Below are 56,622 nucleotides of genomic sequence, written 5' to 3' on the forward strand. Positions count from 1 at the left end.
CCTGTACTTCCAGATCGACGACCTGACCGTTCCGGAAGAGCTGCGCGGCATCGGCGTGCGCATCGAGGACGACATCCTGATGACCGCAGACGGCCCCGTGAACCTCTCCGCCGACATCCCCCGCACCGCTGACGACGTCGAGGCGTGGATCGCCCGGCTGAAGGGTTGATCATGGCATTCGGTTTCGCGGGACTGCATCTGTTCATCGGTGTCTTCTTCTACCTGATCGCGATCGCGGTCATCGGGGCGCTCGTCTACTTCGCAGTGCGCCTGGCTGTGACGCACGCGCTCAAGACGCACACTCGCTGGCTGGATCAGGGCAAACCGTAGGGTGACGATATGCCCATGACTGCCGCAGCAGTGCGGAGATGATGTCGGCGTCAAGGGCCTGTCCGTGCCCCGGGACGTGTCCGACCATATGGGCATGCGACAAGAGCACCGATGCCGGGCGCGGCGCGCAGAGCTCCTGAACGAGAGCAGCTACAGGCCCCGCGCATGCAGCGCTGCGCGGAGTCCGTCGACGCCTGTGAAGTGGTGAGTCCGGATGCCGAGCACGTCGGCACCGACGAGCTTGGAGGCCGAATCGTCGGTGAAGAACACTTCGTCAGGCATCAGCCCCAACGCATCGAGCACGTGCTGGAAGATGCGCACATCGGGCTTGGCGAACCCGATCTCGGCGGAGTTGAACACGGTGTCGACGTGACGATCGATGCCCGACTCGCACAGCTCGGCGGGAATCGTGTCCGTGCCGTTGGTGAGGATTGCCGTGCGGATGCCCGCTGCGCGCAGTTCATCGCTGAGCGCCAGCATTCCGGCATCCGGGACAGACGGATGCCGACCCCACTCCTCCGCCGCCCGCGGGTTCCCCAGCTGCTCCCCCACGCTCCGCACCCAGGCGGACCGGCTCAAGCGGCCGGTCACGACCTGGTCGAGCAGCTCGGGCGCGAATGCCGCCCGGTGCACGCTGCCCTCGGGCAGCCCGTGCTGCTCTTCGATCGCGGCGACGTGCGCAGGATCGAAATGCCGCAGGACCCCATCCAGGTCGAAGACGACGGCGCGGATCATGATCTCAGCATGCCACTCGCCGCCGGCTGCGTCGGTCACGCAGAAGACGCACCTCGGAGGTGCCCGTCCAGCGATCGGAAGACGACATCCGAGCCGCCTTCCCACGACGGGACGGGGTCCGGCTGCCCGGGCACCGGCTGATCTGTTCATCCGGCCAATATCGCTCGGGTCACCGACATCGGCAGCGAGGACAGCACCCGTTCGACCGGAGATGTACAAGAGCGCTTCACGATGTCGGCGACGCCGCATACGATTCGACTGTGGAATGCCTGCGCGAGATCAACGACACTCGCATCTTCGTCGACGAACGCGGTCCCGCCGACGGCCAACCGCTGCTGTTCATCCATGGCGGCCCGGGCAACCCCTCCTGGGACTTCATGGCGAGTGTCGGCGACCTCCTCGCCGAGCAGGGCGTGCGCGTGATCGGCGTCGACCAGCGCGGCGTGCTGCGATCCGACGACCTGCCCGCAGAGCCGCCGTTGAGCGTCGATCTGCTGATCCGTGACTTCGAGCAGCTTCGCGAGGCGCTCGGCGTGGAGCGCTGGACGATCATCGGGCACTCCTCCGGCGGCGCCTATGCGCTCGACTATGCGCTGCGACATCCCGAGCGCATCAGCGGCCTGATCCTGGACTGCCCGGCACTGGACACCGACGCCACGGACCGGTACCGGCTGCCGAGGGCAGCGGCGATGCTCGACGACGTCGGCGCTGCGGATGCCGCAGCGGAATGCCGCCGTCTGGCCGGACTTGAGCGTCGGCTGACCGGAGAGGATCGCACGTGGGAGGCGATGCTGCCGCTCGGCGATCGCTACCTCGACCTGTTCTTCCACGACGCGCTGACGCGTGCCCGGTACGACGAGGTGATGAACGCCGCGCCCGAGGGGCTGGACTGGGGCAAGGGGATGGCGCATCTGGCGCTCATCGGCGAGATGTACACGGATCGGCGCCCCGCGCTCCGGTCTCTGCAGGTGCCCTCCATGCTGATCCACGGCGAGGACGACCTGGTGGCGCCGCCGGTCGTCGTGGACGCATATCGCGAGCTCACCGGTGGCGAGGTCGCGACGGTCGCGGATGCCGGTCACTTCGCCTTCGTCGAGCAGCCGTCGTCATATGTGGAACAGATCGCGCGCTTCATCGGCCAGCAGTAGCGGTCGCGCCCGTGCGCGGCCGGGCGTGGCCGGGCGTGGCCGGGCGTGGCCGTGGAGATCCCCGCTTCGTTATGTGTTCGTTACCTGCCACAGTCAGGGACGGCTCGAATCTTCATTCGAATGTCGGAGGCCCCTCGCACAATGGACGCATGGCCCTCTTCAGCGAGATCGAGCACCAGGTCGCAGTCCTGCGCGACCTGATCGGCGCTGAGGTGTCTCCTCGGAACTGACGTCGCGGATGTCGGTGCTCGGCGCGGACAAGCTCGTGGATGCGGTGACCGCAGCCTCTGACCTCATGCGGGCAGCCGAGCGGATCAGCATCGTCGGAGCCGGAATCGCGGCAGCCCGCTCGACCCGGGACGCGGGGCAGGATGGACTCGCCCAGGAGCGTGGGCACCGCACGTCGGCCGGGCTCGTGCAGGACATCGCCGGGATCAGTCGCACCGAGGCGCAGCGGCGAGTTCGACTTGGGCTGTCGCTGTTGGAAGCCGATCCTTCGGCCGCAGGCAACGGTGACGCTGCGGAATCCGAGTTCGGGGATGAAGGCCGTGCGGCACGCCGTCCCTGGCATGCCGTTCTCTCCGAGGCGATGCTGCAGGGCCTGATCTCCCCGCACAGCAGGACACGATCCAGCGCGGTCTCGGACACCCCGTCGACGACGGATCGGATGCACACACGGCCTGGGTCGCAGCAGCCGAGCAGCTGATCGACGAAGCCGCACAGCGGACCGTCGAGGAGCTGCGGATCCAGTCACGGGCGCTCCGCGACCAGCTCGACCCCGAAGGCGCCGAGCGCCGCTTCGCGGAGCGCTACGAGCGGCGGTCGTTCCGGATCTGGACGGATGCCGACGGCGTCGAGCGCGGACGCATCGACTTCGAGGACGAGGGCGGCGCATGGGTTCGTGCCATCCGCGATGCGGCTCTGCGTCCTCGGCGTGGCGGGCCGCGGTTCGTCGATTCGGCTGAGGCGGAGCAGGCCCGAAATCTGGCAGCGGACGCACGCACGAACGATCAGCTGAGCTACGACCTGTTCCTGGACGTGCTGCGCGCCGGCGCACTCGCCGACGCCGCCTCCGTCTTCGGCACCCGCCAGGCCGGTGTGCGGATCGTGCAGGTCGTGGACACCGCCGCTGAGGCCGTCAGTGTGCGCACCGAGGATTACGGACTATCGCTGCCCTTCACCGCTGCCGTGCAGCACGTCTGCGAGACCGGAACAGTGACCGTCACCGTCGATTCCACGGGGAATCCGCTGGATGTGGGCCGAGAACACAGGCTCTACACTCCTCGTCAACGTATCGCGCTCGCGATCCGTGATGGCGGATGCCGGTGGAAGGGATGCGACAGGCCCGCTTCGTATTGCGAAGCCCATCACATCGATGAATGGCAGGCGGATAAGGGTCGGACGGATATCGATCGCGGCATCCTGCTGTGTCGCCACCATCATGCGCAGCTCCACCACAACCGCTGGCGTATAACGCGCGACGGGAAGGAAGATTTCCTCTTGCATCCGCCGGGCGACGCACCGCCCATTCCCCTTCGACCCCGCGCAGTGCTCGTTGCCGCCTGGGCGGGAATCGACCCTCCGCCGAAGAGATTCCGCCCGGAGGCCGCATGAGAGCGGACGCCACGTGACGGCAGACATCACGTGAGAACGAATGCATCGTGAGAACGGATACCTCGTGAGAACGGATACATCGTGAGAACGGATACATCGTGAGAACGGATGCGCATGAACGCGGCTGCACCATGGAGCGGAGACCGCGCGGAGACAGACACCACGCGGAGGCAGACACCACGCGGAAGCAGACGCCGCATCATCAGAACGAGCACCGCATGAATCGGACACCGGACGGAAGCGGACACCACGCGGAAGCAGACATCACACGAGAGCAGACACCACGCGGAAGTGGACACCACACGAGAGCAGACACCGCGCGAGAACGGGCGCCACATGAGAACGGACCCCGCATACGAGTGAACTCCGCAGGAGAGAAGATACGCGGGCGACGACGATCCGGAGTCGGCAGCTCGACGATCGCCTGTGCACGCAGGCTATCGTGGCTCACGTGTCGAGCAGCAGACGGCTTCTGGCCGCTTTCGCGGTCGCGTCCTCGTGCCTCGCGTGCCTGTGGCTCTGGGCGGAGTCCGTCGATCGGCGATCCAGTAACCGATGGCTCGGAAGTCCCGCGGAGCCTCGTCTCTCTCGGGCATGCAGGGCGACACAGACGTCTCGCGACTCACAGGCATCGACCGACCCACGAGCGTCCAGCAGCCCACACGCGTCCATCAGTTCACGGACATTCAGCAGCCCCCAGACCTCCACCGACCCTCGAGAGTGCGACCGCGCGGCGGACGACGCGCTCCGCTCGGGCTCGGACGCCACGCCCGGACGCACCCACGCGGTCGTCGTGCTCGGCTACGGCAATCGCGGCGAGCGCGCCAACTTCGTCAACCGCTTCCGCGTACGCGCAGGAATCCGCTCGCTCGACCCGACAGCCGCCCGGAACCTGCTCGTGCTCTGCGGCGGCCCTGTCCACAGCACCACGCCCGAGGCCACGATCATGCAGCGCTGCGCGCGCGACCTCGGCTTCCGCGGTGCCATCGAGCTGGAGACCGCGAGCCGTTCCACGTGGGAGAACATCACCAACGCGATCCCGATGATCGAACATGCGGACACGATCGCCATCGTCTCCAACGCCCCGCACGCCGAACGCGGTCGCGAGATCCTCTGGCGACAGCGCCCTGACCTTGCCGCGCGACTGGTGCGCGGCGCTGAGCACCGCTTCGGCACAACGCCGGTGATGACGATCCTGGGAGCCCTGCGTGTGGTGCAGGCGAAGCTGACCGGCGAATGGGATGCCGCAGCTCGCCGCCGCTGACGGCCGCCGCTCAGCTGGATGCGTCGGCCACTCATCACCAGATCGTGGCTCAGCGGCAGAGAGCCGAGCCAGGCCAGGCTGGACGCGGACAGGTGATCCCGCCACCACACCAGCCCCTCGGACGCGTCGTCTGCGATGCGTGGCAGGAAATCGTCCCAGTTGCCGCGCACGTTCACCGCGCACACCTCACGGCACAGTCGTACCGCCGCTTCGCCGCGCGGCCCTTGCCCGCCGTGTCGCCGAGGTTGATGATCTGCTCGATCCCGCGCGCGGATGTCGGCGAGCACCGCCTCGAGCGCTCCGAGATTCCCGTGCACGTCGGAGATGAGCGCGATGCGATCCGTCATCACACCATCGTGTCACGCCCCCGGCTCAGCGAGCGGCGGCCTCCAGGAGGAACGCCGTCACCGCCGGCGCCACCGACGCACCGACCTCGTCCGCCGGACGCTTGCGGCCCTTCACCTCGAACGAGTGCCCACCGCCCTCGAACCACGCGATCCGGGCATCCTGGCACGACGCGACCGCGGCCTCCAGCTGGGACAGCGGCTGCACGAACGGATCCTTCGTGCCCTCCACGAACAGCTGAGGCGGACTCACGGCCGGCAGATGCTCGACGCGCGGCTTCTCGGGCTTCCCCGGCGGATGTAGCGGATAGCCGAGGTACACCAGAGCATCGACGTCGAGCCCCTCGGCGACCGCCATCGACGCCATCCGTCCCCCGTACGACTTGCCGCAGACGAAAACCGGCGCACCCGGTGCATCGGCGCGAATCCGCTCGACCACCGCCCGCCAGGTGAGGATGGCATGTGCCGCCGGTCCTGGCATGCGCCTACCGGCCTCCGAGTAGGGGAAATTGAAGCGCACGGTGCTGAAGCCGTCATCGCGCAGCGCGCGGGCGAAGCCGATCAGAAACGGATGGTCCAGCTGCGTGCCCGCGCCGTGCGCGATCGGAACCACGCCACGGGAGTCGGCAGCGGCGCGCTCCCAGACAGCGGAGACCTGCACGATGCCTGCAGGCAGCCCCACCGGGATCATCATGCGCTCTCCCGGGAGAACGGCATCCGCACCACCTCACCGCGGCGGGCGCGCACCGTTCCGACGATCACGACCACCAGGTGCACGATGCACACCAGCGCGTACAGCACGATCGGGATGCCCTGCGGGAAGAAGCCGGATACCGCATCCGCGGACGTCGTGAGCCTCACCAGCCCGATGATCAGCTGGATCACCAGCAGTCCGGTGGACGAGACCAGGAAGATCGCACCCCAGCGTCGCGCCGAGGCCGCGTTGGCCTTCGCGAGCGGCCCCTGGCGGGACAGCGAACCGTACGCAGCCACCATCGCCCCGCCCGCCGCGAGAGAGCCGAGCATGGGCACGGGAAGCAGGATCAGCAGCCCCAGCGCCCACGCCGAGACGCCGGTCGCCTCTTGGTCGCGCCCGGTCACCGCGCCTCGGGCTCGGTGCCGTCGCGCTGGGCGGGCTGCGCATCAGCGCCCTGCTCGGGTGCAGCGCCCTGCTGGGCGGCATCCGCGGCATCCGCGGCATCCGCTTCCCCGACCTCGGGCTCAGCGGTGCGCACCTGCGCACTCGGGTCCGCGGGGGCGTCTCCCGCACCGCCGGCGGAGTCTGCTCGCCGGCATCCGATCCCGGCACCGGAATCCGCTCCCCGTACTGCGGTGGCTTGCTCAGGTCGACAGCCGGTCGCGGCGTCACGGTGCGCTCCGCACCCATCACCTCACGCGCCTTCGCCAGCGACGCCGGCTGCACGCGCACCTCGTAATGATCGGCGAGCATCTGCGTCATACTGGCGAAGTCACGTCGACGACGCACGATCGAGTACGTGACCAGGCTCATGATCATGCCCAGCGCGACGCCGATCAGGATGAACCCGAGGAACAGCGAGACCGGCGCCTCCGAATTGCCGAACAGCATGATCGCCGAGAGCACCAGGCCGATCAGCACGCCGTTGATCGCCCCTGAGCGCGCCGCTGCGGCATAGCCGAGCTTGCCGGTCACCCGCTCGACCGTGCGCACACCCTGCCCCACGATCGCGATGTCGCGCGCCGGGATCTCGCCGGCGATCAGCTTCGACACGGTCTTCTGCGCGACCTCGTAGTCGCGCGTCGACGCGACCATCTCGCCGAGGTCGGTGCCGTTCGCCGGCCGGTTCATCATGCTCATCGTCCTATTGTCCCAGAGCGCCCTGTGCCGGTCATCCGAAGCCTCTCCAGGGGCGGGCGCGGACTACGCTGGGACTGTGAGCACACAACGGGTCTTCGTCGCGCGCCTGGCCGGCTGCGCCGTCTTCGACCCCGTGGGCGACCGGCTCGGAAAAGTCCGCGACGTCGTCATGGTGTACCGCAAAACCGCCGCCCCGCGCGTGATCGGCCTGGTCGTGGAGATCCCGGGGCGCCGGCACGTCTTCCTCTCCATCGGCCGGGTCACCTCGATCCGCGCCGGCCAGGTGATCACCACCGGCCTGATCAACGTCCGCCGCTTCCAGCCCCGCCCCGGCGAAGTGCGCGTGCTCGCCGAGTACCTGGGGCGCCGCGTCAGACTGACCGACGGCAGCGGCACGGCCGTCGTCGAGGACGCCGCGATCGAGCAAGACAGGCACGGCGAGTGGGCGATCGCCCAGCTTTTCCTGCGCAAGGCGAAGACGAGCGCCTCGCCGTTCGCCAAGGGTCCGACCACGTTCGCGAACTGGAACGAGGTCGCCGAGCAGCAGCAGCCGGGTGAGGCCCAGTCGGCGGAGCAGCTGGTCGCCACCTACTCCGAGCTGCACGCCGCCGACCTCGCCACCACTCTGCTGGATCTGCCCGAGCAGCGCATGTTCGAGGTCGCCGAGGAGCTGCCTGACGAGCGCCTGGCCGACGCGCTGGAGGAGATGCCCGAGGACGAGCAGGTCGGCATCCTCGACCGCCTCGGCGACGAGCGCGCCGCCGACGTGCTCGACGAGATGGAGCCCGACGACGCCGCCGACCTGCTCGCCCAGCTTCCCCCGGAGCGACTCGAGCAGCTGCTGGCACTGATGGAGCCCGAGGAGGCGGACGACGTGCGCATGCTGCTGCGCTACGGCCCCGACACCGCGGGCGGGCTGATGACCACCGAGCCGATCATCCTCTCCGCCGACGCCACCGTGGCCGAGGCGCTGGCACTGATCCGGCGCCACGAGCTGCACCCGGCACTCGCCGCCGCCGTGTTCGTCACGCTCCCTCCCTTTGAGACCCCCACCGGCCGTCTGCTGGGCGTGGTCCACTTCCAGCGGATGCTGCGCTATCCCCCGCACGAGCGGCTCGGCGCGATCCTCGACGACAACCTCGAGCCGGTGTCGGTCACGGCATCCGCCGCGGAGGCGGCCCGGATGCTCGCCAGCTACGACCTGGTCTCGCTCCCGGTCATCGACGTCGCACACCGTCTGGTCGGCGCGATCAGCGTCGACGACGTGCTGGACTATCTGCTGCCGGACGATTGGCGAACCCAGGACGTCGATGAGACTGACACGGCCGCACAGACAGAGACTGCGGCAGAGAGCACCGGCGAGACGAGCGGGACGCGATGATGGCCCGCACGCCCCGCCTGGACACACCGCTCGGTCGCGCCAGCGTCGTCCGCACCCCGACCCCGTCCCGCGACAGGTTCGGCCGCTTCACCGAATGGGTGGCCCGAGCGATGGGAACCCCCGCGTTCCTGGTGATCCTCACCCTGTTCTGCGCCGCGTGGCTCGGCTGGAACACGCTCATGCCGAACGAGGTGCGCTTCGACGACGCCGCCCTCGGCTTCACCGCCCTCACCCTGATGCTCTCGCTGCAGGCCTCGTACGCGGCGCCGCTGATCCTGCTCGCGCAGAACAGGCAGGACGACCGCGACCGCGTGCAGATCGAGCAGGACCGACAGCGCGCGGAACGCAATCTGGCCGACACCGAATACCTGGCGCGCGAGATCGTCGCACTGCGCATGGCGCTGGAGGAGCGACTCTCGCAGTCGGTCACCCGAGACGTGCTGCGTCAGGAGCTGAAGACCCTGCTCGCCGAGCTCGAGAAGGAGCCGGCCGCGACCGACGAGGGTACGCCATGAGCCTTGCGGATCAGGTGCGCACCGCGGTCTCGGCCGTCACCGACCCCGAGCTGCGCCGCCCCATCGGTGACATCGACATGGTGCGGCAGATCACCGTCGAAGACGGCACGGCGCACGTGTGGATCGTGCTCACGATCGTGGGATGCCCGGCCGCTCAGCGCATCGAGCAGGACGTGCGGGATGCCGCGGCATCCGTCGCCGGCATCACCGACGTGATCGTGGAAGTCGGCGTGATGACGCCGTTCGAGCGCCGCGCGCTCACCGCCAAGCTGCGCGACGGACGCGCCGCACGGCAGATGCCGTTCGGACCGGACTCGCTCACCCGGGTGATCCTCGTCACCAGCGGCAAGGGCGGCGTCGGCAAGTCGACGGTCACTGCGAACCTGGCCGTCGCCCTCGCCCAGCAGGGGCTGCGAGTGGGGCTGGTGGATGCCGACGTGCACGGTTTCTCGATCCCGGGCCTGCTCGGGATCCCCGCCGGAACCCAGCCGACCCGGATCGACGACATGATGCTGCCACCGGTCGCACACGATGTGAAGGCCGTCTCGATCGGCATGTTCCTGCGCGAGGAGAATCCGTCGTCGCGTGGCGCGGGCCCATGCTGCACCGCACCGTGAAGCAGTTCCTCACCGACGTGTTCTTCGGCGACCTGGACGTGCTGCTGATCGACATGCCGCCCGGCACCGGCGACATCGCCATCTCCATCGGGCAGATCCTGCCGCACGCCGAGGTGCTCGTGGTGACCACGCCGCAGCCGGCCGCCTCGGACGTGGCGATCCGCAGCGGGCTGGTGGCCCGCCGCACCGGTCAGCACGTGATCGGCGTGGTGGAGAACATGGCCGCGTACACCCTCCCGGACGGCACGGTGATCGATCTGTTCGGCTCCGGAGGGGGTGCCGAGGTGGCCAAGGCGCTCAGCGCTCCCGGCGATCACGGTTCCCCCGCCTCGGAAGTGCCGCTGCTGGCATCCATCCCGCTCAGCCCTGCTCTGCGGATCGGCGGCGATGCGGGCATGCCTGTGGTGCTGGATCAGCCCGAGGATCCCGCGGCGCACGCCATCATCGAGCTCGCACACACCATCGCGCACCGCGGTCGCGGGCTGGCAGGACGCTCGCTGCCGATGCAGCTGAGCTGACCGGCTGCGGGCGGATGCTGCGGGACGGCGTGATGCGGCGGGACGGCGAGGCCCCGTGACTGCCGCGCGGGCTCAGGTCGCTTCGACGTCGAACGGCGGCGGCGTGGTGCGGGTGAAGACCTCGCGGACCGCCGACGGCCGCGCAGGAGCGGGTTCGACCGGATCGGTCGTGACCGCGGGTGCCGCCGGAGCGGTGTCGAACTCGGGCTCCTCGAACAGCGCATCGCGGATGATCCGGCGCGGGTCGTACTGGCGCGGATCGAGCTTGCGCCAGTCCACCTCGTCGATCTCCGGACCGAGCTCGTCCTTCATCTTCGTCTTGGTGTCGCGCAGGTACTCGGCCGCTTGGCGAGTGAACCTTCTGAAGGCCTCTGCCGCCTTCGGCAGACGCTCGGGACCGATGATGAGCACAGCGACAATGCCGATCAGCAGCAGCTTGTCCATGTCCAGGCCCCAATTCATCCCCCTAGGCTACCCGCCGCGCCTCCCCTCGCGATGCATCGTCGGCGCTTACGCTGTCAGTGACCCCGTCTTCAGGAGAACCCCATGAGCGAACACGACGCGAACGCCCGATTCGCACGCGAGACCATCGTGGAGCCCGCATCGATCTCCCGTGCCCGCACGCACGCACTCGAACTGGGCGCGACCCCGATCAGTCCGGGTGTGGGCGCACAGTACGCGGTGCTCGCCGCAGCTGTCAACGCGCGCTCCATCATCGAGATCGGCACCGGTGCCGGGGTGTCCGGGCTGTGGCTGCTCCGGGGCGCCCCGAATGCGGTGCTCACCACGATCGACAACGAACCCGAGCATCTGGCTGCCGCGCGGCAGTCGTTCGCCGAAGCCAAGATCCCCGCCGCACGGGCGCGATTCATCACCGGCCGTGCCGCAGATGTGCTGCCGCGCATGAACGAGGGCTCATACGACATCGTGCTCATCGATGCCGATGCCGAGAACGTGATCGAATATGTCGAGCACGGACTGCGCCTGGTGCGCCCGGGCGGACTGGTGCTCGTGCCCCGCGTCCTGGCTGGCGGTCGCGTCGCCGATCCCGTGCAGCGCGACGCGATCACCTCCGCCTACCGCTCCCTCGTGCAGGAGACCCAGGAGTCCTCCGCGGTGCTCGCCGCGCTCTCCACCACCGGTGAGGGGCTGCTGCAGCTCGCCCGGGTCGCCGGCTGACGCGACGCCGCCCGCAGACGCAGAAGAGGGGCGATGGATGATTCCATCGCCCCTCCTGTGCTCTCGTGGCTCAGGCCGCAGTCACGACGGCACCCAGCACGTCGTGAAGCTCCTTCGCCTCGGCATCGTTCACGGAGACGACCAGGCGTCCGCCTCCTTCGAGCGGAACGCGCACGATGATGAGACGCCCCTCCTTCACGGCCTCCATCGGCCCGTCGCCGGTCCTCGGCTTCATCGCTGCCATCGTGGCTTCCTTTCCCTCGGTGGTATGCACCAAGTTTATCCCGCGCGGGCCCGCGAAGAGTGTTGGGGCGACACAATCGCCGGTCAGGCGGCCTGTGCGGTCGCTTGGAGCCGGCTATGGAACCTGGTAGAAGGTCCGAGCAAGCCCATACATCGACAGGATCCAGAGCCACTGCGTGAGCAGGCACAGCCCCAGCATCGTCCAGCGGTACGACCGCGAGCGCGGCACTGCCAGCGCACCCCACAGCGGCGTCAGCGGCATGAGCAGCCGCAGGGTGCTGGACTGAGGAAGAACACCGCGACCAGGTACAGCAGGTAGCTCGTGCTCCACAGCCGGATCTCCACACCCAGCCGTCGCACCGATCGCGATCTCAGCAGCAGCGTCGCCGCCCCGACCAGAAGCGCGCCCAGCAGGACCCAGCCCGTCCAGGCCGGCAGCCCCGCCTGCCCCGCCCAGAACTCGGCGCCGCGCACGAATCCCTCGAACGGGAGGAAGTGCTCACTGGGATCGGGCAGCCAGTTGCGCCGCCAGGACAGCTCGGTCTTCAGATAGGCATCCCCGTCGCCGGTGACGACCCCGGCGATCACCTGCCATGCGAATCCCACGACCGTTGCCAGCGCGCCGAGCATCACGATGTGCACCGCATGGCGCGCCGGCAGCGCCTCACGATCACGCCGCATCCAGCGCAGCACGCCGTGCAGGCCAAGGAACAGGGCGAAGGCGAGAATGCCGGGACGGGTGAAGCCCATCACCGGCAGCACCAGGTAGAGCCAGCCATAGCGACGCCGCGCCACCAGGTCGAGCGCGATCAGCAGCAGCAAGGTGAACAGCGCCTCGGCGTACCCCACCTGGAACAGCGCCGCCAGTGGGCCGCTGGCGAAGAACGCCACCGCCCACAGGGCGGCTGTGGAGCCGATGCGCGCACGCAGCAGCCGGTGCAGCATGAGGCATGCCAGAAAACCGGAGACGAGGGAGACGACCAGTGCGCCCGCCGCCCAGTCACCGAGACCGATCGCATTCGACACGTATGCGTACACCGGCATGAACGCCCAGGCGTTCTCTGCAACGTCGCCGGATGCGGTCGTCGGCAGCACCGCCGGGTAGCCGTTGACCGCCACCCACCAGTACCACTGCGCGTCCCAGCCAAGCACGAAGTCGCGCAGGCTGGGTGTCAGGCCGAACCGGGAGAGCGAGCTGGACGCCCCTGCCGCCATCAGCAGGAGACCGGTCGTGACCAGCCGTGCCAGCAGATAGATCAGTGCGATCCGGCCGACGACCGGCATCCGCGCCCAGCGGCGCAGCCCCGCGATCAGGATGCCGTGAGCCACGCTCGCAGCCCGCGCTCTACCTCGTCGATCTGCGCCAGCGGCACCCGCTCCTCATCGTGATGTGCGAGGTGCGGGTCGCCCGGACCGTAGTTCACCGCCGGCACCCCCATCGCCGAGAAGCGCGCCACGTCGGTCCAGCCGTACTTGGCGTGAGCCTCGCCTCCCACCGCTGCGAGGAAGCGCTGAGCGATCGGGGCGTCCAGTCCGGGGCGGGCTCCGGGAGCGGCATCCGTGATCTCCACCTCGAAGCCGTCGAAGGCGGCGCGCACGTGCGCCTCGGCATCCGCCACGCTCTTGCTGGGCGCGAAACGATAGTTCACCTCGATCTCGCACAGATCGGGGATCACATTCCCGGCGACGCCGCCGTGGATGCTGACCGCGTTCAGCCCCTCCCGGTAGCCGAGCCCCTCCACAGTGATCTCACGAGCCCGGTACTGAGCCAGGCGGGTGAGGATCGGAGCGGCCCCGTGGATGGCGTTCTCCCCGACCCAGGAGCGCGCGCTGTGCGCACGCACGCCGCGAGTGCGGATGACGGCGCGCATGGTGCCGTTGCAGCCGCCCTCGACGCATCCGTCCGAGGGCTCACCGAGGATCGCGAAGTCGGCGGCGAACAGATCGGGGCGGGCGGATGCCAGCAGGAACAGCCCGTTCTGGGACTCGTCCACCTCTTCGTTGTCGTACCACATCCAGGTGATGTCGACCGCCGGCGCCGACAGCTCCGCAGCGAGCTTGAGCTGCACGGCGACGCCGGCTTTCATGTCCACCGTCCCCCGCCCCCACAGGTGCGGGACCCCGTCGACGTCGATGTCACGCGTGGGCACGTTGCCGTTGATCGGAACCGTGTCGATGTGCCCGGCGATGACGACGCGCTGCGGACGCCCCAGGTCGGTGCGAGCCACGATCGTGTTGCCGTGCCGGGTCACCTCCAGGTGCGGGTACGCGCTCACCGTCTGCTCGATCTCGTCGGCGAGCACTGCCTCACTTCCGGAGACGCTGGGGATGCCGCAGATGACGCGTGCGATGTCGGCAGAGGACGCAGTCAGATCGAGCACCATGTCTCCACACTAATCCGTGCGTCACATCCGTCCGGTGCGCATGTCCGGTCGCGCTAGCGTTGCAGGATGAGCACTGCGCGCACAGTCTGGGGGCGGGACTCCAAACCATCGCCTCCGATGGCACCGTCCTGGACGCCTGGTTCCCCGAACTCGGCTTCGGTGAGTCGGATGCGAGGGAATCCGCCGCCTCGGCCGCGACGCGGGAGGCGTTCACGGGGGTCGACGATCGACGCGGCGTGCGCGTGGAACAGATTGCGCTGAGCATCGACCCGGATGCGCCGGTCGCCTCCACTGCGGATGCCTATCTTCGACTGCATGCGCTCTCGCATCTGCTGATCCGGCCGAACGAGCTGAACCTCGACGGCATTTTCGGCCATCTGCCCATCAATGCCTGGACGAATGCCGGTCCGATGCTCCCGGCCGATGCCACACGGCTGCGACCGCTGCTGCAGCGTCACGGCATCCAGGTGCAGGGGCTGGACAAGTTCCCCCGGCTCACCGATTATGTGCAGCCCGCGGGCGTGCGCATCGGCGACGCCTCCCGGGTGCGGTTGGGCGCGCACCTCTCCCCCGGCACCACGGTCATGCACGAGGGCTTCGTGAACTTCAATGCCGGGACGCTCGGCGCCTCGATGGTCGAGGGCCGCATCTCGCAGGGAGTCGTGGTCGGCGACGGCAGCGACATCGGCGGCGGCGCCTCGATCATGGGCACGCTCTCCGGCGGCGGAACGCATCGCATCTCGATCGGTGCCCGCACGCTGCTCGGAGCGAACTCCGGCATCGGAATCTCGCTCGGCGACGACTGCATCGTCGAGGCCGGGCTGTACCTCACCGCCGGCACCAAGGTGCTGCTCGTCGACGCCGCGCCCACCGCAGAGGGTTCCGGGCAGTCGGTGAAGGCGGCGACCCTCTCCGGACAGGACGGCCTGCTGTTCCGGCGCAATTCCCTCACCGGCGCCGTCGAGGCCGTCCGACGCTCGGGGCACGGTGTGGTGCTCAACGACGTACTGCACGCCTGAGCTCCGCGACACCCCGTCCTTTCGCCGAGACCCCGTCCTGTCGCCGAGACCCCGCCTGGGCAGCGCGCAGAGCACGGGGTCTCGGCGGGAAGCCGGGGTATCGGCATACGCTCAGATGCGGTCCTGCGACACTGCTAGTGTTGACCTGACGCTCCTCGCGAAGCGAGACGTCTGCGTCGTCGACACACTTCCGCACCGGCATCCGGCGGCGGTCACATCTCGAGCGGCGAAACGATGCGCGAACCCGCGCCGTCGCCCCCTTTCCGCAGATTCCTGCGCTTTCCCCGGAGATACATCCATGCCTACCTTCCTCGATCTCGGCGTGCCCGCCGCCCTCGCGAACGTCCTCGCCGCCGACGGCAAGACCGAAGCGTTCGCCATCCAGCGCGACACCCTCCCCGATTCCCTCGCCGGTCGCGACCTGCTCGGCCGCGGCCGCACCGGCAGCGGCAAGACGATCGCCTTCGCGCTGCCCCTCGTGGCGCGCCTGGCGGCATCCGCAGCCCAGCGTCGCCCCGGCCACCCACGCGGCCTCGTGCTGGCACCCACCCGCGAGCTGGCCTCGCAGATCGCCGCCGTCGTCGCCCCCTCGCCGCAGCCGTCGGCCTGCGCGTCACCACCGTCTTCGGCGGGGTGAGCCAGCGGCCGCAGGAGCAGGCGATGCGTTCCGGCGTCGACATCGTCGTGGCCTGCCCCGGCCGTCTCGAAGACCTCATGAAGCAGCGGATCGTCGCACTCGACGCCGTCGAGATCGCCGTGCTCGACGAAGCCGACCACATGGCTGACCTGGGCTTCCTGCCCGGAGTCACCCGCATCCTCACGGCCACCCCGTCGCGCGGACAGCGGCTGCTGTTCAGCGCCACACTGGACCGCGGCATCGACGCGCTCGCGAAGCGCTTCCTGCACAACCCGGTCAGTCACGAGGTGGACGAGGCCAGCGTGCCCGTGGGCGAGATGACGCACCGCGTGCTCGTCGCGGCGGATGCCGATGCCAAGAAGAAGCTCGTGGAGGATCTCGCATCGGGTCGGGGCCGCCGCATCCTGTTCACCCGCACCAAGCACCACGCGAAGAAGCTCGCCAAGCAGCTGACCTCTGCGGGCATCCCCGCCGTCGATCTGCACGGCAACCTCGGCCAGAACGCCCGCGAGCGCAACCTCGCCGCATTCGGCGCCGACATCGCCGACGGCGGCGTGCGCGTGCTGGTGGCCACCGACGTCGCCGCGCGCGGCGTGCATGTGGACGACGTCGAGCTGGTCGTACACGTCGACCCGCCCGTCGAGCACAAGGCCTACCTGCACCGCTCCGGACGCACCGCACGCGCCGGTGCCGCCGGCACCGTCGTCACGCTCACGCTCCCCGAGCAGCGTCGCGACGTGAAGGACATCCTGCGCAAAGCGCAGATCGCCGTCGGCCTGGAGGACGTCACCCCGGCGATCGTCGCCGAGCTCGTCGGCGAGCGTGCCGCGAAGGTGAAGTACGTGCCAGCGCAGCCTCAGCCGCAGGGCAAGCCGAAAGCCAAGTCCTCCGGTCAGGGCCACGGCAACGCCCAGGCCGCAGGATCCGGCCGCGGACGCTCCGGTGGCCGTGGCGGCCGGGCGGGCGCTCGGGGCCAGTCCGGTGCCGCAGCACGTGATCAGGCCCAGCCGCGTCAGCGCGGCACCGGTCAGGGTCAGTCCCGCCGCACCGCGCAGGTGTACACCACGACATCCGGCGCTCCTGCGGCTTCGCAGGGTCGTCCGCGTAGCGCCGGCTCGCGCCGTGCCAGCCGCCCGCAGGGAAACTGACCCGGAACACCTGCACGACCACGCAACACCTGCACGGCTGAAGTGATCTGAGGTCAGCCCTCGAGCGCCTTGGCTCGCGCCGCGGTGTGCTCGGCATCCGAGATCACACCGCGTGCATGCAGATCGTCCAACTCGGCGAGTCGCTGCTCGATCGACGGGCGTTCCGGCACCGCATCCGTCGGACGCAGCAGCGCGCTCCGACCGACCTGGGCCGCGATCTGCGTGTCCATGGTCAGCGGATCGTAACCGGCCTGCTTGGCGACGTTCCACTTGCGCACCGCGACGACGATGATGAAGATCAGGACGCCGGCGAACAGCAGCCCGAACAGGACGAACACCACGCTCAGATCGGGGCCGGTGTCGAGGAAGACGTCATCCATGAGCACACCCTATGCCGACGGCATGGATGCAGCGGTCAGCGGCGCGGGAATTCCCGCTCGGCGGATCCGGTGTACAGCTGCTGCGGACGGCCGATCTTGGTCTGCGGGTCCAGACTCAGCTCGCGCCACTGGGCCAGCCAGCCGGGCAGCCGGCCGATCGCGAACAGCACGGTGAACATGCGCGTGGGGAAGCCCATCGCCTTGTAGATCACGCCGGTGTAGAAGTCGACGTTCGGGTACAGACGACGCTCCTTGAAGTAGTCGTCGGCGAGGGCGATCTCCTCGAGCTCCTTGGCGAGGTCGAGGAGCGGGTCGGTCACCCCGAGCTCGGAGAGCACCTCATCGGCGGCCTCCTTGACGAGCTTGGCGCGCGGGTCGTAGTTCTTGTAGACCCGGTGGCCGAAGCCCATCAGCTTGACGCCCTCCTCCTTGTTCTTCACCCGCTCCACGAAGCGCTGCACGCTCTGGCCCGACTCGCGGATCTGCCCGAGCATGGTCAGCACGGCCTCGTTCGCACCGCCGTGCAGGGGGCCCGAGAGCGCCTGGATGCCGGCGGAGATGGAGGCGAACTGGTTCGCGCCGGTGGAGCCGACCAGGCGGACGGTGGACGTGGAGGCGTTCTGCTCGTGGTCCTCGTGCAGGATCAGCAGCAGTTCGAGCGCCTTGGACATCACCGGGTTGATCTCGTACGGCTCGGAGTTCACGCCGAAGTTGAGCTTGAGGAAGTTGTCGACGAAGCTCAGCGAGTTGTCGGGGTACAGGAAGGCCTGGCCGACGCTCTTCTTGTGCGCGTACGCCGCGATGACCGGAAGCTTGGCGAGCATGCGAACCATGTTCAGTTCGACGTGCTCGGGGTTGTTCGGGTCGGTCTGTCCCTCGTAGTACGTCGAGAGCGCGGCGACGGCGGAGGAGAGCACCGACATGGGGTGCGCGGTGTGCGGCAGCGCCGTGAAGAAGTGCTTGAGGTCCTCGTGCAGCAGGGTGTGGCGGCGGATGCGCTCGTCGAAGTCTGCGAGCTCGACGGCGGTCGGCAGCTCGCCGTAGATGAGCAGCCACGCCACCTCTAGGTAGCTGCAGTTCTTCGCGATCTGCTCGATCGGGTATCCGCGATAGCGCAGGATCCCCTTGTCGCCGTCGATGAAGGTGATCGCAGACTTGGTGGAGGCGGTGTTCACGAAGCCGTAGTCGAGCCCGGTGTAGCCGGTCTGGCGGGTCAGCGTGGAGAAGTCGATGCTCCCCGCCCCACCGGTGGATGGCAGCAGCGGGAACTCCGCGGTCGTGTCGCCGATCGAAAGAGTCGCCTTGTCCGGCTGAGCTGAGCTCACGCCAACCTCCTGCTGCGTCTGTGTCGTCGTGGACGATGTGGGGCGCAGAGCGCCTGCCGGGATCGGCCGCATCGCCTTTACAGCCTAGCGGCGCCCTGGGCCTACTGTGACATCCACCAAAAGACACACGATTCCGCTACGGATGTCAACAAAGATGCCCGGTGCGCGCAGAGCGCTCAGTGAGCGGATGCCGCCAGTCGGGCTGCCGCCGCCTCGACGCGCTCCAGCGGCGCAGTCAGCGAGACGCGGATGTGATCGGCGGAGTGGTCGCCGTAGAAATGTCCGGGGCCCGCCAGGATACCGAGATCGGCGAGCCGCGCCATCGACTCCCAGGCGTCCCGCCCCTCGGTGATCCACAGGTACAGTCCGGCCTCGGAGCCGTCGATGCGGAATCCCGCCGCCTTCAGGGCTGGCACCAGCAGTTCGCGGCGCCTGCGGTAGAGCTCCTTCTGCGCGGCCACGTGCGCCTCGTCGCGCAGCGCGACGGCCATCGCGTGCTGCACGGGCGCCGGTGGCATGAGGCCGAGATGCTTGCGGGCCGTCAACAGCTCTCCCACCACTCGCGCGCACCCGGCGACCAGAGCCGCCCGGTAGCCGGCCAGGTTGGACTGCTTGCTGAGCGAGTACACGCTGAGCAGGCCCGATCTGGTGCCGCCGGTGACCCGCGGATCGAGCACGGAGGGGATGCGCTCGGTCGCCCACGGGCCCTCCCAGCCGAGCTCGGCGTAGCACTCGTCGCTGGCCAGTACGGCGCCCAGCTCGCGGGCGCGCCGCACCGCAGCGGAGAGCTCATCGACGCTCCAGGTGCGGCCGTCAGGGTTCCCCGGGCTGTTGATCCAGATCAGCCGGGTGCCGTCAGGCCAGTCAGCCGGGTCATCGAGGGCGAGCGGAGTCGCGCCGGCGACGGTCGCGCCGACCGCGTACGTCGGATAGGCGATCCGCGGATGCACGACGATGTCGCCCTCGCCGAGACCGAGCAACGTGGGCAGCAGCGCGACGAGCTCTTTGGAGCCGATCGTGGGGAGCACGTTCGCGACGGCGAGATCCGGCACCCCGCGACGGCGGGCGTACCAGTCGACGATCGCCTCGCGCAGCGCGGGGGTGCCCACCGTCTGCGGGTACGCGTGCGCATCGGTGGCCTCGGCCAGCGCGGCGCGGATCACCTCCGGCGTCGGATCGACCGGTGAGCCGATCGACAGATCGGCGATCCCGTCGGGATGCGCAGCCGCACGCTCCCGGTAGGGCTCGACCGCGTCCCAGGGATAGTTCGCGAGATCGCGGACGCTCACTCACCCCCTGCGGCGGCAGTGCGGAGACCACAGCATGGTCGTAGGGCAGCACGCCGACCTTGGCAGCGCCACCGGGCGAGCCGAGCTCTTCGAAGAACTCAACGTTGGCCTTGTAGTAGTCAGCCCACTCCTCAGGCAGGTCATCTTCATAGAAGATCGCCTCGACGGGGCACACCGGCTCGCAGGCGCCGCAGTCCACGCACTCGTCAGGGTGAATGTACAGCATCCGCTCGCCTTCATAGATGCAGTCCACGGGACATTCGTCGACGCAGGCGCGATCCTTGACGTCGACGCAGGGAAGGGCGATCACATACGTCACGAGTCCAGTCTACGACGCGTGCGGGTCACGGTCTCCCGGAGCGGCGTGGGATTCCGACAGTGCGCGCAGCCGCGAGAAGTCGGGCCACAGCACGACGAGCACGACGATCCCCGCCGCGACGTACATCCAGATGTTGCCCAGCGGCGTGTTCGGCACGATCACTGAGCCGCCTGGCCCGCGCTGGGAGATCACCAGGATCAATGTCATCATCCCGACTCCGGCAGCCAGTGCCGCCCAGCGATCCCCGGTCAGCGTACGCAGTGCGACCAGCAGCGCTGCGCAGGCGATGGCGCCCAGGATCATGCCCACCGGGATCCGCCCCAGCGTGTAACTGTGCGCGATGGTGGCCGCCACACCGTACACCGCACCGATGGCCGCGGCGGCGAGCCAGGACAGACCGCGGGAGATCACAGAGCGCACCGGAACAGCCTAGCTGTCCCTGCCTGACGCGCATGCGGCCTTACGCGCATGCGTGGTCACGCTGCCCACCCGGCCAGCCGCAGTAGAGCGGCGACAGCGGCGGCGGCGACCACGACCACCAGGAACGACTGACGCAGCCACAGCAGACCAGCGGCGACCAGAACGGCCGGCACCCTGGCATCCACCATCACCGCCTGCCCGGCTCCGAGCGACTGCACCGCCACCAGCGCCGCCAGCAGCGCGACCGTGAGCAGATCGGAGATCCGAGCCGGGCGCGGGGCTTCCAGCAGCCGGGCCGGGATGAGGTAGCCGAAGGCCTTCAGGCCTACGCAGACGCAGGCGGCCAGCAGCACCGCGCTCCAGACGCTCATGTCGCCTGCACCCCTTCGACCGGTGCGCTCCGGGCCGCCGGATGCTCATCCCGACCGAGCCAGTTGAACCACCCCACGACGATCGCCACGACCGCGGCGACCAGCACAGGCAGCCCCGGCATCAGCACAGGGGTGAGCGCCGCGGCGACCACGGCCGCGGCCACGCCGACCACGACGGCCTGACGCTGCTTCAGCCGCGGCCAGAGAAGGGCGAGGAACGCGGCCGCAGCCGCGGCATCCAGCCCCCAGGCCTTCGGGTCGCCCAGCACGTCGCCGAGCAGTGCACCGGCGAGTGTGGTGAGATTCCAGCCGATGAACACGCCGAGACCGGTGATCCAGAAGCCGAGGCGCCCGAGTTCCGGGGTGCGCTGCGAGACGGCCACGGCCGTGGACTCGTCGATCGTGATCTGCGCGGCCGCAGTGCGCCGCCAGAATCCGTCGCCGATGATGGCTGACATCCGCATGCCGTAAGCCACGTTGCGCACCCCCAGCAGCACGGCGGATGCGATGGCCGAGGGCAGCGCTGCGATTCCGCCGGCGCCGAAGACGCCGATGAACGCGAACTGCGATCCTCCGGTGAACATCACCAGGCTCAGCACGCAGGTCTGCCAGACATCCAATCCGGATGCCACGGCGAGAGCGCCGAAGGAGATGCCGTACGCGCTCGTGGCGATGGCCACGCCGAGGCCTTCCCGCCACACCTCACGGGAGGCGCGGCGATCGACGTTCGACACTCCGCCTGTTCGATCTGATGAACGCATGATCAACATTCTGAACACCTACGACTCGCTCGTCAAGCTGAACGATCGTTTGACATACTGAACACCATGGATCTGCGCGAACGCATCGCCCATGCCCTCCGTCACGAGCGGGAGTCCGCCGGCATCTCGGTATCGGAACTGGCCCGCCGCGCGGGTGTCTCGAAGGCCACCGTCTCCCAGTTGGAGAGCGGCGCCGGCAACCCGAGTGTGGAGACGCTGTGGGCGCTCGGCGACGCCCTCGGCATCCCGTTCGCCACCCTCGTCGACGAGCGCAGCACCGCACCACGCCTGATCCGCGTCGGCGACCATGCCGGCGTCCCCTCCGCCGCCGCACCCTATCTGGCGACCCTGCTCTCCGCCGCCGCACCCGGCACGCGCCGGGACATCTACCTCATCCAGGCCGACCCCGGTGAGCCGCGCCGATCTCTTCCACACCATCCGGGCACGACCGAGCATGTGGTGCTGGTGTCGGGCGAAGCGCTGATCGGGCCCTCCGAGCAGCCCGAGCTGCTGCATCCGGGCGACTACCTGTGCTACCCCGGAGACGCGCCCCACGTGTTCGAGGCGCAGGTGGCCGGCACCAGTGCGGTGCTGATCAGCGAATTGCGCTGACGCCCCTCGCCGAGACCCCTCCTGAATGTCGAGACCCCTCCTGATTCGCGCGATCCACGAGGGGTGTCGGCGACCAGGAGGGGTATCGGCGAGAGAGGAGGTGTGGGTCAGGCGTTCGCGTCCTGGCGCTTCATGCGCGATGCCTCGCGACCGCGGACGGTCTGGTCGAGGATCACCTTGCGGATGCGGACGACCTCGGGGGTCACCTCGACGCATTCGTCGTCGCGGGCGAACTCCAGGCTCTCCTCGAGCGAAAGCTCGCGCGGCGGCGTCATCGACTCGAAGTTGTCGGCGGTCGCCGAACGCATGTTGGTGAGCTTCTTCTCCTTGGTGATGTTCACGTCCATGTCATCGGCGCGGGAGTTCTCACCGATGACCATGCCCTCGTAGACCTCCTGCGTGGGCTTGACGAAGAACGACATGCGCTCCTGCAGGGCGATCATCGCGAACGGGGTGACGACACCGCTGCGGTCCGCGACGATCGAGCCGTTCTGGCGGGTCGAGATGTGTCCGGCCCAGGGCTCGTAGCCGTGCGAGATGCTGTTGGCGATGCCCGTGCCACGCGTGGTCGTCATGAACTCGGTGCGGAATCCGATCAGCCCACGGGAGGGGACGATGAACTCCATGCGCACCCAGCCAGTGCCGTGGTTGATCATGTTGTCCATGCGACCCTTGCGGGCGGCGAGCAGCTGCGTGATCGCGCCGAGGTACTCCTCCGGAGCGTCGATGGTCAGGTGCTCGAAGGGCTCGTGCGTCTTGCCGTCGATCTTCTTCGTGACCACCTGCGGCTTGCCGACGGTGAGCTCGAAGCCCTCGCGCCGCATGTTCTCGACGAGGATGGCGAGCGCCAGCTCTCCGCGACCCTGCACCTCCCAGGCATCCGGACGCCCGATGTCGACGACCTTGAGGGAGACGTTGCCGATCAGCTCGCGGTCCAGGCGGTCCTTGACCATGCGAGCGGTGAGCTTGTGCCCCTTGACCTTGCCCATCAGAGGAGAGGTGTTCGTGCCGATGGTCATCGAGATGGCGGGATCGTCGACCGTGATGGCCGGCAGCGGTCGCACGTCGTCGGGGTCGGCGATGGTCTCGCCGATCGTGATGTCCTCGAAGCCGGCGATGGCGACGATATCGCCGGGACCGGCCGACTCGGCCGGATAGCGCTCCAGCGCACGGGTCTTCAGCAGTTCGGTGATGCGGGCGTTCGCATGCGTGCCGTCGGCGCGCACCCACGCGACGGTCTGGCCCTTCTTGAGCGTGCCGTTGAACACACGCAGCAGCGCCAGACGCCCCAGGAACGGGCTGGAGTCGAGGTTGGTGACCCACGCCTGCAGCGGGGCCTCGTCGTCGTAGTCGGGGGCGGGAATGTGCTCGAGGATGGCCTCGAAGAGCGGCTCGAGGTCGCCGTTGTCGGGCAGCTCGCCGTTGGCAGGGCGCTTGCGCGAGGCGGCGCCGGCGCGACCCGATGCGTAGACCACCGGCACGTCCAGGAGCGCGTCGACGTCGAGGTCGGGGACGTCGTCGACCAGATCGGATGCCAGGCCCAGCAGCAGATCCTGGGCCTCGGCCTCGACCTCGGCGATGCGCGCATCGGGGCGGTCGGTCTTGTTGACCAGCAGGATGACGGGCAGCTTCGCCTCGAGCGCCTTGCGCAGCACGAAGCGGGTCTGCGGTAGCGGCCCCTCTGAGGCATCCACCAGCAGCACCACTCCGTCGACCATGGACAGGCCGCGCTCGACCTCGCCTCCGAAGTCGGCGTGGCCGGGGGTGTCGATCACGTTGATCGTCACCGGCGACTCGGTGTGGATGCCGTTGTAGGTGATCGCGGTGTTCTTCGCGAGGATCGTGATGCCCTTCTCGCGCTCGAGATCACCGGAGTCCATCGACCGCTCTTCGACGTGTGCGTGCTCGCCGAACGAGCCCGTCTGACGGAGCATCGCGTCGACGAGGGTGGTCTTGCCGTGGTCGACGTGAGCGACGATCGCGACGTTTCGGAGGTCAGAGCGGAGGGCGTGCGCCATTCAGAGAGTCCTAAGCGGGTGGGGATGCGCCGGGATGCCGACGTTCCAGGATAGCGTATGGTCCCTGACCCCCTCCTCCACCGTTCATGTAGCGCAAATTGCTCCGCTGAGCCACCGAACGCAGCAACTTGCGCTACATGAAAGCGGGGGCGCCTACCATCGTGAGGGTGACGACGAACCGAGCGCGCCTGTGGTGGGAGATCGGCATCGTGCTGGCGCTGGGGCTGGGCCAGTCGGCGGTCTATTCGATCGTGCAGCTGGCGTACCGCCTGACGGACAGCACTCCCCTGGCCGACCAGACCGCAACACTGAACCCGTCGCGCAGCGACCGCGAGGTCTTCGATCTGATCTACCAGGTGCTCTCGATCGGCTTCGGGATCGTGCCCGTCCTGCTGGTCTGCTACCTGCTCTGGCAGTCGCAGCGACCTCACCTGCGTGTGCTCGGGTTGGATGGGCGCCGAGCCGGGCGGGATGCCGGCTGGGGCGTGCTGCTGGTGCTGGCCATCGGCATCCCCGGCATCGGCCTTTACCTGCTCGGGCGCTCGCTGGGCTGGTTCGTGGCCGTGAACCCTGCGGGCCTGAATGCGCACTGGTGGACGGTGCCGATCCTGCTGCTCTCCGCCGCACGGGCGGCGATCCAGGAGGAGTTCGTCGTGCTCGGCTATCTGTTCGCGCGACTGCGGCAACTGGGCTGGGGGCCGTGGCCCATCATCGTGGCGACGAGCCTGCTACGCGCGAGCTACCACCTGTACCAGGGCCCGGGCGCATTCGTCGGCAACTTCGCGATGGGGATGCTGTTCGGCTGGCTGTTCGCGCGCTCCGGGCGGCTGCTGCCGTTCCTGGTCGCGCACTTCCTCATCGACGCGGCGGCGTTCATCGGCTACCCGTGGGCGGCCGCCATGTGGCCGGCGCTGTTCGGGCTGCCCAGCTGACCGGCATCCGCTCCCGCTGACCGGCATCCGCTCCAGCTGACCGGCATCCGCTGCCGCTGCCGCTGCCCAGCCTCCGCTCCCGCTGACCAGCCTCCGCCTCGCCGAACCGCCCCGCCGCCGGGATCGGCGACGGGGCGGTTCGAGAACGGATACTCAGGCGAACGCCTCGATCGGCGGGCAGGCGCACACCAGATTGCGATCTCCATAGGCCTGATCGATGCGACGCACCGGCGGCCAATACTTCGTCGCGACCAAGGCGGGCACGGGGTACGCGGCCTCCTCCCGGGTGTAGGCGTGTGCCCACTCCCCCGAGATCAGTGATGCCGCCGTGTGCGGTGCGTTCACCAGGGGATTGTCGTCCGCAGGCCAGCGACCCGCGGCCACGGCATCCGCCTCGGCCTTGATCATGATCATCGCCTCGATGAACCGCTCCAGCTCGCCCAGATCCTCCGACTCGGTGGGCTCGACCATGAGCGTTCCCGGAACCGGGAAAGACATGGTCGGGGCGTGGAAGCCGAAGTCGATGAGCCGTTTGGCGACGTCGTCGACCGTAATGCCGGTCGTGCTCTTCAGCGGACGCAGGTCGAGGATGCACTCGTGCGCCACGCGACCCTGCTCGCCGGTGTACAGCACCGGGAAGTGGTCGGCCAGGCGCGCGGCGATGTAGTTCGCCGACAGCACGGCAGCAGCAGTGGCCTCGCGCAGGCCGTCCGCACCCATCATGCGCACGTACGCCCACGAGATCGGGAGCACACCGGCCGAACCGTACGGGGCCCCGGAGACCGGGCCGCCCTCGAACACGTAGCCGCCCGCGTGAACGTCCTTCTGCTCCTGCGGGTGGCCGGGCAGGTACGGTGCGAGGTGCGCCTTGGCAGCCACCGGCCCGATGCCCGGACCGCCACCGCCATGGGGGATGGCGAAGGTCTTGTGCAGGTTCAGGTGCGAGACGTCACCGCCCAGATCGCCGAAGCGTGCGTACCCGAGCAGCGCGTTCAGGTTCGCACCGTCGACGTACACCTGGCCACCCGCGTCGTGCACGGCGGAGGTGATCTGCACGACCTGCTCCTCGTACACGCCGTGCGTGGACGGGTAGGTGATCATGAGAGCGGCAAGGCTCTCGGCGTGCTGCGCGATCTTGGCGCGCAGGTCATCGAGGTCGACGTTGCCGAGTTCGTCGGTCGCGACGACGACCACCTTCATGCCCGCCAGCACCGCGGATGCCGCATTCGTGCCGTGCGCGGATGACGGGATCAGGCACACCGTGCGGTGCTCCTGTCCGTTGGCGTGGTGGAAGCCGCGGATGGCGAGCAGACCGGCCAGCTCTCCCTGCGATCCGGCGTTCGGCTGCAGCGAGACCGCGTCGTAGCCGGTGACCTCGGCCAGCCACGCCTCGAGCTGGTCGATCATCGCCAGCGACCCCTCGACGTCCTCACGGGGCGCGAACGGATGCAGCTGGGCGAATTCGGGCCAGGTGATGGCGGCCATCTCGGTGGCCGCGTTGAGCTTCATCGTGCACGAGCCGAGCGGGATCATGCCGCGATCGAGCGCGTAGTCGCGGTCGGCGAGCTGCTTGAGGTAGCGCATCATGGCGGTCTCGGAGCGGTGCACGTGGAAGACCGGATGCGTGAGGTACTCGTCCTGGCGCAGCAGCTCGCCGGGGAGCGCGCCGGGCGAACCGGCGTCGGCCCAGCCGAAGGTGCGCTCCTGCTTGCCGCCGAACAGCAGCGCCACACGGTGCAGGTCGGTGAAGGTAGTGGTCTCGTCAACGGAGATCCCCACCGTGCCCGCATCGGCCAGTCGCAGCAGGATCCCGAACTCGTCGTGCGCTCGACTGACGATCGATGCGGCGTTCGCTGTGCGGACGGTGACGGTGTCGAAGAAGCTCTCGTGCACGACCTCGGCGCCCGCGTCGACGAGCCAGTCGCGCAGTAGGGACGCGCGCAGCGCCACGTTGCGCGCGATCGTGCGCAGCCCGTCGGGCCCGTGGTACACGGCGTACATCGACGCCATCACAGCCAGCAGCACCTGGGCGGTGCAGATGTTCGAGGTGGCCTTCTCACGGCGGATGTGCTGCTCGCGGGTCTGCAGGGCGAGCCGGTAGGCCGGCCTGCCCTCGGCATCCACCGACACCCCGACCAGACGGCCGGGCAGCTGACGCTCCAGCCCCGCGCGCACCGCCATGTAGCCCGCGTGCGGGCCGCCGAAGCCCATCGGAACGCCGAAGCGCTGTGTGGTTCCCACTGCGACATCCGCGCCGAGCGAACCCGGCGAGCGCAGCAGCGTCAGAGCCAGCAGATCGGCGGCGACCACGGCGATGCCACCGGCGACGTGAGCCGCATCGATGACGGCGCTCGGGTCCCAGACGCGACCGGAGGCACCCGGGTACTGCACGAACACGCCGAACAGCGCCTCCGGCAGCTCCTCGCCGCCCGCGAGATCGCGCTCGAGCAGTTCGATGCCGACGGCAGCGGCGCGGGTGGCCAGCAGTGCCTTGGTCTGCGGCAGCGCATCGGCGTCGACGACGAACACGTCGGATTTCGCCTTCGAGGCGCGCCGCGCCAGCAGCATCCCCTCGGCAACGGCCGTCGACTCGTCCAGCATCGACGAGTTCGCGGTCGTCAGCCCGGTGAGGTCGGACACCATGGTCTGGAAGTTGATCAGCGCCTCCAGACGCCCCTGCGAGATCTCCGGCTGGTACGGCGTGTAGGCCGTGTACCAGGACGGATTCTCGAGCACGTTGCGCTGGATCACGCTCGGAGTGAACGTGCCGTAGTAGCCGAGCCCGATCATGGCGCGGTTGACGGTGTTGCGCGATGCGAGGTCGCGCAGCTCAGCGAGCGTCTCGGCCTCGGAGGCCGCGGACGGGATGCCCGAGTCCCCAGAACCGGAGTCCCCGGAGGGTGTGAAGATGGAGGCCGGCACGGCCTGGCGCATCAGCGCCTCGACCGGACTCCAGTCCTCCAGGTCGGATGCGACGCCCAGCGCGTCGAGCATCCGGCGCTGCGCCTGGGAGGTGATCCCGATATGACGGTCGGCGAAGGAGACCACTCTCAGCCTGCCGTGATCGCGGTGTAGGCGTCGCGGTCGAGCAGACCGTCGAGCGCATCGGCGCCGACCGATACCTTGATCAGCCAGGCGTCCTCGAAGGGCGAGGAGTTTAGCAGCGCCGGGTCGTCGACGACGGCCTGGTTGACCTCGGTGACGGTGCCGGTGACGGGAGCGTAGAGCTCGGAGACCGACTTGGTCGACTCAGCCTCGCCGAACACGTCGCCACGGGCGAGCTCGGTGCCCACCTCGGGCAGTTCCACGAAGACGATGTCGCCGAGTGCGTCGGCGGCGAAGTCGGTGATGCCGACTGTGGCGGTGTCGCCGTCGACGGCGACCCATTCATGCTCTTCGCTGTACTTGAGAGTGCTGAGATCGGTCATTTCTTCCTCCGGTAGAAAGGCAGGGCGGTCACGGTCGCGGGAATCCTCGTCCCACGCACATCAAGGAATACTGCGGTTCCCTCCTGGGCGGAAGAGGGATCGATGAAGGCCATCGCGATGGGGTGGCCGAGCGTCGGGCTCAGGGCGCCGCTGGTGATCTCGCCGAGGGCGGTGCCATCGGCATCCACCACCGCGTAGCCGGCACGGCCGGCACGGCGCCCCTCGGCGGCGAGCCCCACCAGCACGCGAGCCCCTCGGCGGGCGCCACGGCATCCTTGCCGACGAAGCGCTCCTTGTCGACGGCGACGACGCGGCCCAGTCCGGCCTGCGCCGGTCTGATCTCACGGGACAGCTCGTGGCCGTACAGCGGCATCCCCGCCTCCAGCCGCAGAGTGTCGCGCGCGGCGAGACCCGCGGGCACGATGCCGTGCTTCTCTCCGGCGGCGAGCACGGCATCCCACAACGCCTCGGCGTCAGCTGCAGCGACGAGCAGCTCGAAGCCGTCCTCACCCGTGTACCCGGTGCGCGCCAGCAGAAGCGGCTTGCCGGCGAAAGTGGCGCTGGCCGAGGAGTAGTACTTCTGCGCCGGCCAGGGCACGCTGATCTCGTCGATGCCGGCAGTCTCGGTGAGAATCCTCTCCGCCGCGGGACCCTGCACGGCGATCAGCGCATAGGCGTCGGAGACGTCGACGACGTCCACATCCATGCCCTCGGTGCGCGCGGCGAGCGCCTCGCGCACGGCGTCCCGATTCCCGGCGTTGGAGATGATCAGGAAGTCGTCATCCGCCAGGCGGTAGACGATCACATCGTCGACGATGCCGCCGCCGTCGGTGAGCAGCAGCGAGTACTTCGCCTTGCCGACCGTCATCGCCGACAGCCGCCCGGCGAGCGCGTAGTCGAGATAGGCGGCAGCATCCGCACCGCGCACGGTGAACTCGGCCATGTGCGAGATGTCGAAGATGCCGGCCGCCTGGCGCACCGCGTGGTGCTCGGCGAGGTCGGAGGTGTAGCGCACCGGCATCTGCCAGCCGCCGAAGTCGGTGAAAGAGGCTCCGAGCGCCTCATGGCGTGCGCGGAGCGGTGTGTAGCGGGTTTCGGTCATGGAGTTCTCCCGGTCAGGATCGGGTAGGACGGCGCCATCGTCGTCCTGGGAACTCCCCTCTGTCATCGGGCCTGAGAGCTTCGCCCTTCACTTCGACTCGCTGCCGCTCGCTCAAGACGAGCGAACGGCTCAGGGAGCCATCGATAGAGCTTTCACCGTCGGCGGATCTCTCTCGAGATCGCTTTTCAGAGCGGCCCGACGCGGGCGGTGGGGGTACCTGAGAGATTGGCGGGGAGGCTTGCTCCTTCGGTGCCCGGCTGCGTTCATCGGGCTCTCCCGCACACGTCGTACGGCCTGTATTCGGTTGGACCTCCAGCATAGCCGCACGCGCCGCGCACCTCGTCTAGGCTCGTCGATGTGAGTGGCCCGACAGGTGAGCAGGACGCGATCCGCGTCGCAGTGTCGACAGTCATCTTCTCGCTGCGCGGTGCACCGGAGGGCGACCGACTGATGCTGCCGCTGGTGCGCCGCACGCGCGAACCGCACCTGGGTGCGTGGGCGCTGCCCGGCGGGTGGCTGGATCCTGCGGAGAACCTGGATGCCGCGGCATCCCGCACCCTCGCCGAGACCACCGCCCTCAAGCCGAGCTACCTGGAGCAGCTCTACACGTTCGGGGACGTCGATCGCGCCCCGACCAGGGCGATCTCCATCGTGTACTGGGCGCTGCTGCGCTCGGACCTCGTCGACGCGCAGCGCTCCGCCCGCGACGCTCCGGAGAACGTCGAATGGTTCGATGTCGACGAGATCCCGCCACTCGCGTTCGATCACAACCTCATCGCGGAGTATGCCCTCGACCGGCTGCGCAACAAGGTCGCCTACAGCCGCATCGCCGCGGGCCTGCTGCCCGACGAGTTCACCCTCACCGAACTGCGCGAGGTGTACGAAGCCGTCCTCGGTCGCCGCCTGGACCCGTCGAACTTCCGCCGCCTGCTCGAGGGCTCCGACGAGCTCGTGCCGACCGAGTCGTTCCGCACCGGAAATCATCGCCCGGCACGCCTGTACCGCTACATCGCTGACTGACTCGGCATCCGTCCGTACCCTTCCTGCCACAGATGTCGGCGCAGAAGACACTTGTCGGCCGAAACGGGTGATCTGAGCCGACATCCGTCGTTTCGACCGACAGGTGCGCCGGTGCGTCACACCGGACGACCCGGATTGCACTTCTGGTCAGATCGACCTAACCTGGTCGAGGCACAGTAAGTGTCGAAGTGACCAGAAGGCGGCGCCCCGATGTCCACACTCCCCTGCTCGACCCTTCCGTCGATCACGCCCTGCAGGCGATCGTCGAGGGGCGTTCGACGGAATCCACCTGCACCACCGATCTCGCAGCGGGGCCCTGGGATTTCGACACCCGTCCCGGCTACGGGCCCGGCTCCTCGATGGGCGACGTCATCCCCACCGGCGCTCCGCGCCAGGGCGAGCTGCCCGTCGAGTACCGCGAGGCGAGTGAAGACGAGCTGCACGCCCGCATCGACGCGGCCAAGCTGGCCCTGGGCGAGCGCGTCGTCGTGCTCGGGCACTTCTATCAGCGCGAGGAGGTCGTCCGCCACGCCGACTACGTGGGCGACTCGTTCCAGCTCGCGAACGCGGCGTTGGAGCATCCGGAGGCCGAGGCGATCGTCTTCTGCGGAGTGCACTTCATGGCCGAGACCGCCGACCTGCTCTCGCAGCCCGATCAGTCGGTGATCCTGCCGAACCTCGCCGCCGGCTGCTCGATGGCCGATATGGCCGACATCGACCAGGTGGAGGACTGCTGGGAGCAGCTCGCCGACGTCTACGGACCTCTCGACGAGCCGGATGCCGATGGGCTCGTGCCGGTGATCCCGGTCACCTACATGAACTCCTCAGCCGCGATCAAGGGCTTCGTCGGTCGCCACGGCGGGATCGTGTGCACCTCGTCGAATGCGACCACCGTGCTGGAGTGGGCGTTCGCCCGCGGGCGCCGCGTGCTGTTCTTCCCCGACCAGCACCTGGGCCGCAACACCGCCAAGGCGATGGGGGTGCCGCTGGATCGGATGCCGATGTGGAACCCCCGCCAGCCCCTGGGCGGCTCGACGGTCGAGCAGCTGCAGGAGGGGCGGGTGATCCTGTGGCACGGCTTCTGCTCGGTGCACCGCCGTTTCACGGTCGATCAGATCGCCGAGGCCCGTGCCACGCACCCGGATGTGCGCGTGATCGTGCACCCGGAGTGCCCGGCCCCCGTGGTCGACGCCGCCGACGAGTCCGGCTCCACCGCCTACATCCGCCGTGCGATCGAGGAGGCCACCGAGCCGACCACGTTCGCGATCGGCACCGAGGTCAACCTGGTGCGCCGCCTGGCCGCGCAGAACCCGCAGCACACGGTCTTCTGCCTGGATCCGGTCGTCTGCCCGTGTTCGACGATGTATCGCATCCACCCCGGCTATCTCGCCTGGGTGCTCGAAGAGCTGGTGGCCGGTCACGTGCAGAACCGCATTCAGGTCTCGGATGATGTCGCGGCTCCGGCGCGTGTCGCGCTGGAGCGGATGCTGGCGGCGAAGCCCTGATGCACGTCCTCGTCGTCGGCGCGGGCATCGCGGGGCTCACCGCGGCGCTGCGCGCGGATGCCCTGGGGCACGACGTCGAGCTCCTGGTGAAGGGTCATCTCGGCGACGGCTGCACCGTGCGAGCGCAGGGCGGCATCGCTGGCGAGTACGGCCCGGGCGACTCACCGGCGCTGCACGCGCTGGACACCATGCACGCCGGGAACGGCCACGGCGATCCGGTCGCGATCGCCGCACTGGTCGATGGCGCTGCGGCCGCGATCGACGCCCTGGTGGACGCCGGCGTCAGGTTCGACCGCGCCGCTGACGGGTCGATAGCCCGGGGCCTGGAGGCGGCGCACAGCCTGCCGCGCATCGCGCACGCCGGAGGGGATGCCACCGGGAAGGCGATCTCGGATGCCCTGATCGCGCGCCTGCGGTCATCGACCGTACAGGTCAGCGAAGGCGTGTTCGCCGCGGATCTTCTCGTCGAGGAAGGCCGGGTGTGCGGCATCCGTACGCTGGATGGCACCGAGCACCGGGCGGATGCCGTGGTGCTCGCGACCGGCGGGGCCGGGCGGCTTTTCCCCCACACGACGAATCCGCCCGAGACGACCGGCGACGGGATCGCCATGGCGCTGCGCGCCGGCGCCGCGGTCGCCGACCTGGAGTTCATGCAGTTCCATCCCACCGTGCTGGCCGTGGGCGCGCCGTTCCTCATCTCCGAGGCGGTGCGCGGCGCAGGCGCGGTGCTGCGGGATGCCGACGGTCGCCGATTCATGCTGGTCGAGCATCCGGATGCCGAACTGGCGCCACGAGACGTGGTGGCGCGGGCCGTGGCGCGACGCGCCGACGAGCAGGGGTCCCCCGTGCTGCTGGACGCCACGTCCCTGGGCGCTGCGGATCTCGCCCGCCGCTTCCCCACCATCGATGCCGAGCTGCGCCGACGCGGGATCGAGTGGGCGCAGACGCCGGTGCCGATCACACCCGCTGCGCATTATCTGATGGGTGGCGTCGTCACCGACATCGACGGCCGCACCTCGTTGCCCGGGCTCTGGGCGGTCGGCGAGACGGCCCGCTCCGGCGTGCACGGCGCGAACCGCCTCGCGTCGAACTCCCTGCTCGAGGGCGTCGTCTTCGGCGCGCGCGTGGCCGACGCGCTCGCTTCTTCTGCGTTCGTATCGCTTGAATTGCTCGGTTCAGGTCCGAAATGCAGCAATTTGCGCGATATGAACGCAGAGGGCGGGTTCTCACGGGACGCACTCCAGCGGGTCATGTGGGAGCAGGTGGGACTGCGGCGGACGGACGCGGGACTGGCATCCGCCGTGGCGACACTCGACTCGTGGCGGGCACCGCAGCCACGCACGCCGCAGCCACGCACGCCGCAGCCACGCACGCCGGCGGAGCAGGAGGATGCGAATCTGCTCATCGTGGCGCATGCCATGGCATCCGCCGCTCTCGCCCGCACCGACTCGCTCGGCGCGCACTTCCGCGTCGCAGCCCCCGTTCCCGCCCTGATCGGAGCCCCATGATCACGCTCGCCACCCTGCGCCGCACCGTCTCGGCGGCTCTGGAGGAGGACGCGCCGTGGGGCGATATCACCAGCACGGCGCTGCTGCCCGCCGACGCACGCGCGACGGCCGACCTCATCGCCCGCGAACCGGGCGTGTTCAGCGGAGGCGATGTGTTCGCTGCGGCGTTCACCCTGACGGATGCCGACGTGCAGGTCGACCTGCATGTCGGCGACGGCGACCGGTTCGACACCGGCGATGTACTGGCCTCGGTCACCGGCCCCGCCCGCAGCCTGCTCACCGCCGAGCGCGTCGCCCTGAACTTCACACAGCGCATGAGCGGGATCGCCACGCTCACCGCCACGTACGTCGCCGCTGTCGAAGGCACCGGCGCGCGCATCGCCGACACGCGCAAGACCACGCCGGGGCTGCGGGAGTTCGAACGGCACGCGGTGGTCTCCGGAGGCGGCAGCAACCACCGCCGATCGCTGTCGGATGCGGTGATGGCCAAGGACAATCACCTCGCCGTGCTGCGTCAGGGCGGGCACGATCTCGCCACTGCGCTGCGCGAGGCCCTCGGTCGGCTGCCGCACACCACCCATGTCGTCGTCGAGGTCGACAGCCTGGAACAGATCCCCGCCGTGCTCGACGGCGGTGCCGACACCGTGCTGCTGGACAACTTCTCGCTCGACGATCTGCGTCAGGGGTGGCGCTCATCGGCGATCGTGCGACCGCCGAGGCATCCGGCGGGGTGAACCTCGACACCGTGCGCGGGATCGCCGAGACCGGGGTGCAGGTGATCTCGGTCGGTGCGCTGACGCACTCCGCGCGCGCCCTCGATCTGGGCCTGGACCTGCGGATCTCGAACGAGAGCTGATGCTCTACCTCGATCACGCCGCCACCTCCCCGTGCGCCCCGAGGTGCTCGAGGCGATGCGTCCGTATCTGACGGACGTGTTCGGCAACCCGTCGAGCCATCACACCGCGGGTGAGGCGGCGTCCCATGCCCTGGAGGACGCCCGGGCGCGGGTCGCCGCCGCCCTGGGGATGCGCGCGGGCGATGTGATCTTCACCTCGGGCGGCACCGAGGCCAACAACCTCGCGGTCAAGGGGATCGTGCTGGGCGCTCAGCAGACCTCCCCTCGCGGCGGCACCTGATCACCACGCCGATCGAGCACGAGTCCGTGCTGGAGTCCGCCAGCTATCTGCAGCGGCTGCACGGCGTCGAGGTCACGAAACTGCCGGTCGACGCACAGGGCGTCATCAATCCCGAGACCGTGGCGGCTGCGCTGCGCGACGACACCGCCCTGGTCAGCTTCGCGCATGCGAACAACGAGATCGGCACTGTGCAGGACGTCGCCGCCCTCGCGGCGGTCGCGCGGGAGCGTCGCGTGCCGGTGCACGTGGATGCCGTGCAGTCGGCCGGCTGGCTGGACCTGCGCCCCCTGGGCAGGGATGCCCGCGTCGACGCGATCTCGATCGCCGGTCACAAGCTCGGCGCGCCGAAGGGCACCGGCGCGCTTGCGGTGCGCTCCCGGGTGCCTCTCGAGCCGCTCCTGCACGGCGGCGGGCAGGAGCGCGGCCGGCGCAGCGGCACCGAGAACGTCGCGGGAGCGGTCGCACTGGCGACCGCGATCGCACTGGCCGAGACCGAGCGGGAGCGCACCGTCGAACAGGTCGCGGAGGCCACTTCCCGTTTCATCGCCGGCGTGCTGGCATCCGTGCCGCAGGCGCGGCTCACCGGGCATCCCACCCGCCGGCTGCCTGCGACCGCGGGGTTCACCTTCGCCGGGACGAGCGGCGAGGCGGTGCTGCTCGAGCTGGAACGGCGCGGGGTGATCACCTCCAGCGGTTCCGCCTGCGCCGCGGGCAGCGATGAGCCTTCGCACGTGCTGGTGGCGTGCGGTGTCGAGGATGCGGTCGCGCAGACCGCCGTACGGTTCACCTTCGATCGCGCTCCGCTGCCGGCGGACGCCCCCGAACGTCTCGCGGGGCTGCTGGCCGAGGCCGTCGCCGCCGTCGCCGAGTCGACGCTCCGGGAACCAGGCGACCATAGAATCAGTCCGTGAAACCGCTGGTGACCATGATCGTGCCCGGCCGCGACGTCGCAGGATTCGCGCCCGCCGCGATCGCCTCCCTGCAGGAGCAGAGCGAGCGACGCTGGCACGCGATACTCATCGACGACGGCTCCCGTGACGAGACGGGAGAGGTGTTCGCGGATGCCGCGGCATCCGACGACCGCTTCACCGTGCTGCGCAATGAGGAGTCGCGAGGCCTCGGGGCCGGCCGCAACCTCGGCCTCGACCGCGTCGACACGCCGTTCGTGGGGTTCCTGGATGCCGACGATGAGCTCACTCCGCACGCGCTGCACGCCTGGCTGCGCACACTCGACGAGTCCGGCAGCGATTTCGTCGCCGCCGCCTACGTGCGCTCCCGTCTGGTCGACGGCGCGTACCGACCAGGGCGGGTGCAGCCGTGGGTCTCGAAGAGCACCGACCCGCGTCGTCTCGGGGTCACACTGCGCGAGCATCCAGATGCTGCGGCGAACATCGTCGCGTGGTCCAAGCTCAGCCGCATCTCGGTGTGGGACCGGCTGCGTTTTCCCGAGGACGTCGTCTACGAAGATCAGATCGTCGCACAGCGGATGTATACCGAGGCTCAAGCCTTCGACGTGATCCCCGACGTCGCCGTGCGGTGGCGGCTGCGGGCGGACGGCACCTCCATCACACAGGGGAAGGCGCGTCTCGCGGTGCTGCGCGACTATCTCACGGCACTGCGCGGCGGCATCGACGTGCTGGCTGCGGCCGGGGTTCCGGATGCCGTGCGCACCCGCATCGAGCTGATCCTGGCGATGGATCTTCCCCGCTGCTGCGCATTGCCGCGCAGCATCCGGATCCCGCCTACCCGGCCGCGCTCGACACGTTCCAGGAGTGGTTGCGCGCCCTTCCCGAATACGCCTCCGTTCGCCCGGATCCTGCTCTCGCCGACGCTCTGGCCTGGTGATGAGGCGTTAGTCCGAGCCCTCTTCGAGAACCCGGGTCGCCGCCATCTGCTGCGCGGCCAGCGACGCATAGAGGCCGTTCGCGGCGAGCAGCTCGGCGTGGGTGCCGGATTCCACGATGCGCCCGGCCTCGACGACGTGGATCACGTCGGCACCGATCACCGTCGAGAGCCGGTGCGCGATCGACAGGGTGGTGCGGCCGTGTGCGGCAGCGTCCAGCGCCTGCTGGACGACGCGCTCCGACACGGTGTCGAGCGCCGAGGTCGCCTCGTCCAGCAGCAGCACGGGCGGATCCTTCAGCATCACCCGTGCGATGGCGATGCGCTGCTTCTCACCGCCGGACAGCCGGTAGCCGCGCTCGCCCACCACGGTGTCGTAGCCCTTCTCGAATCCGGCGATGATGTGGTGGATGTTCGCGGCGCGGCAAGCACGTTCCAGCTCCTCATCCGTGGCGTCCGGTTTCGCGTACCGCAGGTTCTCGCGGATCGTCGCGTGGAAGAGATACGTCTCCTGCGAGACGATGCCGATCTCATCGATCACCGTTTCGTGACGCAGCGACTTCACGTCGGCGCCGTCGAAGCGCACCACGCCGCCTGCTGCCTCGTAGAACCGCGGCGCCAGGTAGAGAATGGTCGTCTTGCCCGCGCCGGAAGGCCCGACGAAGGCGACGTGGCTGCCGGGCTCGGCCGTGAACGATATCCCGTCGAGGGTGGGGCGCGCGTCGGGGCCGGCATCCGGATACCGGAACACGACATTCTCGAACTCGATACGCCCGCGAGGCCCGGGTGCGTCCGACGCGTCGATCGCATCCGGTGCGTCGGTGATCTGCGGCACCATGTCGAGGTACTCGAAGATGCGCGCGAACAGTGCACCCGAGGTCTGCAGATCCAGGGCGACGCGCATCAGGCCCATCAAGGGCATGAGCAGCCGCGCCTGCACCGTGGTGAAGGCGACGATCGTCCCCGCGGTGATGTCCGGCGCTCCGCCGGTGAGGAAGAACCCGGAGACCAGGTAGATGACGGCGGGCACGCTGGACATCAGCACCTGCACGACGGCGAAGAACCCCTGGCCGCTCATCGCCCGTCTGACCTGCAGGCGCACCTGATTGACGTTCTCGCGCTGATACCTCACCGATTCGGTGCGCTGCCGGTTGAAGGACTTCGACAGCAGGATTCCCGAGACGCTCAGCGTCTCCTGCGTGATGCTGGTCAGCTCGGACAGCGACTCCTGTGTCTCGGCGGCGATGCGCGCCCGCACCTGACCGACCCGACGCTGGATGAGCACAAGGACGGGCATCATCACCACGGCGATCAGAGTCAGTCGCACGTCGATGAGGATCATCGCCACCAACGACGCGATGACGGTGACGGTGTTGCCGAGGATGCTGGTGACGGTGTTCGTCAGCACCCCCGACACGCCCCCGACATCGTTCTGCAGACGGGACTGGATGACTCCGGTCTTGGTGCGGGTGAAGAACCCGAGCTCCATCCCCTGCAGATGCTCGAAAAGCCGCACGCGCAGGTCTCCGGTGACCTCGTTGCCCACAGTGGAGGTGAGCCACGTCTGCGCCACACCCAGCACGGCCGAGAGCAGGAACAGCCCCACCATCACGCTGACGAGCAGGATGAGCAGCGGGATCTCGGGGCCGGCGCCACCCGCCGGGAACAGCGCGTCGTCGAAGATGCTCTGCACCAGCAGCGGGGGATGATCGCGACGCCGGCTCCCACCACGACCAGCAGCGCGGTGAGAATCAGACGTCCGCGGTATGGGGTGAACAGCGCCACCACACGGCGGCCGAGCCCGGGGACCTTCGGCGCCTCCGCATTGCGACGACGCTGGGCCTCCTCGTCGACCCCGCGAAAGCCGCCGCCGCGTCCGCCGCCCCCACCGCCCATGCTCATCCTCACAGGCTAGTCCGCGACGCCGACATCGTCGCCTCGCACGACCGCTCCGAGAAAAGTCGTCCTGGCGGGAATGGCCCCGGTCCGGAGCGGGTTATGATGAACGGCTGACCTCTGCATCCGCTTTGGGCGGCTGCGTTCCAGCCGTGTTCTCGCATCCGCTTCCGGCGACCGCGAATCGTCACCCACACCGCGCCCCTCCCACAGGAGACACATGTCTGCCGTTCACACCGGATCCACGATCATTCCTGAGACGTCCGGCACCATCCCGCGCAGGGACATGGCCGTCATCTGGGTGCTGCTGACGGCGGCGTTCGTCGCCATCCTCAACGAGACGACGATGGGGATGGCGATCCCGCACCTGATCTCCGACCTGCACATCACGCCGATCGCGGCGCAGTGGGTCACCAGCGCGTTCATGCTCACGATGGCGGTCGTCATCCCGACCACCGGTTTCCTGCTGCGCCGCTTCACCACGCGGCAGATGTTCCTCAGCGCCCTGACGCTGTTCTCCGGCGGCACGCTGATCGCGGCGTTGGCGACCGGGTTCCCCATGCTTCTGGTCGCCCGGGTCGTGCAGGCCTCTGGCACGGCGATCATGATGCCGCTGCTGATGACGACCGTGATGACCCTGGTGCCGCCCGCCTCCCGCGGGCGGATGATGGGGCGGGTCAGCGTGGTGATCTCACTGGCCCCGGCGATCGGGCCGACAATGTCGGGCTTCCTGCTCGATCACTTCGGCTGGCGCGCGATCTTCGTCGTCGTGCTGCCGATCGCTCTGGTGGCGATGTTCATCGGATGGCGCTGGCTGACCAACGTCGGCGAGACCATGCGCGCGCCGATCGACGCGCTCTCGATCGTGCTCTCGGCCTTCGGCTTCGGCGGGCTGGTCTATGGGCTGAGCCAGATCGGCGGACTCGGCAACGGCACCAGCTCGACGCCGCTGATCGTCGCCCTGGTCGTGGGCGTCGTCGGGCTCGGCCTGTTCCTGTGGCGCCAGGTCATCCTGCAGCGCAAGGACGACGCGCTGATGGATCTGCGCATCTTCCTCTCCAAGGACTTCTCGCTGGCGATGACGCAGATGTTCCTGCTGTCACTGGCGTTCTTCGGCAGCATCACCGTCATCCCGCTGTTCCTGCAGGATGGCCTCGGTCTGAAGGCGGTGGATGCCGGGCTCGTGGTCCTGCCCGGCGCGCTGGCCATGGGACTGCTGGGCCCGGTGATCGGGCGCATCTACGACAGCCACGGCACTCGAGTGCTGCTGATTCCCGGCTCGATCCTCGCGGCATCCATGCTGTGGGTGTTCACGACGCTCACCGTCGACAGCTCCGTCTGGCTGGTGCTCGCCGCGCAGACCCTGCTCTCGGTCGGACTCGCGCTGTCGTTCACGCCGCTGTTCACGGCCGCCCTGGCCTCGCTGAACCCGAAGTTCTACTCCTACGGCAGCGCGGTCATCGGCACGGTGCAGCAGGTGGCGGGCGCGGCCGGCATCGCGGTGATGATGGCGGTGTTCACGGTGATCACGACGGCGGGTGGCGGCACTGAGGTGCCCACCGCGGTCGCCGCCGGCACTCGGACGTCGATCACGATCGGCGCGGTCATCGCGACGGTCACGATCATCGGCGCGTTCCTGATCCGCAAGCCGGAGGATGCCGGAACCGAAGCACCCGCCCACGCGGGTCACTGACCCAGCGGCGCTCAGTCGGAGGAAGCGCTGCGCTCAGTCGGAGGAAGCGCTGCGCGCAGCACCCGCCGAGGGCAGCGTGCAGTATCCGTCGACGCACACGCCCGCTGCGGCTTCGCCCTGCAGCAGCGCAGCGATGCGGGCGCGCTGAGCCCCTCACCGGGCGCCGGTGTCTCGGGAACCTTCTGATCGGCCATCCCTCGATGGTACGCCGCTCTGGAGCGGCCGGCGCCGTTGTCGCCGCGGGTTCCGCGCGACTCTCCGTTCTTCCCATCCGGCGCGCCCGCGGGTACCGTTCCGGAGATGGAAGCAGCGCAACGGCGACCGGGCGAGACGCCCTCAGAGCGCGCCGACCGCAACTGGAACGAGCTGATGCAGGAGCTGCGGGTCATGCAGACCGGCACGCAGATCCTCACCGGCTTTCTGCTGGCCGTCGCCTTCCAGCCGCGGTTCGAGCATCTGGACGATGTGCAGCGGACGCTGTACATCGTGCTGGTGCTGCTCGCGGCCACAGCGACGGTGCTCGCGCTCACACCTGTGGGACTGCACCGGATGCTGTTCCACCAGCACCGCAAGGTGGATCTTGTGCGGATGGCGAATCGTCTGGTGAAGGCGAACCTCGTGGTCATCGGTGCGGTGACGGTCGGAGTGGTCGCGTTGATCCTCGATGTCACCGTCGACCGGCCGGTGGCGATCGTCGCGGTGTGCCTCGGCGTCGTCGTCATCCTGCTGCTGTGGGTGGCTCTTCCGCGGCACCTGCGGCGCGACGCGGACTGACCGACCCGCCTCCGAGATGTGAAATCCCTCAGAGTCGCCGTGCTCAACTTGCATGCGCGCAGCAGGTGCGGAATCGTGGCCCGGACACCGCGCTGGACGGTGCGGTGTCCGTGGCCGAAAGGAGAGCTGCATGCTCACCCTGACCGAGAACGCCAACACGATCGCGGCGACCATCGTCGCACAGCAGAGCACGACGCCGGATGCGGGGCTGCGCATCCACTCGTCAGGAACGGAAGCGGAGCCGCGCTTCGCGGTGACCATCGCTCCCACTCCTGAGCCCGGAGATGAGGTCATCGGCGATGACGAGATCCGTGTCTTCCTGGAGCACGCCGCCGCCGAGTTGCTGAACGACAAGGTGCTCGACGCCAGCGTCGACGAGCAGGGGGCGGTGTCGTTCACGCTGCTCCCCCAGCCGGTCTGACCGGCGGTGATCTGAAGGGCCGCCGTCTCTCCCTCGGACGGCGGCCCTTCGCATGCCAAGAACGGGCGGCCCTCAGGAGCAGTTGGCCGCTACGCCGCTGCGCTCGGCGCGGGCGCGCGCACCGACGACCACAGCACGTTCAGCAGGCGCACCAGCATCCAGCAGAACACCGCCGCCCACACGACGAAGGCGACGGTCAGCGCCACCTGGCCCACCGCGCCGGCTGCGGGCAGCGCATCCGCCTCGCCCAGTGAGAGCGATGCGACGGCGAACATGCCCATCGGGAACACCATCGACCACAGCGTCGGAACGTAGCGCAGCGGCACGCGGTGCAGGGCGTGCCGCCAGACGCCGGCGCCGACCAGCAACGGGATCAGCCACAGGCAGAACACCCAGAAGACCACCACGGTGGCGGCGATCAGCGGCCGCACGGCGTCGACGAGCGGCGTGCGCTCCATCTGCACGATGCCCGCTCCCGCCACTACGGCGATCGCCAGCGCCCCCATCGCCACCCAGTAGGCGGGGTCGAACTGCTGCGGGGTGACTCCGAAGTGCACCACGCGCAGCAGCACGAGCATCGCCATCGCCGCGTACAGGATCACCCCGACCGACCAGGCGAGCACGGCCAGCAGTCCCACCCACGGGGCGAATTCGGCATCCACCTGTGGACGCAGCTGCGTCATTCCGATCGCCAGCGATTGGCTGGCCACCGCCCAGATGAACCAGGTGCCGTTGGCCTGGCCGAGGATCGTCTTGCCATCGCGGGTCATCAGCACCTGCCATGGCAGCACGTACCCGAACACGAACCAGATCAGCGCGGCGAACAGGAACAGCGGGCCCGCCACGGCATGCATCCCGTCTTGGGCGAGACGCACCCCCAGCACGTCGGTGGCCGCGACCACCGTGAAATAGGCGAACGCGACCTCCGGGTCGCGCAGATCTGCGACGACGCGAGGCCAATGCGCGATCGCCCGCCAGAGGTACAGCACCCACAGGCCAAGGTACAGCGCGGCGGTGATCCACATCAGCACTGCCGACAGCGCGTGGATGTCCGCAGCGTGCAGTCCGATGGAGACGATGCCGGTGCCCATCACGGCGGCGAAGTAGCCCGGCGCCAGGTGCGCGATCGAGTCGCGAACAGGTGACGACGATGCGATGCCGGCCTCCGCCGCTGTGCTCATCGTCCGCTCGCATTCAGGTCGTCGCACGACGGCGATCGCCGTCCACTCCAGTATTCCGCATGCGTGTGCCACGCCACGTGCTTCGCGTACCCGGCTGCTCCGTGTCGAGTCGGAGCCGCGTCACGGGAGGTCGTCGTGGCGCGAGCGCACCATGCGATCGAGATCTGCCATGACGAGGTCGCCGTGCACCGCGGAGCCGGTGGTGACCCCAGATGCGCTGGAGACGCTCACCATCGCCGTCAGCTGGCCGCCACTGCCCGCCACCCAGACTCCCGGCACCGCCGTCTCGCCGCGCGGATCGGCGGGGATCTGCGTGCCGAACGGCGTCTGCTCGGCGGTTCCTCCGATCGATTCGAAGAGCCCGGTCCGAGCGTGGGTGTGAGGCGCCACGACGGCCGCGTCCATGTCGAAGCTCTCACCGCTTTCGAGCCGAACGGCGCGCATCTCCGCGCCCTCCACGACGAGTTTCTCGATGCGCCCGCGCACCACTGGTATGCCCGCTGCGGCAAGCATCGCCGACTGCTGCTCCGTAGGCTCTGGTGCCTCGTGCAGGAACAAGGTAACGCGGTTGCTGAGCTGACGGAACAGGATCGCCTGATGGATGCCGATCTCGTCACGGCAGACGACCCCGATGCGCTGGTCGCGAACCTCCCAGCCGTGGCAGAACGGGCAGTGCAGCACGGTCTTCCCCCATCCCTCGCGCACCCCGGGGATGTCGGGTAGCTCATCGACCAGGCCCGTGGCGAGGATGATACGGCGGGCGCGGATGCGGGGTCTGTCGTCGCCCAACCGCAGGGTGAAATCATCGACCGTGCCGGACAGCCCGGTCGCGCGACCGGCGACGACCCGGACGCCGTAGGACTCGGCCTCTGCGCGTCCCTTCGCGATCAGCTCGCGCGGAGAGATTCCCTCGTGACCCAGGAGGTTATGCACGCCGTCAGCGGATGCGTTGCGGGGTTGCCCCTCATCGATCATCACAACATCGCGCCGCGAACGGGCGAGGATGATCGCTGCTGCGAGCCCGGCATAGCTGCCGCCCACGACAGCGACCTCCGCGTCGATGTCCGCCGGCTGATCGACGGTGCCCTCGGCCTGCGGCCGGGCCGCGACCCAGACGGTGCGAGCTGACCGGTACGAGACCGGGGACGCACCGTCCCGGATCGAGACGAGGACCTCACCGAGGCTGGCCCGGTCTTCACCGGAGACATCGTCGGCGAGGTGATCACGGTGCGAGCGAACCTGATGCTCCAGATATCGAGCCCCGTCACTCGTGGAGGCATCCACGACGAGCTCTTGCTCACGCTGCTCCGATGGGACGAAGCCTGCGTCGGCGAGGAGCTCCGCCCAATCGGCGCCTGCGTACCCGGGCCCCGGCCGATCGTCCAGGATGCGCTCTCGCAGCCCGGCGCGTCCGCTTCCGAGATCGTCCGGGTCGAGGCTCGGGGCAGCCGCCAGTTCCGCCAGCACGAGCACCCCACCCGGGCGCAGCGCGGAGTATGCGCGACGCAGCGCCTTCGCGGGATTGTCGAGGTGATGCACAGACAGCGCGGCCCACACGAGGTCGGCACCGTCCGGGATCTCCACGGTCCAGTCGTCGTTCAGATCGACGCGGTGCGCATCCACCCGGTCCGCGACCTGGGCTGTCGTGGCGGCTGCTCGCACGCAGGCGAGCAGCTCGTCGGAGACGTCGAGGGCGTGCACGCGGGCCGTGGGGAAACGCTGGGCGAGCGCCACGGCATCCGCTCCGACGCCGGACCCGAGGTCGACGACGTGTGCGGGAGGCGTATCCAGTGCGGCCTGCGCGCGCTCGAGGCTCGAGTTCCTCAGTGAGGTGCTCAGTCGTGCTTCGAGCTCGAGGTGCTCGGCAAAGCCTGCGGGAAGGTCCTGCCACGGCGCCGGTGCGGCGTACTGTTCGGTGTGGGTCACGCGGACAACGCTAGGCGTCATTCTCTCTTTGCGCATAGCATCTTGCATATGTCGCAAGATGAGACGGAATCGATCGTCCGGCAGCGCATCCGCGGACTTCGCATCGCGCGAGGCTGGACGCTGGACACCCTCGCCGCACGCTGCCATCTCTCGCCCTCGACCCTGAGTCGAATCGAGACAGGTCGCCAGCGAATGGTGCTGGAGCAGCTGGTCGCGATCGCGAAGGCGCTGGGAACATCGCTCGACCAGCTCGTCGAACCGGAGGGCGACGAGGACGTCGTCATCCGACCCGAACCCGAGTCCATCGGCGGTGCCACATTCTGGCTGCTGTCCCGCGAACGGGATCGTCGCGGGGTGACCATCGGCAAGATGCGCCTCACAGAGAATCATGACTCACCGGCGCCGCAGGTGCATCCGGGCTACGAGTGGTTCACGGTCCTCAGCGGTGCCATCCGCCTCACGCTGGGCACCAGGACAGTTCTGGTGCTACCGGGACAGGCAGTCGAATTCTCCACCATGACCCCGCATCTCCTCGAGGCATACCGTGGCCCCGCGGAGGTGCTCACCATCTTCGACCACGACGGCGAGCAAGCGCACCTTCCCGGCCATCGTCATCAATGAGGGGTTCACCGCAATGCTGCGCCCACACCTCACGGAAGTGCCGCGCGGCAGCGGATCCTCCCTACGAGGAGCATAATAAACACGGGAATACCCGTGGTTAATCGTGAGGGGTGAAGACGTGGAACTCGAAGCAGGCGACGACGCGGCACTGGCCACGACGGTCGGCTTCCTGATCAAGGCGCTGCGGACGCTCGGCCACAGGGGCGACCCTGATGCGGCCAACCGACTGGCCGCGCAGACGTGGCTCGCTCTTCGCGATGTGCATCCCCGCCAGGCCGAGCGCCTCAACGGCGCCATGCACTACCTGGTCCGGCTGCCACAGGGACCGGAATCCGAATACCGCAGTTCACCCACCAATCAGGAGGACAGATGAGCAATGATCCGAAGCTCGACGTACGCAACGATGTGCCGCAGCGCCGTCACGAGTTGATTCTGCAGAACTACCACGAGCTGGAAGCCGGCAAGGGATTCGAGCTGATCAATGATCACGACCCGAAACCGCTGTGGTACCAGTTCGACGCCGAGTTCAAGGGCCAGTTCACCTGGGACTACCTCGAGGAGGGACCCGAGGTGTGGCGCGTGCGGATCGGCAAGCCCGCCGCCTGATCCTCTTGCCCTGACCGGGCCGGGTCCCCTCAGCCGGGGCCGACCCGGCGGCTGAGTCATCTCGCGTACTTGGTCAGCAGCTCCGCGGAGAGGTGACAGGAGTCCTCGGGGAATCGCGCGAGCCGGTCCTGGTGCTCCTCGGCACTTCGCACGTAGTTGCCCAGCGGCAGCACCTCCACGGCGACACGGTCCGCATCGCTTCTGCTGGCGATGAAGGCCCGCGCCCGCTCGAGGTGGGTGCGCTGTGTGGAATACACGCCGGTGCGGTACTTCTCCCCGACATCCGGGCCCTGTTCGTTGACGCTGTATGGATCGATGATCTCGAAGAGGTACGCCATCAGCTGTTCGACGCTCACGACCGCCGGGTCGAACCGTGTTCGCACGCATTCCGCGTAACCGTCGTATTCGCCGTCGATGCGTGCACTGGTGCCGTTGGCTCTGCCCGCCTCGGTGAATGTCACCCCGGGAAGTGTCGCGACGAACGCCTGCACTCCCCACAGGCACCCGCCAGCGAGATAGATCTCCTCGGACTCTCGCTCTGCATCCACCTTCCGATCGTACGGCTGATGTCGGGGAGCGCCGAGGTCCGCACCTCGATCGCGGAGCGCGTCCGTGCGGTGATGGCTCAGTCCCAGTCCAGGTACTCCTCGATCACGACCGCGGTCTCGATCGGGTGAGTCGCGGGGAAGAAGTGATCGGCGTTCGGGATGCGGGTCAGGCTGATCCGCTCCGGCGCCGTGCGCTGAAGCGCCTCGGCGTGCGCGGCGGGGGTGATCTCGTCGTCGGATGCCTGGATGATCAGGACGGGGATGCCGGGAGCCGGCGCGATGTCGGCATCCTCCACTCCGAGCAGCAGCAATCCGTTGATGCGATCGTGGTGCTCGGCGGCGAGAGTCCTCGCGATGGTTCCGCCGAAACCGTGTCCGCCGATCCAGGTGTCGGCGATGCCGAGGTGGTCGAGCACATCGACCGCATCCGCCGCTCGTTCGCTCGCGGTGAGCTCCTCGCTGCGGCACGGGCTCCGATCCTCACGACCCGGAAGCCGGCTTCTTCGGCGAGGTAGTGCGAGATGACACCGAGACCGTCGGCCGCGAGGTCGCGATGGGTGACCAGCGCGAGTGTGACGGGCCCCTCGCCCTCGTCGACGAACGGAACGGCGCGGTCGTCGGGCTCGAAGGTGTTCGTCTGGGTCACGGGCGCCTGCTCTCCTGGGTGATTCGCGGTGGCCGTCCGCACGGATCGCGCGTCGCCTCATTCACCGTATTCACGCAGCCGCCCGCAGACAAGTTCTCTGGGGATGAACCTGTCTGCGGGCGTCGCCGTGGGGATCGGCGACCCTGGGTCAGCGACCGGCGGGGGTGCGCGTCTCGGCGCTGACCATCCAGGCGAACTGCTCGAGCTTCTCGATGATCTCGTGCAGGATGTCGGCCGAGGTGGGATCCTCGTCATCGACCTGGTCGTGCACCTCGCGCATGGTGCCGACCGTCGCCTCCAGCCGCTGGGTGATCAGCCCGACGGTGTCTTCTGTGGAGACCTCGCCGGCGGGGAACGGCGGCAGAGAGGTGGTCTGCCCGAGGGTGGCGCTTCGCCCGTCTGCCGTGGCGTGCAGCGCCCGCATCCGCTCGGCGACCGTGTCGCTGAAGGCGCGCGCTGCGGCGATGATCTCGTCGAGCTGGCGGTGCATGTCGCGGAAGTTGCGGCCGACGACGTTCCAATGCGCCTGCTTGCCCTGCAGGGAGAGCTCGATCAGGTCGGCCAGCACCGCCTGGAGGTTGTCGGTGAGAGTGGCCGATGCGGTGAAGCCCTTCTCGGCGTTCTGCCTGCGAGTGGGCTTCGCAGCCGGCGCCTTCGCGCTCTTGCTCTCAGCGCTCCTGGTCGCTGACTTCTTCGCTTGTGCCATGGGCTGCCTCCTCTGCATCCTCGTCGTGAGCCGACGATCGAACATGGTGCGACGCTATCGCCGGAGCGATGCCCGGATGGAGGGGTTGACATCCGGCGTGAACTCGCTCGGTGCGAGCTCGCCCGGGCGGCCTGCAGTCGGCATGGGTCAGACTGGGGGCATGGACGATCTGCGCGTTCTGCCCGGTCCCGGGGCTCCCCACGGGCTGCTCATCCCGGCATCCGAGCTGGTCGAGCAGTTCTCCCGCGCGTCGGGCCCGGGCGGACAGGGCGTGAACACGACGGATTCACGCGTGCAGCTCAGCTTCGACATCGCCGCGACGGCCGCTCTGGATGATGTCCAGCGCGAACGAGTGCTCAGCCGACTGGACGGACGTCTGGTGGGAACGGTGCTGATCATCAGCGCCGCCGAGCATCGCTCGCAGCGCCAGAACCGCGTGGCGGCCAGAGAGCGCCTTGCGCAGCTGCTTCGCGCGTCGGTGAAGCCCAACATCGTGCGACGCTCGACCCGCCCGACGAAGGGCTCGCAGCGGCGTCGGCTGGAGGGCAAGCACCGCCGGTCGGAGACGAAGGCGGGCCGTCGGCGGCCGAAGCCTTCTGATTGAACATGCAACTCCCGCCCCATCGGTGATCGATCAGGAATCGAGAAGAACGGGCGCGAGCCGATCCGTAGCGTTTATGCAGATGCACTCGCGCATCACCATCGAGAAAGGTGCCAGACATGGCTGAGAAGACCACCGGGCTGTCGGCGGAGGAGCGTCAGGCCGTCAAGCAGCGTGCCGCAGAGGTTCGCGCGCAGGAGAAGGCAGGCAAGAACCGCGCTGCGGGCGCGAAGGCGGTCCGCGATGCGATCGCCGCCCTGCCGGACGACGATCGCGCACTCGCGGAGGGGATCGACCGGATCGTCGCCGAGGTGGCTCCGCAGCTGGTTCCGAAGACCTGGTACGGCTTCCCCTCATATGCGAACGAGAACGGGAAGATCGTGGTGTTCTTCAAGCCGGCGTCCAAGTTCACGACCCGATACGCGACTGTCGGCTTCGAAGAGGCCGCGCAGCTCGACGACGGAGACCTGTGGGTCACCTCATTCGCCCTGCTCGCGTTGACGCCGAAGACCGAGAAGGCCCTCACGGAGCACATCCGCAAGGCCGCGGGCTGAGCCCGCCCACGGTCCCTCCGGAATGCTGCGGAGGGACCGCTCGCCTCGGTTCGGATTGCGTGTCCCACGCCCAGAGGATCAGTTCGAGGACCGAGTTCGACCGAGTCTCAGCACAGGACAGCCTGATCGGTGATGCGCTACCCGTCTCCGCACGAGATGACATAGTCCCGCTTGATGCCAGCCGTGGCTCGACCCCAATCGCTCGCTCTCGCGCGCGCCTGGTGCGCCTCGAAGGCAGCCTGGCTACACCGGGAACCTCCTCGGCGGATTTATGGGCGGTGAAAGCTCTCGCGAAGTCCTCCGGTTTAGTAGCGCTGTGGCCACGGCACCCGAAGTGGAATTATATGTCAATCTGCATCTTGAAGCCCGGCGCGAAAGGCAGGAGGACTCTCGCTACTTCAAGCTCTGGGCCGTCCTCGAGACGATTGCGATCAACGAAGTCCCCGACGGTGCGAAGGTCTTTCTAGACGACGGCTCTCAATGGCCAGATGGGGGCACTACTAGCCAAGGGGCGGAACTCCACCGGATGGCGTCAGAACTCGGCATCACGACGCATGGCGCGATTGGTGTGACTGATCGCCCGGCCACGGGGTGTCTATCGTTCGGGATCTCACGCGGACTGCCCTGCTACCGTGACCTGATGTCGACAATCATCCTGATCAGACACGCGCAGGCTGCGGGGCATGAGACGGCGGACCCGCCGGGTCAGTGCCACCGGACGACGACAAGCCTCTCTGCTCGCCGCGCGGCTCGATCGCACGCGCGCTGACGCCATTCTGCACGGACCTCGTCGCCGGGCTCGCCAGACTGCCGAGATACTGGGCCATTCGCTTGACAGTCCGGTGCAGCTGACCAGCCTTCTGGACGACCGGACTCCCCATCCGTCGCCCGAGCGACTGGGTGAATATCCGCCCCATCGCAGGAACTTCCTCGACGAGACACCGGTTGAAGAGCGAGACATCGATGGTGACGGCATCGCCGTCGCGTGGCGTCAGCTCACCGAGATGAGCAGCGATCAGGTGATCATCGCCGTCACGCACGCGTTCGTCATCGGGTCGTTCGTCAGCCACGCGCTCGGCGCTCCGGCCGATGCCTGGCTGAAACTCCCGATCGCGAACGCCAGCATCACCGAGCTCCAGCCTCGCCCGGCCGGCGAGTGGGCGGTCGCGAGCGTGAGTGATACCGGCCACCTCACCGGCCTCTGAAGCCGATCAGACGTTGAATCGGAACTCCACCGCATTCCGGTGATTGCGGAATCTTTGGTGCTAAGGCTGCCCCATGGCTGCCGGGGAGCGGCTGCCGGGGAGCGGGCTTCTAAGCCTCTGACCTGGGGGTTCAGGGGTGTCGCCGCCTCGCAGGCACTCCATCGACGGCTGCCGACCGCGATAGCACCCGAGGTGACTGGCGGGCCGATGGAGAACTGGCTGGCGCAGGCTGTTGTACAGGCTGACCGTCACGCACGCCTACGCAGCTCTGCAAGCTGGAACTACAGGTTCGCCCTACCGCCAACGCTCGCCTGGTACGGGCACTCTCCGTCGTGGTTCCGCCAGTCGCACGCGTGGGGACCCTCATGGTGGTGCCAGCCGTAGTATCGACCAGCGTCTTCGGACCAGTGCTCACAGCGGATGACCTTCGGCGCGCGCTCGGCGTCATCAGTAGCCATGGGTCCATGATCCCACGCCGCATCGCCGGAACCGCCGGCGCAGGAGCGCCCCCAGGCTCCGCAACGACAGCCATCAGCAACGCTAGCGCTGATACGACGGGAGCGCCGGACTGATAGCGCTGGAGGGTCAGTGCCTAAACATATGATTGGGACAAGGTTACTCGCACCCGGCCTGCCGCCGCCGGCCGTCACTCAGGGAGGAGCAACGCCATGGCACGCGCACCCATCAACGGGGCCACACTGACTTGGGCGCGCTCCGTCATGCACCTGGATGCCCAGGACGTGGCCAGCGCCGCTGGCACGACCCTCGAACGGACACTTGCGTTTGAGTCTGGCGATGAGCAGCCGACCCTGAAGCAGCTAGAGAAGATTGCTAAGAAGTTGGACCGGACAATGGCCTTCTTCTTCGCTCCTCCGCCAACGTCCACGGACGTTCCACAGACCCCAGACTTTCGTGGGCGTGGAGCGGAACCCCTCCCACCCCTTCTGGCGCGCGAAATGCGTCGCGCGGAGCAGCACCGCGACACAGTGTTGGACCTCCAGGGAGCGCCGGAGCAGACAGCCCGAGTGGGTTCCATCAATTGGGACACGTACCGCAAGCGTGCCAGCGAGCTCCGTACCCATCTCGGTCTCCGCGAAGAGTTCGTCCCCCCGAGAATGGCCAGAACCAGGTACTGAACTTTTGGCGAGGACTGCTGGAGCACCATGGCTACCTAGTGTTCCAGACGACCAAGGTGCCTCTCATCACATTCCGAGGCCTGTCCATCCAGCACGATTCCTTGCCCGTTATCATCCTTAACGGATCCGATTCCAACAACGGCAAGGTGTTCACCCTCTTCCATGAGGTGGCACACCTTGCCAACAAAACCAGCGGGCTGTGCGATTTGGATGAGGACGTGAATGAAGAGGCCATCGCTAATGCGTTCGCAGCGAACTTCCTCATGCCCTACAAGCAGGTCACGGCGTTGGTACAGACCTTGGATGGAGAGCCCAGCGACCTAGCATCCAAGGTAGCGGCGCGCTTCAAGGTCAGCTTTCTGGCCGCCGGCATCCGCCTCCGGACATTGAATGTAATTGATGACGACGATTTGGAATTCATCTGGCGGGAGAGTGACGCAGTCTGGGCCAAGAGCCGAGCGGACCAGAAGGCAAAGACCGGCGGGCCTGCCCCCTGGCGCGTGCGTTACCGAGACCTTGGCAGCACATATATCGGCACCGTGGCGCGCGCCGTGGAGGACTCCCGAGTTGACTGGATGGATGCCAGTTACCTCCTGAACGCACGGATTCCCATGGTCAGACAGATGTTTGAGGAGTATTACCGGACCGAGGGGAGCAACCAGTGAGCTACACCCTCGATTCAAACATTCTCATCAACATGGAGCGGCTCTACCCCCGCGACATCTTCCCGTCCCTATGGACTTCAATCGAAGGCCTCGTGAGCCAGGGAGAGGCCTGCATCTGCGAAGCAGTCCTCCGCGAGTTGGAGCGAGGTGACGACGACCTCCACATCTGGGCAAAGAACCTCCACGGGTTCCTATGCGCCACGCATCAAGATGAGGTCCTGACGGTGGCCGCCATCACTCAGGCCCACCCCGGCTGGGTGAGCGGAACACAGAACGATGCCGACCCCTGGGTCATTGCCCATGGACTTCAAGAGCAGCGGGTAGTGGTTACCGAGGAAACCCTGAAGGGTCCCAATACCCCGGACCGGAAGCAGAAGATACCCAATGTTGCGTTGGAACACGGGGTACCCACCATGAAGTTTTTCGGATTCGTCAAGGCGCAAGGCTGGTCCTTCTAGCCGCTATGCAAGCCTGCGGCCGCCCGCTGCAGGTTTGCAATGGAGTAATCCGAGTGTCGAGACCAAGCTTTAACAGGCCACGTTTGCTGCCCGGTGGCACCGAGAGAAAGGGGCTCATCGCAGTTGAGGGTGTAGGTGGGGTCTGAATCCGCCGGCTTCGAGTAGTGATCTGGCGATGTAGTGGGTGAGGTTGCGGAAGCCGAGCGCGCTGCCGCGGAGGTGTTCGAGGCGGCCGTTGATGGCCTCGGTGGGTCCGTTGCTGGTGCCGGGTCGGTCGAAGAACGCGAGGATGTCGGTGGCGCGTTGTTTCAGCGTGCGGCCGAGCTTGCGGATCTCTTCGAGGCCGGTGGGGACTGCCGAGCTGGTGGCGTCGATGACGGACTGCATGAGGTATTTGCCGAGCTTGCGATCGGGCTCACGGTAGGCGGTGATCATGCGCTGGTAGATCCCCCAGGTCGCCTCGACTGCGGTGTGCTGCTCGTCAGCGAACAGGGTTTCCAGGCGTTGTGCCTGCCGGTCGGTGAGCAGACCAGCGCCGGTGTGCAGGGTGCGGCGGGACCTGTAGAGCGGGTCGTTGCGCCTGCCCCGTCGACCGAAGATGTCGTGCTGGACACGCCGTCGGCACACATCCAAAGCGTCGCCTGCGAGACGGACGACATGGAACGGGTCCATGACAGCGACCGCGTCGGGAAGCTCTTCCGCGGCGGCGGTCTTGAACCCTGTGAACCCATCCATCGCGACGATCTCGATCCCGCTCTGCCAGGCCTTCGGGCGGGCGGCGAGCCACTGCTTGAACACTGCCTTCGACCGGCCCTCGACCATGTCCAGCAGTCGTGCGGGGCCCGTCTTATCGCGGGCCGGGGTGAGGTCGATGATCACGGTGACGTACTTGTCGCCCTTGCGAGTGTGACGCCAGACATGTTCATCGACGCCGAGCACTCGGACACCGTCGAACCGGGACGGGTCATCGATCAGCAGCCGGCGGCCTTCAGCGAGAACAGCATCGTTGGCGGTGTGCCAGCCCACTCCGAGACCCGCGGCGATCCGGGAGACGGTGAGATGGTCCACAACGAGCGCTTCCAACGCCCACCGCATCCCGCCACGAGACAGCTTCGCCCGCCGAGGAGCCGCAGCCGTGGCGTCCTCTCGCCAGCGTCGCCCGCACCCCGTGCAGGCGTAGCGGCGGAGACGGACCAGGAGCGTCGTCGGCCGGTGTCCGAACGGCTCATGCGCGAGGCGACGAGCGATGCTCCCGCGCGAGAGAGCACGCGACCCGCAGCCCTGGCACCACGGGTCCGGATCCGTCACGCGACACTCGATCACCGCCCGTTCCGGGCCGATCAGCTGCCCGACGGCCACCAGGCCGAGTTCATCCAGACGGCAGAACTTCGTCAGGTCAGGGGTCGCGAAGGTAGCGTGGTGCACGTCGAGGTCTTTCAGCAGATGGGCAGTGTGAGAACTTCCATCCTGGAAGACCTCGACCCCTATCCGCGAACTGGCACACCTACACCCTCAACTGCGAAGAGCCGAGAAAGGCCTGCAGCACAGAAGTGCTCAAGCACTCTTTCTGTAAGTCGCGTTAAATACCGTGCTCGCGAGCCACTGCTTGAAGCTGGTGTTGTCCTGGAACTCCTTGAAGAGCTGAGTATCGTCGGAGATGAGGCGTAGCATGACCTGGTTGAGTGCACGGTCGCTCTCGACGCGGGCGTTAACTGGATCGTCGTTGGCCTGCGCGTTCTTGTAGGCCTCGTCCTCGGACACCATCCGCGGAATCTCTTCGGTGATGAACCGCTGCACGCGATCAGCATCGTTCCACTCGATGTTGCCGAAGTGATCGTTGAAGCTCCGCACAATCGCTGAGAGCCTCTCGAGCTCTGGGTCTGAGCGGTGCCCACCACCGGCGGCTGGCACCGGATCGAGAGTGCCATCCTCATCGTCAAGGACGATCTTCATGGCGCTGAGCTTCTCGGCCCGGTACGACTCCAGATCGATATTCTCCAGGATGCCGGCCGAGAGGTCCTCCTCCTTCGGCGCGGGCAGCTTAGGCACCAGGTGATCGAGGAAGATTGAACGCTTCTCCCACTCGCTGCTCCCGTACGGCAGCACAGTCGAGAGAAAGTTGTAGGTGCGCAAGAACGCCTTCGCACCGCCCTTGAACGCCACCTGATCGTCCTCGTCGGGCATCTCGATGTACTCCGCGACACTCACGTCGAGCAGCGGGTCGAGCTGGTCTCGGCTCTCGCCAGCCAGGTAGCGACTCACGAACTCGTCGATCTGTTCGATCGTGTAGACCGCGAAGGCGTCGAGATCGTTGACCAGGTCATGAAGCTTGTTGGCGTCGGTCTCCTCTGCCAGCACAGTCGTGCGGTAGTACGGCTCGAAAGCTCGCTGGATCTCGTCGGCATCGTTGGCGAAGTCGAGCACGAACGTATCGTGCTTGGCAGGGTGGGCACGATTGAGGCGCGACAGCGTCTGCACCGCCAGCACTCCGGAAAGTGCCTTGTCAACGTACATCGTGTGCAGCAGCGGTTCGTCGTATCCCGTCTGGAACTTATTGGCGACGACCAAGATCCGGTATGGATCGGTCTTAACCTGCTCAGCGATGGCGCTGGAGGGGAAGCCGTTCAGGCTGGCCTCGGTCACTTTCATGCCCTTGTACTCGTGCTCGCCGGAGAAGGCGACGACTGCTCGATACGGACTCTTCCGCGCGGCGAGTGCATCACGGATCGCGTGGAAGTACTCGATGCATCGCGCAATCGACGATGTCACTACCATGGCCCGGGCCTGCCCAGCGATCTTGCGCTTCGCCACCACCTGGCCGAGGAAGTGCTCGACCATGATGGCGGACTTCTGCGCAATGGCGTGCTCGTTGCCCTCGACGTACGCGCGGAGCTTCTTCGATGCGCGCTTCGCGTCGAACTCGGGGTCGTCCTCCACAGTCTTCATCAGCTTGTAGTAGCTGCCGACGGGGGTGTAGTTCGCGAGGACATCGACGATGAAGCCCTCCTGGATCGCCTGCTTCATCGTGTACGAGTGGAAGGGTCGGAATCCCGTGCCACCCTCGGCGTTCGGTACGGGCTCGCCGAACATCTCGAGCGTCTTGTTCTTCGGCGTCGCCGTGAACGCGAAGTAGCTCGCGTTCGGCAATAGCTTCTTGCCCTCGATGATGCGGTTGATCTGGTCCTCGACGGTGTCGTCTTCGATGTCGTCGACGCCGGCGAGAGCTCGGGAGACTGCCGCAGACGTCTTCGAGCCCTGCGACGAGTGTGCCTCGTCGATCACGATGGCGAACGTGCGGTCCCGATGGTCGGCTCCGATGTCATCCAGGATGTACGGGAACTTCTGCACCGTCGTGACGATGATCTTCTTGCCGGCCGAGATCGCGCGGCGCAGGTCCCCCGACCGGTCAGCGTGAACGACAGTTGAGCCCACCTGCAGGAATGACTTGATGGTCTGTGTGAGCTGGTTGTCGAGGATGATGCGGTCCGTGACGACGATGATCGAGTCGAAAGCGATGCGGCCGTCATGGGTCGTCTCGGTCAGCTGATGGGTCAACCAGGCGATCGAGTTCGACTTGCCGCTGCCTGCAGAGTGCTGGATCAGGTACCGGCGACCGGCTCCGTTCGCCTCGACATCGGCGAGCAGCTTTCGTACGACGTCGAGCTGGTGGTAGCGCGGGAAGATCGCCTTCGAGACTTTCTTGCCGGTCTTCTGGTTCTTCTCGACGACGATCTGTGCGTAGTTCTCGATGATTCCTGCGAGGCTGAGCGGAGCGAGCACCTGCCGCCAGAGGTAGTCGGTCATCACGCCGTCGGGGTTCGGCGGGTTGCCGGCCCCGTCGTTGAAGCCTCGGTCGAAGGGGAGGAACCAGGAGGAAGCACCCTTGAGCTGGGTGCAGAATCGGGCTCGCTGGTCGTCGAGGGCGAAGTGCGCGATGGTCCGGCCGAACGCGAACAGCGGCTCGCGGGGGTCCCGGTCGCGCTGATACTGCTTTACGGCGTCCTCGACCGTCTGGTTCGTGATGTTGTTCTTCAGCTCGAACGTGAAGACCGGAAGTCCATTCACGAACGCGACGAGGTCGACAGCGTCACCCGTGTTGCTCAC

At 68.0% G+C, this 56,622-nt stretch carries 51 protein-coding genes, 9 pseudogenes and 2 riboswitches (2 of these 62 only partly in view); of the genes and pseudogenes, 32 read left to right on the top strand and 28 right to left on the bottom strand.

All coding sequences use genetic code 11. The annotated features are described in order from the left end of the window. Together QUE33_RS06925 and QUE33_RS06930 are read left to right on the top strand one after the other, a co-directional pair. A protein-coding gene (locus QUE33_RS06925) for an aminopeptidase P family protein (protein WP_286302722.1) crosses the window boundary here: on the top strand, window positions 1-169 show its 3' portion. Its footprint begins 1,265 nt before the window's first position; the window shows 169 of its 1,434 coding nt (coding positions 1,266-1,434); the start codon falls outside the window, past its left edge; it ends in the stop codon at window positions 167-169. 2 nt (window positions 170-171) lie between these two features. Beyond that, window positions 172-330, top strand: coding sequence for a hypothetical protein (locus tag QUE33_RS06930; protein ID WP_286302724.1), 159 nt, complete (start codon window positions 172-174; stop codon window positions 328-330). A gap of 150 nt (window positions 331-480) precedes the next feature. Here the strand turns inward: QUE33_RS06930 and QUE33_RS06935 are convergent, their stop codons facing one another. After that, window positions 481-1,104: an HAD family hydrolase gene (locus tag QUE33_RS06935; protein ID WP_286302726.1), complete on the bottom strand. Its 624-nt coding sequence runs from the start codon at window positions 1,102-1,104 to the stop codon at window positions 481-483. Between the two features lie 221 nt (window positions 1,105-1,325). On the opposite strand from QUE33_RS06935, the gene QUE33_RS06940 reads away from it, so the two are divergent. From QUE33_RS06940 to QUE33_RS06955, 4 genes are all read left to right on the top strand, one after another. Further along, on the top strand, window positions 1,326-2,213 hold the full coding sequence (locus tag QUE33_RS06940; RefSeq protein WP_286302728.1) for an alpha/beta fold hydrolase: 888 nt from the start codon (window positions 1,326-1,328) through the stop codon (window positions 2,211-2,213). Window positions 2,214-2,457: 244 nt separating this feature from the next. Then, window positions 2,458-2,919, top strand: coding sequence for a hypothetical protein (locus QUE33_RS06945; protein WP_286302730.1), 462 nt, complete (start codon window positions 2,458-2,460; stop codon window positions 2,917-2,919). A gap of 38 nt (window positions 2,920-2,957) precedes the next feature. Next, window positions 2,958-3,827, top strand: a complete 870-nt coding sequence (locus QUE33_RS06950; protein ID WP_434019625.1) for an HNH endonuclease signature motif containing protein — start codon at window positions 2,958-2,960, stop codon at window positions 3,825-3,827. Window positions 3,828-4,620: 793 nt separating this feature from the next. Then, entirely contained in the window at window positions 4,621-5,091 is a 471-nt protein-coding gene (locus QUE33_RS06955) for a YdcF family protein (RefSeq protein WP_286302731.1), read from the top strand. Between the two features lie 372 nt (window positions 5,092-5,463). On the opposite strand, the gene QUE33_RS06960 is transcribed toward QUE33_RS06955, so the two are convergent. Genes QUE33_RS06960 through QUE33_RS06970 form a run of 3 tightly spaced genes read right to left on the bottom strand, consistent with a single transcriptional unit; the run spans window position 5,464 to window position 6,670 of the window. Next, on the bottom strand, window positions 5,464-6,126 hold the full coding sequence (locus QUE33_RS06960; RefSeq protein WP_286303092.1) for an alpha/beta hydrolase family protein: 663 nt from the start codon (window positions 6,124-6,126) through the stop codon (window positions 5,464-5,466). Continuing rightward, the gene (locus QUE33_RS06965) at window positions 6,126-6,536 is read right to left on the bottom strand and encodes a magnetosome magnetite crystal formation protein family (RefSeq protein ID WP_286302733.1); all 411 of its coding nucleotides are present in this window, start codon (window positions 6,534-6,536) and stop codon (window positions 6,126-6,128) included. The genes QUE33_RS06960 and QUE33_RS06965 overlap by 1 nt, the downstream gene beginning before the upstream one ends. Next, window positions 6,533-6,670, bottom strand: a complete 138-nt coding sequence (locus QUE33_RS06970; RefSeq protein ID WP_286302735.1) for a hypothetical protein — start codon at window positions 6,668-6,670, stop codon at window positions 6,533-6,535. The genes QUE33_RS06965 and QUE33_RS06970 overlap by 4 nt, the downstream gene beginning before the upstream one ends. A 261-nt stretch (window positions 6,671-6,931) precedes the next feature. Here QUE33_RS06970 and QUE33_RS06975 point away from each other — a divergent pair, with 261 nt between their 5' ends. Next, on the top strand, window positions 6,932-7,090 hold the full coding sequence (locus tag QUE33_RS06975; RefSeq protein WP_286302737.1) for a hypothetical protein: 159 nt from the start codon (window positions 6,932-6,934) through the stop codon (window positions 7,088-7,090). Here the strand turns inward: QUE33_RS06975 and QUE33_RS16120 are convergent. Beyond that, a pseudogene (locus tag QUE33_RS16120) lies at window positions 7,024-7,272 on the bottom strand (YflT domain-containing protein); the annotation flags it as partial. The gene QUE33_RS06975 and the pseudogene QUE33_RS16120 sit on opposite strands and share 67 nt — an antisense overlap. 76 nt (window positions 7,273-7,348) lie before the next feature. On the opposite strand from QUE33_RS16120, the gene QUE33_RS06980 reads away from it, so the two are divergent. The 3 genes and pseudogenes from QUE33_RS06980 (at window position 7,349) to QUE33_RS06990 (ending at window position 10,303) form a co-directional block, all read left to right on the top strand. Further along, entirely contained in the window at window positions 7,349-8,653 is a 1,305-nt protein-coding gene (locus QUE33_RS06980; protein WP_286302738.1) for a magnesium transporter MgtE N-terminal domain-containing protein, read from the top strand. Then, window positions 8,653-9,168: a DUF1003 domain-containing protein gene (locus QUE33_RS06985; protein WP_286303094.1), complete on the top strand. Its 516-nt coding sequence runs from the start codon at window positions 8,653-8,655 to the stop codon at window positions 9,166-9,168. Before QUE33_RS06980 ends, QUE33_RS06985 begins: the two co-directional genes overlap by 1 nt. Next, window positions 9,165-10,303, top strand: a pseudogene (locus QUE33_RS06990) (Mrp/NBP35 family ATP-binding protein). The gene QUE33_RS06985 and the pseudogene QUE33_RS06990 overlap by 4 nt, the downstream one beginning before the upstream one ends. 72 nt (window positions 10,304-10,375) lie before the next feature. On the opposite strand, the gene QUE33_RS06995 reads toward QUE33_RS06990, so the two are convergent. Next, window positions 10,376-10,765 carry a twin-arginine translocase TatA/TatE family subunit gene (locus tag QUE33_RS06995; RefSeq protein ID WP_286302739.1) on the bottom strand — a complete coding sequence of 130 codons (390 nt, stop codon included), beginning with the start codon at window positions 10,763-10,765 and terminating at the stop codon, window positions 10,376-10,378. A gap of 84 nt (window positions 10,766-10,849) precedes the next feature. Between QUE33_RS06995 and QUE33_RS07000 the strand changes: the two genes are divergently transcribed. Next, entirely contained in the window at window positions 10,850-11,482 is a 633-nt protein-coding gene (locus QUE33_RS07000; protein WP_286302740.1) for an O-methyltransferase, read from the top strand. A 70-nt stretch (window positions 11,483-11,552) separates the two neighbouring features. Here the strand turns inward: QUE33_RS07000 and QUE33_RS07005 are convergent, their stop codons facing one another. The 3 genes from QUE33_RS07005 to dapE all read right to left on the bottom strand — a co-directional run bounded on the left by QUE33_RS07005 (window position 11,553) and on the right by dapE (window position 14,109). After that, window positions 11,553-11,726, bottom strand: coding sequence for a DUF3117 domain-containing protein (locus tag QUE33_RS07005; protein ID WP_286302741.1), 174 nt, complete (start codon window positions 11,724-11,726; stop codon window positions 11,553-11,555). 251 nt (window positions 11,727-11,977) lie between these two features. Further along, window positions 11,978-13,054 carry a hypothetical protein gene (locus QUE33_RS07010; protein ID WP_286302743.1) on the bottom strand — a complete coding sequence of 359 codons (1,077 nt, stop codon included), beginning with the start codon at window positions 13,052-13,054 and terminating at the stop codon, window positions 11,978-11,980. Then, window positions 13,036-14,109: a succinyl-diaminopimelate desuccinylase gene (dapE, locus tag QUE33_RS07015; protein WP_286302744.1), complete on the bottom strand. Its 1,074-nt coding sequence runs from the start codon at window positions 14,107-14,109 to the stop codon at window positions 13,036-13,038. Before dapE ends, QUE33_RS07010 begins: the two co-directional genes overlap by 19 nt. 59 nt (window positions 14,110-14,168) lie before the next feature. Here dapE and dapD point away from each other — a divergent pair, with 59 nt between their 5' ends. Continuing rightward, window positions 14,169-15,128: a 2,3,4,5-tetrahydropyridine-2,6-dicarboxylate N-succinyltransferase gene (gene dapD, locus QUE33_RS07020; protein WP_286302746.1), complete on the top strand. Its 960-nt coding sequence runs from the start codon at window positions 14,169-14,171 to the stop codon at window positions 15,126-15,128. A gap of 298 nt (window positions 15,129-15,426) precedes the next feature. Further along, window positions 15,427-16,913 (top strand): annotated as a pseudogene (locus QUE33_RS07025) (DEAD/DEAH box helicase). A gap of 53 nt (window positions 16,914-16,966) precedes the next feature. Here the strand turns inward: QUE33_RS07025 and QUE33_RS07030 are convergent. From QUE33_RS07030 to QUE33_RS07060, 7 genes and pseudogenes are all read right to left on the bottom strand, one after another. Then, on the bottom strand, window positions 16,967-17,293 hold the full coding sequence (locus QUE33_RS07030) for an SHOCT domain-containing protein (protein WP_286302747.1): 327 nt from the start codon (window positions 17,291-17,293) through the stop codon (window positions 16,967-16,969). Between the two features lie 35 nt (window positions 17,294-17,328). Further along, window positions 17,329-18,618: a citrate synthase gene (locus tag QUE33_RS07035; RefSeq protein WP_286302748.1), complete on the bottom strand. Its 1,290-nt coding sequence runs from the start codon at window positions 18,616-18,618 to the stop codon at window positions 17,329-17,331. A 176-nt stretch (window positions 18,619-18,794) separates the two neighbouring features. After that, window positions 18,795-19,907, bottom strand: coding sequence for a succinyldiaminopimelate transaminase (gene dapC / locus QUE33_RS07040; protein ID WP_286302749.1), 1,113 nt, complete (start codon window positions 19,905-19,907; stop codon window positions 18,795-18,797). A gap of 7 nt (window positions 19,908-19,914) precedes the next feature. After that, window positions 19,915-20,226 (bottom strand): annotated as a pseudogene (fdxA, locus tag QUE33_RS07045) (ferredoxin); the annotation flags it as partial. Window positions 20,227-20,235: 9 nt separating this feature from the next. Then, a complete protein-coding gene (locus QUE33_RS07050; RefSeq protein ID WP_286302750.1) occupies window positions 20,236-20,646 on the bottom strand; it encodes a histidinol dehydrogenase in 411 nt (136 codons plus the stop codon). 56 nt (window positions 20,647-20,702) lie between these two features. Next, entirely contained in the window at window positions 20,703-21,017 is a 315-nt protein-coding gene (locus tag QUE33_RS07055) for an AzlD domain-containing protein (RefSeq protein ID WP_286302751.1), read from the bottom strand. Further along, window positions 21,014-21,778, bottom strand: coding sequence for an AzlC family ABC transporter permease (locus tag QUE33_RS07060; RefSeq protein WP_286302752.1), 765 nt, complete (start codon window positions 21,776-21,778; stop codon window positions 21,014-21,016). Before QUE33_RS07060 ends, QUE33_RS07055 begins: the two co-directional genes overlap by 4 nt. Window positions 21,779-21,844: 66 nt before the next feature. Here QUE33_RS07060 and QUE33_RS07065 point away from each other — a divergent pair, with 66 nt between their 5' ends. Beyond that, window positions 21,845-22,390, top strand: a complete 546-nt coding sequence (locus QUE33_RS07065) for a helix-turn-helix domain-containing protein (protein WP_286302754.1) — start codon at window positions 21,845-21,847, stop codon at window positions 22,388-22,390. A gap of 107 nt (window positions 22,391-22,497) precedes the next feature. Here the strand turns inward: QUE33_RS07065 and typA are convergent, their stop codons facing one another. Further along, window positions 22,498-24,408, bottom strand: a complete 1,911-nt coding sequence (gene typA / locus QUE33_RS07070) for a translational GTPase TypA (protein ID WP_286302756.1) — start codon at window positions 24,406-24,408, stop codon at window positions 22,498-22,500. Between the two features lie 137 nt (window positions 24,409-24,545). On the opposite strand from typA, the gene QUE33_RS07075 reads away from it, so the two are divergent. Further along, window positions 24,546-25,340, top strand: a complete 795-nt coding sequence (locus QUE33_RS07075; RefSeq protein ID WP_378762269.1) for a CPBP family intramembrane glutamic endopeptidase — start codon at window positions 24,546-24,548, stop codon at window positions 25,338-25,340. A 153-nt stretch (window positions 25,341-25,493) separates the two neighbouring features. Here QUE33_RS07075 and gcvP read toward each other — a convergent pair whose 3' ends face one another. From gcvP to gcvT, 3 genes and pseudogenes are all read right to left on the bottom strand, one after another. Next, entirely contained in the window at window positions 25,494-28,334 is a 2,841-nt protein-coding gene (gene gcvP, locus QUE33_RS07080) for an aminomethyl-transferring glycine dehydrogenase (RefSeq protein ID WP_286303095.1), read from the bottom strand. 56 nt (window positions 28,335-28,390) lie between these two features. Continuing rightward, complete coding sequence (gene gcvH / locus QUE33_RS07085; protein WP_286302760.1) at window positions 28,391-28,768, bottom strand: glycine cleavage system protein GcvH; 378 nt, start codon at window positions 28,766-28,768, stop codon at window positions 28,391-28,393. Then, window positions 28,765-29,870, bottom strand: a pseudogene (gcvT, locus tag QUE33_RS07090) (glycine cleavage system aminomethyltransferase GcvT). The gene gcvH and the pseudogene gcvT overlap by 4 nt, the downstream one beginning before the upstream one ends. Window positions 29,871-29,919: 49 nt before the next feature. Further along, window positions 29,920-30,065: riboswitch (glycine riboswitch) on the bottom strand. Further along, a riboswitch (glycine riboswitch) is annotated at window positions 30,066-30,159 on the bottom strand. A 110-nt stretch (window positions 30,160-30,269) separates the two neighbouring features. Here gcvT and QUE33_RS07095 point away from each other — a divergent pair. The 6 genes and pseudogenes from QUE33_RS07095 to QUE33_RS07120 form a co-directional block, all read left to right on the top strand. After that, window positions 30,270-30,890 (top strand): NUDIX hydrolase, encoded by a 621-nt coding sequence (locus tag QUE33_RS07095; RefSeq protein WP_286303097.1) that lies wholly within the window; start codon window positions 30,270-30,272, stop codon window positions 30,888-30,890. Window positions 30,891-31,078: 188 nt separating this feature from the next. Next, a complete protein-coding gene (nadA, locus tag QUE33_RS07100; protein ID WP_434019619.1) occupies window positions 31,079-32,395 on the top strand; it encodes a quinolinate synthase NadA in 1,317 nt (438 codons plus the stop codon). Then, complete coding sequence (nadB, locus tag QUE33_RS07105; protein WP_286302762.1) at window positions 32,395-33,903, top strand: L-aspartate oxidase; 1,509 nt, start codon at window positions 32,395-32,397, stop codon at window positions 33,901-33,903. Before nadA ends, nadB begins: the two co-directional genes overlap by 1 nt. Continuing rightward, window positions 33,900-34,759, top strand: a pseudogene (gene nadC / locus QUE33_RS07110) (carboxylating nicotinate-nucleotide diphosphorylase). Before nadB ends, nadC begins: the two are co-directional and overlap by 4 nt. Next, window positions 34,759-35,950 (top strand): annotated as a pseudogene (locus QUE33_RS07115) (cysteine desulfurase family protein). Before nadC ends, QUE33_RS07115 begins: the two co-directional pseudogenes overlap by 1 nt. 14 nt (window positions 35,951-35,964) lie before the next feature. Continuing rightward, a pseudogene (locus tag QUE33_RS07120) lies at window positions 35,965-36,312 on the top strand (glycosyltransferase family 2 protein); the annotation flags it as partial. Window positions 36,313-36,891: 579 nt separating this feature from the next. Here the strand turns inward: QUE33_RS07120 and QUE33_RS07125 are convergent. Then, window positions 36,892-38,777 (bottom strand): annotated as a pseudogene (locus tag QUE33_RS07125) (ABC transporter ATP-binding protein). A 220-nt stretch (window positions 38,778-38,997) separates the two neighbouring features. Here QUE33_RS07125 and QUE33_RS07130 point away from each other — a divergent pair. The 3 genes from QUE33_RS07130 (at window position 38,998) to QUE33_RS07140 (ending at window position 41,665) form a co-directional block, all read left to right on the top strand. Next, the gene (locus tag QUE33_RS07130; RefSeq protein ID WP_286302763.1) at window positions 38,998-40,470 is read left to right on the top strand and encodes an MDR family MFS transporter; all 1,473 of its coding nucleotides are present in this window, start codon (window positions 38,998-39,000) and stop codon (window positions 40,468-40,470) included. Between the two features lie 300 nt (window positions 40,471-40,770). Continuing rightward, a complete protein-coding gene (locus tag QUE33_RS07135; RefSeq protein WP_286302764.1) occupies window positions 40,771-41,244 on the top strand; it encodes a DUF6328 family protein in 474 nt (157 codons plus the stop codon). Between the two features lie 130 nt (window positions 41,245-41,374). Continuing rightward, on the top strand, window positions 41,375-41,665 hold the full coding sequence (locus tag QUE33_RS07140; protein ID WP_286302766.1) for a Fe-S cluster assembly protein HesB: 291 nt from the start codon (window positions 41,375-41,377) through the stop codon (window positions 41,663-41,665). Between the two features lie 89 nt (window positions 41,666-41,754). On the opposite strand, the gene QUE33_RS07145 is transcribed toward QUE33_RS07140, so the two are convergent. Together QUE33_RS07145 and QUE33_RS07150 are read right to left on the bottom strand one after the other, a co-directional pair. Further along, window positions 41,755-42,846 (bottom strand): tellurite resistance/C4-dicarboxylate transporter family protein, encoded by a 1,092-nt coding sequence (locus tag QUE33_RS07145; RefSeq protein ID WP_286302769.1) that lies wholly within the window; start codon window positions 42,844-42,846, stop codon window positions 41,755-41,757. A gap of 120 nt (window positions 42,847-42,966) precedes the next feature. Further along, window positions 42,967-44,772 carry an FAD-dependent oxidoreductase gene (locus tag QUE33_RS07150; protein ID WP_286302771.1) on the bottom strand — a complete coding sequence of 602 codons (1,806 nt, stop codon included), beginning with the start codon at window positions 44,770-44,772 and terminating at the stop codon, window positions 42,967-42,969. 48 nt (window positions 44,773-44,820) lie between these two features. Between QUE33_RS07150 and QUE33_RS07155 the strand changes: the two genes are divergently transcribed. The 3 genes from QUE33_RS07155 to QUE33_RS07165 all read left to right on the top strand — a co-directional run bounded on the left by QUE33_RS07155 (window position 44,821) and on the right by QUE33_RS07165 (window position 45,999). After that, on the top strand, window positions 44,821-45,393 hold the full coding sequence (locus tag QUE33_RS07155) for a helix-turn-helix domain-containing protein (RefSeq protein WP_286302773.1): 573 nt from the start codon (window positions 44,821-44,823) through the stop codon (window positions 45,391-45,393). Window positions 45,394-45,511: 118 nt separating this feature from the next. After that, window positions 45,512-45,766 (top strand): hypothetical protein, encoded by a 255-nt coding sequence (locus tag QUE33_RS07160; protein WP_286302774.1) that lies wholly within the window; start codon window positions 45,512-45,514, stop codon window positions 45,764-45,766. Beyond that, a complete protein-coding gene (locus QUE33_RS07165; RefSeq protein WP_286302776.1) occupies window positions 45,763-45,999 on the top strand; it encodes a DUF2249 domain-containing protein in 237 nt (78 codons plus the stop codon). Before QUE33_RS07160 ends, QUE33_RS07165 begins: the two co-directional genes overlap by 4 nt. Before the next feature lie 56 nt (window positions 46,000-46,055). Here QUE33_RS07165 and QUE33_RS07170 read toward each other — a convergent pair whose 3' ends face one another. The 3 genes from QUE33_RS07170 to QUE33_RS07180 form a co-directional block, all read right to left on the bottom strand. Beyond that, window positions 46,056-46,547: a peptide-methionine (S)-S-oxide reductase gene (locus QUE33_RS07170; protein ID WP_286302778.1), complete on the bottom strand. Its 492-nt coding sequence runs from the start codon at window positions 46,545-46,547 to the stop codon at window positions 46,056-46,058. A 77-nt stretch (window positions 46,548-46,624) separates the two neighbouring features. Beyond that, window positions 46,625-47,254, bottom strand: a complete 630-nt coding sequence (locus tag QUE33_RS07175) for an alpha/beta fold hydrolase (RefSeq protein WP_286302780.1) — start codon at window positions 47,252-47,254, stop codon at window positions 46,625-46,627. 87 nt (window positions 47,255-47,341) lie between these two features. Further along, window positions 47,342-47,899: a Dps family protein gene (locus QUE33_RS07180; protein WP_286302781.1), complete on the bottom strand. Its 558-nt coding sequence runs from the start codon at window positions 47,897-47,899 to the stop codon at window positions 47,342-47,344. Window positions 47,900-48,059: 160 nt separating this feature from the next. Between QUE33_RS07180 and arfB the strand changes: the two genes are divergently transcribed. The 5 genes from arfB (at window position 48,060) to QUE33_RS07205 (ending at window position 52,518) form a co-directional block, all read left to right on the top strand. After that, window positions 48,060-48,503, top strand: coding sequence for an alternative ribosome rescue aminoacyl-tRNA hydrolase ArfB (arfB, locus tag QUE33_RS07185; protein WP_286302782.1), 444 nt, complete (start codon window positions 48,060-48,062; stop codon window positions 48,501-48,503). Window positions 48,504-48,619: 116 nt separating this feature from the next. Beyond that, window positions 48,620-49,054 carry a hypothetical protein gene (locus QUE33_RS07190; protein WP_286302784.1) on the top strand — a complete coding sequence of 145 codons (435 nt, stop codon included), beginning with the start codon at window positions 48,620-48,622 and terminating at the stop codon, window positions 49,052-49,054. Between the two features lie 683 nt (window positions 49,055-49,737). Beyond that, window positions 49,738-50,259: a histidine phosphatase family protein gene (locus tag QUE33_RS07195; RefSeq protein ID WP_286302786.1), complete on the top strand. Its 522-nt coding sequence runs from the start codon at window positions 49,738-49,740 to the stop codon at window positions 50,257-50,259. A gap of 1,174 nt (window positions 50,260-51,433) precedes the next feature. Beyond that, the gene (locus QUE33_RS07200) at window positions 51,434-52,060 is read left to right on the top strand and encodes an ImmA/IrrE family metallo-endopeptidase (RefSeq protein WP_286302788.1); all 627 of its coding nucleotides are present in this window, start codon (window positions 51,434-51,436) and stop codon (window positions 52,058-52,060) included. Continuing rightward, window positions 52,057-52,518 (top strand): DUF4411 family protein, encoded by a 462-nt coding sequence (locus QUE33_RS07205; RefSeq protein WP_286302789.1) that lies wholly within the window; start codon window positions 52,057-52,059, stop codon window positions 52,516-52,518. Before QUE33_RS07200 ends, QUE33_RS07205 begins: the two co-directional genes overlap by 4 nt. Window positions 52,519-52,632: 114 nt before the next feature. On the opposite strand, the gene QUE33_RS07210 is transcribed toward QUE33_RS07205, so the two are convergent. Together QUE33_RS07210 and QUE33_RS07215 are read right to left on the bottom strand one after the other, a co-directional pair. Further along, window positions 52,633-53,943, bottom strand: coding sequence for an ISL3 family transposase (locus tag QUE33_RS07210; protein ID WP_286300180.1), 1,311 nt, complete (start codon window positions 53,941-53,943; stop codon window positions 52,633-52,635). Between the two features lie 129 nt (window positions 53,944-54,072). Then, on the bottom strand, window positions 54,073-56,622 hold the 3' portion of the coding sequence (locus QUE33_RS07215; RefSeq protein ID WP_286302790.1) for a type I restriction endonuclease subunit R. 135 nt of this gene lie beyond the right edge of the window; the window shows 2,550 of its 2,685 coding nt (coding positions 136-2,685); the start codon falls outside the window, past its right edge; the stop codon is at window positions 54,073-54,075.

The organism is Microbacterium suwonense, assembly GCF_030296555.1.
Taxonomy (GTDB): domain Bacteria; phylum Actinomycetota; class Actinomycetes; order Actinomycetales; family Microbacteriaceae; genus Microbacterium; species Microbacterium suwonense.

What these genes read in the sequence shown, in the direction of transcription:
- QUE33_RS06930 (WP_286302724.1), top strand. Translation starts at nt 172, where the DNA reads ATGGCATTCGGTTTCGCGGGACTGCATCTGTTCATCGGTGTCTTCTTC.
- QUE33_RS06960 (WP_286303092.1), bottom strand. Translation starts at nt 6,126, where the DNA reads ATGATCCCGGTGGGGCTGCCTGCAGGCATCGTGCAGGTCTCCGCTGTC.
- QUE33_RS06985 (WP_286303094.1), top strand. Translation starts at nt 8,653, where the DNA reads ATGGCCCGCACGCCCCGCCTGGACACACCGCTCGGTCGCGCCAGCGTC.
- QUE33_RS06995 (WP_286302739.1), bottom strand. Translation starts at nt 10,765, where the DNA reads ATGAATTGGGGCCTGGACATGGACAAGCTGCTGCTGATCGGCATTGTC.
- QUE33_RS07000 (WP_286302740.1), top strand. Translation starts at nt 10,850, where the DNA reads ATGAGCGAACACGACGCGAACGCCCGATTCGCACGCGAGACCATCGTG.
- QUE33_RS07005 (WP_286302741.1), bottom strand. Translation starts at nt 11,726, where the DNA reads ATGGCAGCGATGAAGCCGAGGACCGGCGACGGGCCGATGGAGGCCGTG.
- dapE (WP_286302744.1), bottom strand. Translation starts at nt 14,109, where the DNA reads ATGGTGCTCGATCTGACTGCGTCCTCTGCCGACATCGCACGCGTCATC.
- QUE33_RS07030 (WP_286302747.1), bottom strand. Translation starts at nt 17,293, where the DNA reads ATGGATGACGTCTTCCTCGACACCGGCCCCGATCTGAGCGTGGTGTTC.
- QUE33_RS07055 (WP_286302751.1), bottom strand. Translation starts at nt 21,017, where the DNA reads ATGAGCGTCTGGAGCGCGGTGCTGCTGGCCGCCTGCGTCTGCGTAGGC.
- QUE33_RS07060 (WP_286302752.1), bottom strand. Translation starts at nt 21,778, where the DNA reads ATGCGTTCATCAGATCGAACAGGCGGAGTGTCGAACGTCGATCGCCGC.
- QUE33_RS07065 (WP_286302754.1), top strand. Translation starts at nt 21,845, where the DNA reads ATGGATCTGCGCGAACGCATCGCCCATGCCCTCCGTCACGAGCGGGAG.
- typA (WP_286302756.1), bottom strand. Translation starts at nt 24,408, where the DNA reads ATGGCGCACGCCCTCCGCTCTGACCTCCGAAACGTCGCGATCGTCGCT.
- QUE33_RS07075 (WP_378762269.1), top strand. Translation starts at nt 24,546, where the DNA reads ATGAAAGCGGGGGCGCCTACCATCGTGAGGGTGACGACGAACCGAGCG.
- gcvP (WP_286303095.1), bottom strand. Translation starts at nt 28,334, where the DNA reads ATGCTCGACGCGCTGGGCGTCGCATCCGACCTGGAGGACTGGAGTCCG.
- gcvH (WP_286302760.1), bottom strand. Translation starts at nt 28,768, where the DNA reads ATGACCGATCTCAGCACTCTCAAGTACAGCGAAGAGCATGAATGGGTC.
- nadB (WP_286302762.1), top strand. Translation starts at nt 32,395, where the DNA reads ATGCACGTCCTCGTCGTCGGCGCGGGCATCGCGGGGCTCACCGCGGCG.
- QUE33_RS07130 (WP_286302763.1), top strand. Translation starts at nt 38,998, where the DNA reads ATGTCTGCCGTTCACACCGGATCCACGATCATTCCTGAGACGTCCGGC.
- QUE33_RS07135 (WP_286302764.1), top strand. Translation starts at nt 40,771, where the DNA reads ATGGAAGCAGCGCAACGGCGACCGGGCGAGACGCCCTCAGAGCGCGCC.
- QUE33_RS07140 (WP_286302766.1), top strand. Translation starts at nt 41,375, where the DNA reads ATGCTCACCCTGACCGAGAACGCCAACACGATCGCGGCGACCATCGTC.
- QUE33_RS07145 (WP_286302769.1), bottom strand. Translation starts at nt 42,846, where the DNA reads ATGAGCACAGCGGCGGAGGCCGGCATCGCATCGTCGTCACCTGTTCGC.
- QUE33_RS07155 (WP_286302773.1), top strand. Translation starts at nt 44,821, where the DNA reads ATGTCGCAAGATGAGACGGAATCGATCGTCCGGCAGCGCATCCGCGGA.
- QUE33_RS07165 (WP_286302776.1), top strand. Translation starts at nt 45,763, where the DNA reads ATGAGCAATGATCCGAAGCTCGACGTACGCAACGATGTGCCGCAGCGC.
- QUE33_RS07175 (WP_286302780.1), bottom strand. Translation starts at nt 47,254, where the DNA reads ATGAGGCGACGCGCGATCCGTGCGGACGGCCACCGCGAATCACCCAGG.
- QUE33_RS07180 (WP_286302781.1), bottom strand. Translation starts at nt 47,899, where the DNA reads ATGGCACAAGCGAAGAAGTCAGCGACCAGGAGCGCTGAGAGCAAGAGC.
- arfB (WP_286302782.1), top strand. Translation starts at nt 48,060, where the DNA reads ATGGACGATCTGCGCGTTCTGCCCGGTCCCGGGGCTCCCCACGGGCTG.
- QUE33_RS07190 (WP_286302784.1), top strand. Translation starts at nt 48,620, where the DNA reads ATGGCTGAGAAGACCACCGGGCTGTCGGCGGAGGAGCGTCAGGCCGTC.
- QUE33_RS07195 (WP_286302786.1), top strand. Translation starts at nt 49,738, where the DNA reads ATGAGACGGCGGACCCGCCGGGTCAGTGCCACCGGACGACGACAAGCC.